The 50980-nt window shown below is 62.6% G+C and carries 53 protein-coding genes, 1 pseudogene and 1 riboswitch (1 of these 55 only partly in view); of the genes and pseudogenes, 20 read left to right on the top strand and 34 right to left on the bottom strand.

Annotation, left to right across the window (positions count from 1 at the left end; genetic code table 11):
* Window positions 1–182 precede the first annotated feature (182 nt).
* Window positions 183–497: a DMT family transporter gene (locus CORTU0001_RS02860; protein ID WP_005327239.1), complete on the bottom strand. Its 315-nt coding sequence runs from the start codon at window positions 495–497 to the stop codon at window positions 183–185.
* Window positions 498–505: 8 nt separating this feature from the next.
* Window positions 506–571: riboswitch (guanidine-III (ykkC-III) riboswitch) on the bottom strand.
* A 31-nt stretch (window positions 572–602) separates the two neighbouring features.
* Here CORTU0001_RS02860 and CORTU0001_RS02855 point away from each other — a divergent pair.
* Window positions 603–1451, top strand: coding sequence for an NAD(P)-dependent oxidoreductase (locus CORTU0001_RS02855; RefSeq protein ID WP_005327238.1), 849 nt, complete (start codon window positions 603–605; stop codon window positions 1449–1451).
* 116 nt (window positions 1452–1567) lie between these two features.
* Entirely contained in the window at window positions 1568–2605 is a 1038-nt protein-coding gene (locus tag CORTU0001_RS02850) for an HNH endonuclease signature motif containing protein (RefSeq protein ID WP_005327235.1), read from the top strand.
* A gap of 70 nt (window positions 2606–2675) precedes the next feature.
* On the opposite strand, the gene CORTU0001_RS02845 is transcribed toward CORTU0001_RS02850, so the two are convergent.
* From CORTU0001_RS02845 to CORTU0001_RS02805, 9 genes are all read right to left on the bottom strand, one after another.
* Window positions 2676–4055 (bottom strand): protoporphyrinogen oxidase, encoded by a 1380-nt coding sequence (locus tag CORTU0001_RS02845; RefSeq protein ID WP_005327233.1) that lies wholly within the window; start codon window positions 4053–4055, stop codon window positions 2676–2678.
* Window positions 4056–5090 carry a uroporphyrinogen decarboxylase gene (hemE, locus tag CORTU0001_RS02840; RefSeq protein WP_005327231.1) on the bottom strand — a complete coding sequence of 345 codons (1035 nt, stop codon included), beginning with the start codon at window positions 5088–5090 and terminating at the stop codon, window positions 4056–4058.
* Window positions 5091–5127: 37 nt separating this feature from the next.
* Complete coding sequence (locus CORTU0001_RS02835) at window positions 5128–5619, bottom strand: hypothetical protein (RefSeq protein ID WP_005327229.1); 492 nt, start codon at window positions 5617–5619, stop codon at window positions 5128–5130.
* A complete protein-coding gene (locus CORTU0001_RS02830; protein ID WP_005327227.1) occupies window positions 5616–6359 on the bottom strand; it encodes a hypothetical protein in 744 nt (247 codons plus the stop codon). Before CORTU0001_RS02830 ends, CORTU0001_RS02835 begins: the two co-directional genes overlap by 4 nt.
* A 9-nt stretch (window positions 6360–6368) precedes the next feature.
* Window positions 6369–7352 carry a porphobilinogen synthase gene (gene hemB, locus CORTU0001_RS02825; RefSeq protein ID WP_005327226.1) on the bottom strand — a complete coding sequence of 328 codons (984 nt, stop codon included), beginning with the start codon at window positions 7350–7352 and terminating at the stop codon, window positions 6369–6371.
* A 28-nt stretch (window positions 7353–7380) separates the two neighbouring features.
* Window positions 7381–9057, bottom strand: a complete 1677-nt coding sequence (locus CORTU0001_RS02820; RefSeq protein ID WP_244262079.1) for a bifunctional uroporphyrinogen-III C-methyltransferase/uroporphyrinogen-III synthase — start codon at window positions 9055–9057, stop codon at window positions 7381–7383.
* A 208-nt stretch (window positions 9058–9265) separates the two neighbouring features.
* Window positions 9266–10153, bottom strand: a complete 888-nt coding sequence (gene hemC, locus CORTU0001_RS02815) for a hydroxymethylbilane synthase (protein WP_005323002.1) — start codon at window positions 10151–10153, stop codon at window positions 9266–9268.
* Window positions 10154–11488, bottom strand: coding sequence for a glutamyl-tRNA reductase (locus tag CORTU0001_RS02810; protein ID WP_005327223.1), 1335 nt, complete (start codon window positions 11486–11488; stop codon window positions 10154–10156).
* 73 nt (window positions 11489–11561) lie between these two features.
* Entirely contained in the window at window positions 11562–11804 is a 243-nt protein-coding gene (locus CORTU0001_RS02805) for a glutaredoxin family protein (RefSeq protein WP_005327222.1), read from the bottom strand.
* An 88-nt stretch (window positions 11805–11892) separates the two neighbouring features.
* Between CORTU0001_RS02805 and CORTU0001_RS02800 the strand changes: the two genes are divergently transcribed.
* On the top strand, window positions 11893–12930 hold the full coding sequence (locus CORTU0001_RS02800) for an HAD family hydrolase (protein WP_005327220.1): 1038 nt from the start codon (window positions 11893–11895) through the stop codon (window positions 12928–12930).
* A 75-nt stretch (window positions 12931–13005) separates the two neighbouring features.
* On the opposite strand, the gene CORTU0001_RS11375 is transcribed toward CORTU0001_RS02800, so the two are convergent.
* The 5 genes from CORTU0001_RS11375 to CORTU0001_RS02780 form a co-directional block, all read right to left on the bottom strand.
* The gene (locus CORTU0001_RS11375) at window positions 13006–13107 is read right to left on the bottom strand and encodes a 30S ribosomal protein bS22 (protein ID WP_003855542.1); all 102 of its coding nucleotides are present in this window, start codon (window positions 13105–13107) and stop codon (window positions 13006–13008) included.
* Window positions 13108–13357: 250 nt separating this feature from the next.
* Entirely contained in the window at window positions 13358–13546 is a 189-nt protein-coding gene (locus CORTU0001_RS02795) for a helix-turn-helix domain-containing protein (RefSeq protein WP_005276651.1), read from the bottom strand.
* A 225-nt stretch (window positions 13547–13771) separates the two neighbouring features.
* Entirely contained in the window at window positions 13772–14563 is a 792-nt protein-coding gene (gene proC, locus CORTU0001_RS02790; protein ID WP_005327218.1) for a pyrroline-5-carboxylate reductase, read from the bottom strand.
* Window positions 14564–14635: 72 nt separating this feature from the next.
* A complete protein-coding gene (locus tag CORTU0001_RS11690) occupies window positions 14636–15658 on the bottom strand; it encodes a tripartite tricarboxylate transporter TctB family protein (protein ID WP_005327217.1) in 1023 nt (340 codons plus the stop codon).
* Window positions 15659–15667: 9 nt separating this feature from the next.
* Window positions 15668–16597: a Ppx/GppA family phosphatase gene (locus CORTU0001_RS02780; protein ID WP_005327216.1), complete on the bottom strand. Its 930-nt coding sequence runs from the start codon at window positions 16595–16597 to the stop codon at window positions 15668–15670.
* Window positions 16598–16630: 33 nt separating this feature from the next.
* Here CORTU0001_RS02780 and CORTU0001_RS02775 point away from each other — a divergent pair, with 33 nt between their 5' ends.
* Window positions 16631–17557 carry a DUF3109 family protein gene (locus CORTU0001_RS02775; protein WP_005327215.1) on the top strand — a complete coding sequence of 309 codons (927 nt, stop codon included), beginning with the start codon at window positions 16631–16633 and terminating at the stop codon, window positions 17555–17557.
* Here the strand turns inward: CORTU0001_RS02775 and CORTU0001_RS02770 are convergent.
* The 4 genes from CORTU0001_RS02770 to mshA all read right to left on the bottom strand — a co-directional run bounded on the left by CORTU0001_RS02770 (window position 17554) and on the right by mshA (window position 21635).
* Window positions 17554–18261: a response regulator transcription factor gene (locus CORTU0001_RS02770; RefSeq protein WP_005327214.1), complete on the bottom strand. Its 708-nt coding sequence runs from the start codon at window positions 18259–18261 to the stop codon at window positions 17554–17556. The two genes, CORTU0001_RS02775 and CORTU0001_RS02770, sit on opposite strands and share 4 nt — an antisense overlap.
* Entirely contained in the window at window positions 18258–19520 is a 1263-nt protein-coding gene (locus CORTU0001_RS02765; protein ID WP_005327213.1) for a sensor histidine kinase, read from the bottom strand. Before CORTU0001_RS02765 ends, CORTU0001_RS02770 begins: the two co-directional genes overlap by 4 nt.
* Before the next feature lie 63 nt (window positions 19521–19583).
* Window positions 19584–20330, bottom strand: a complete 747-nt coding sequence (locus CORTU0001_RS02760) for a phosphoglyceromutase (protein ID WP_005327212.1) — start codon at window positions 20328–20330, stop codon at window positions 19584–19586.
* 39 nt (window positions 20331–20369) lie between these two features.
* On the bottom strand, window positions 20370–21635 hold the full coding sequence (mshA, locus tag CORTU0001_RS02755) for a D-inositol-3-phosphate glycosyltransferase (RefSeq protein ID WP_005327211.1): 1266 nt from the start codon (window positions 21633–21635) through the stop codon (window positions 20370–20372).
* Between the two features lie 66 nt (window positions 21636–21701).
* Here mshA and CORTU0001_RS02750 point away from each other — a divergent pair, with 66 nt between their 5' ends.
* The 4 genes from CORTU0001_RS02750 to CORTU0001_RS02735 all read left to right on the top strand — a co-directional run bounded on the left by CORTU0001_RS02750 (window position 21702) and on the right by CORTU0001_RS02735 (window position 27228).
* Window positions 21702–23417: a long-chain-fatty-acid--CoA ligase gene (locus CORTU0001_RS02750; RefSeq protein WP_005327210.1), complete on the top strand. Its 1716-nt coding sequence runs from the start codon at window positions 21702–21704 to the stop codon at window positions 23415–23417.
* A gap of 1 nt (window position 23418) precedes the next feature.
* Window positions 23419–23904 (top strand): methylated-DNA--[protein]-cysteine S-methyltransferase, encoded by a 486-nt coding sequence (locus tag CORTU0001_RS02745; protein WP_005327209.1) that lies wholly within the window; start codon window positions 23419–23421, stop codon window positions 23902–23904.
* A 73-nt stretch (window positions 23905–23977) separates the two neighbouring features.
* Entirely contained in the window at window positions 23978–25687 is a 1710-nt protein-coding gene (locus CORTU0001_RS02740) for a long-chain-fatty-acid--CoA ligase (protein ID WP_005327207.1), read from the top strand.
* A gap of 11 nt (window positions 25688–25698) precedes the next feature.
* Complete coding sequence (locus CORTU0001_RS02735) at window positions 25699–27228, top strand: AMP-binding protein (protein ID WP_005327206.1); 1530 nt, start codon at window positions 25699–25701, stop codon at window positions 27226–27228.
* Here the strand turns inward: CORTU0001_RS02735 and CORTU0001_RS02730 are convergent.
* On the bottom strand, window positions 27225–28508 hold the full coding sequence (locus CORTU0001_RS02730; protein ID WP_005327205.1) for a YihY/virulence factor BrkB family protein: 1284 nt from the start codon (window positions 28506–28508) through the stop codon (window positions 27225–27227). The two genes, CORTU0001_RS02735 and CORTU0001_RS02730, sit on opposite strands and share 4 nt — an antisense overlap.
* Window positions 28509–28579: 71 nt before the next feature.
* Here CORTU0001_RS02730 and CORTU0001_RS02725 point away from each other — a divergent pair, with 71 nt between their 5' ends.
* Window positions 28580–29056 carry an S-ribosylhomocysteine lyase gene (locus CORTU0001_RS02725; protein WP_005327204.1) on the top strand — a complete coding sequence of 159 codons (477 nt, stop codon included), beginning with the start codon at window positions 28580–28582 and terminating at the stop codon, window positions 29054–29056.
* 135 nt (window positions 29057–29191) lie between these two features.
* Here the strand turns inward: CORTU0001_RS02725 and CORTU0001_RS02720 are convergent, their stop codons facing one another.
* Window positions 29192–30298, bottom strand: a complete 1107-nt coding sequence (locus tag CORTU0001_RS02720; protein WP_005327203.1) for a UDP-N-acetylmuramate dehydrogenase — start codon at window positions 30296–30298, stop codon at window positions 29192–29194.
* Window positions 30299–30322: 24 nt separating this feature from the next.
* Between CORTU0001_RS02720 and CORTU0001_RS02715 the strand changes: the two genes are divergently transcribed.
* The 3 genes from CORTU0001_RS02715 to CORTU0001_RS02705 all read left to right on the top strand — a co-directional run bounded on the left by CORTU0001_RS02715 (window position 30323) and on the right by CORTU0001_RS02705 (window position 32607).
* Entirely contained in the window at window positions 30323–30814 is a 492-nt protein-coding gene (locus CORTU0001_RS02715; protein ID WP_005327201.1) for a DUF2505 domain-containing protein, read from the top strand.
* A gap of 20 nt (window positions 30815–30834) precedes the next feature.
* Window positions 30835–31647, top strand: coding sequence for a hypothetical protein (locus CORTU0001_RS02710; RefSeq protein ID WP_005327200.1), 813 nt, complete (start codon window positions 30835–30837; stop codon window positions 31645–31647).
* A 108-nt stretch (window positions 31648–31755) separates the two neighbouring features.
* Window positions 31756–32607, top strand: a complete 852-nt coding sequence (locus CORTU0001_RS02705; RefSeq protein WP_005327199.1) for an LmeA family phospholipid-binding protein — start codon at window positions 31756–31758, stop codon at window positions 32605–32607.
* On the opposite strand, the gene CORTU0001_RS02700 is transcribed toward CORTU0001_RS02705, so the two are convergent.
* Genes CORTU0001_RS02700 through CORTU0001_RS02685 form a run of 4 tightly spaced genes read right to left on the bottom strand, consistent with a single transcriptional unit; the run spans window position 32604 to window position 35206 of the window.
* The gene (locus tag CORTU0001_RS02700; RefSeq protein WP_005327196.1) at window positions 32604–33107 is read right to left on the bottom strand and encodes a beta/alpha barrel domain-containing protein; all 504 of its coding nucleotides are present in this window, start codon (window positions 33105–33107) and stop codon (window positions 32604–32606) included. The two genes, CORTU0001_RS02705 and CORTU0001_RS02700, sit on opposite strands and share 4 nt — an antisense overlap.
* The gene (locus tag CORTU0001_RS02695; RefSeq protein ID WP_005327194.1) at window positions 33107–33397 is read right to left on the bottom strand and encodes a DUF2516 family protein; all 291 of its coding nucleotides are present in this window, start codon (window positions 33395–33397) and stop codon (window positions 33107–33109) included. Before CORTU0001_RS02695 ends, CORTU0001_RS02700 begins: the two co-directional genes overlap by 1 nt.
* Window positions 33398–33402: 5 nt before the next feature.
* A complete protein-coding gene (locus CORTU0001_RS02690; RefSeq protein WP_005327193.1) occupies window positions 33403–33840 on the bottom strand; it encodes a CGLAU_01105 family protein in 438 nt (145 codons plus the stop codon).
* Window positions 33841–33859: 19 nt separating this feature from the next.
* Complete coding sequence (locus tag CORTU0001_RS02685; RefSeq protein ID WP_005327192.1) at window positions 33860–35206, bottom strand: DUF445 domain-containing protein; 1347 nt, start codon at window positions 35204–35206, stop codon at window positions 33860–33862.
* A gap of 218 nt (window positions 35207–35424) precedes the next feature.
* On the opposite strand from CORTU0001_RS02685, the gene CORTU0001_RS02680 reads away from it, so the two are divergent.
* The gene (locus tag CORTU0001_RS02680; RefSeq protein WP_005327191.1) at window positions 35425–35775 is read left to right on the top strand and encodes an exonuclease domain-containing protein; all 351 of its coding nucleotides are present in this window, start codon (window positions 35425–35427) and stop codon (window positions 35773–35775) included.
* Window positions 35776–35824: 49 nt separating this feature from the next.
* On the opposite strand, the gene CORTU0001_RS11685 is transcribed toward CORTU0001_RS02680, so the two are convergent.
* From CORTU0001_RS11685 to CORTU0001_RS11905, 3 genes and pseudogenes are all read right to left on the bottom strand, one after another.
* Window positions 35825–36124 carry an integrase core domain-containing protein gene (locus tag CORTU0001_RS11685; protein ID WP_157749112.1) on the bottom strand — a complete coding sequence of 100 codons (300 nt, stop codon included), beginning with the start codon at window positions 36122–36124 and terminating at the stop codon, window positions 35825–35827.
* Between the two features lie 52 nt (window positions 36125–36176).
* Window positions 36177–36746: an IS3 family transposase gene (locus CORTU0001_RS11620; protein ID WP_100067793.1), complete on the bottom strand. Its 570-nt coding sequence runs from the start codon at window positions 36744–36746 to the stop codon at window positions 36177–36179.
* A gap of 162 nt (window positions 36747–36908) precedes the next feature.
* Window positions 36909–37107, bottom strand: a pseudogene (locus tag CORTU0001_RS11905) (hypothetical protein).
* 48 nt (window positions 37108–37155) lie between these two features.
* Here CORTU0001_RS11905 and CORTU0001_RS11680 point away from each other — a divergent pair.
* On the top strand, window positions 37156–37335 hold the full coding sequence (locus CORTU0001_RS11680; RefSeq protein ID WP_157749111.1) for a hypothetical protein: 180 nt from the start codon (window positions 37156–37158) through the stop codon (window positions 37333–37335).
* A gap of 711 nt (window positions 37336–38046) precedes the next feature.
* A complete protein-coding gene (locus CORTU0001_RS02670) occupies window positions 38047–38481 on the top strand; it encodes a hypothetical protein (protein ID WP_034668021.1) in 435 nt (144 codons plus the stop codon).
* A gap of 126 nt (window positions 38482–38607) precedes the next feature.
* Here CORTU0001_RS02670 and CORTU0001_RS11900 read toward each other — a convergent pair whose 3' ends face one another.
* The 5 genes from CORTU0001_RS11900 to CORTU0001_RS02645 all read right to left on the bottom strand — a co-directional run bounded on the left by CORTU0001_RS11900 (window position 38608) and on the right by CORTU0001_RS02645 (window position 43506).
* Entirely contained in the window at window positions 38608–39093 is a 486-nt protein-coding gene (locus CORTU0001_RS11900; protein ID WP_234447399.1) for a hypothetical protein, read from the bottom strand.
* A 446-nt stretch (window positions 39094–39539) separates the two neighbouring features.
* On the bottom strand, window positions 39540–39914 hold the full coding sequence (locus CORTU0001_RS02660; RefSeq protein ID WP_005327186.1) for a hypothetical protein: 375 nt from the start codon (window positions 39912–39914) through the stop codon (window positions 39540–39542).
* Window positions 39915–39970: 56 nt separating this feature from the next.
* Complete coding sequence (locus CORTU0001_RS02655) at window positions 39971–40720, bottom strand: succinate dehydrogenase/fumarate reductase iron-sulfur subunit (protein WP_005327185.1); 750 nt, start codon at window positions 40718–40720, stop codon at window positions 39971–39973.
* On the bottom strand, window positions 40720–42735 hold the full coding sequence (locus CORTU0001_RS02650; RefSeq protein ID WP_005327184.1) for a fumarate reductase/succinate dehydrogenase flavoprotein subunit: 2016 nt from the start codon (window positions 42733–42735) through the stop codon (window positions 40720–40722). Before CORTU0001_RS02650 ends, CORTU0001_RS02655 begins: the two co-directional genes overlap by 1 nt.
* A gap of 15 nt (window positions 42736–42750) precedes the next feature.
* Window positions 42751–43506: a succinate dehydrogenase cytochrome b subunit gene (locus CORTU0001_RS02645; protein WP_005327183.1), complete on the bottom strand. Its 756-nt coding sequence runs from the start codon at window positions 43504–43506 to the stop codon at window positions 42751–42753.
* Between the two features lie 369 nt (window positions 43507–43875).
* Here CORTU0001_RS02645 and ramB point away from each other — a divergent pair, with 369 nt between their 5' ends.
* Entirely contained in the window at window positions 43876–45285 is a 1410-nt protein-coding gene (ramB, locus tag CORTU0001_RS02640) for an acetate metabolism transcriptional regulator RamB (protein ID WP_034668019.1), read from the top strand.
* 161 nt (window positions 45286–45446) lie between these two features.
* The gene (locus CORTU0001_RS12005) at window positions 45447–45569 is read left to right on the top strand and encodes a hypothetical protein (protein ID WP_005327178.1); all 123 of its coding nucleotides are present in this window, start codon (window positions 45447–45449) and stop codon (window positions 45567–45569) included.
* A 42-nt stretch (window positions 45570–45611) separates the two neighbouring features.
* Here CORTU0001_RS12005 and lpdA read toward each other — a convergent pair whose 3' ends face one another.
* Window positions 45612–47024, bottom strand: coding sequence for a dihydrolipoyl dehydrogenase (gene lpdA, locus CORTU0001_RS02635; RefSeq protein ID WP_005327177.1), 1413 nt, complete (start codon window positions 47022–47024; stop codon window positions 45612–45614).
* A gap of 527 nt (window positions 47025–47551) precedes the next feature.
* On the opposite strand from lpdA, the gene CORTU0001_RS02630 reads away from it, so the two are divergent.
* The 3 genes in view from CORTU0001_RS02630 to CORTU0001_RS02620 are tightly spaced (at most 50 nt apart) and all read left to right on the top strand, a layout consistent with a single transcriptional unit that may run on beyond the window.
* On the top strand, window positions 47552–48946 hold the full coding sequence (locus CORTU0001_RS02630; protein ID WP_005327175.1) for an alpha/beta hydrolase: 1395 nt from the start codon (window positions 47552–47554) through the stop codon (window positions 48944–48946).
* Between the two features lie 50 nt (window positions 48947–48996).
* Entirely contained in the window at window positions 48997–50076 is a 1080-nt protein-coding gene (locus CORTU0001_RS02625; protein ID WP_005327173.1) for an alpha/beta hydrolase, read from the top strand.
* A 45-nt stretch (window positions 50077–50121) separates the two neighbouring features.
* Window positions 50122–50980 carry the 5' portion of a M1 family metallopeptidase gene (locus CORTU0001_RS02620; protein WP_005323082.1) on the top strand. 467 nt of this gene lie beyond the right edge of the window, so the window shows 859 of its 1326 coding nt (coding positions 1–859); it begins with the start codon at window positions 50122–50124; its stop codon lies off the right edge, out of view.

Here is a 50980-nt window from a genome sequence, read left to right as displayed (position 1 = left end):
GCGCCGGCCCCACGCCCACCTGCGCGGGACAAAAGCGGCCTGCCGAACCTCAATATTCCGCCGCACGAAGTCCGCGGGCGCATCGAGGACGCGGTGCCTGATATGCCGGCAGTGCCCGCTATGCCTGCGCCCGCACCGCCACCTGCGCCGCCGCTGCCACCCGCGCCGCGGATTCCGGGCCTCTAACTCACCGCTTTCAGCCCCACGATGCCGCCGATGATCATGGCGAGGAATAGCACCTTCCACACCGTGGCCGCCTCGTGTCCGGCCGCGAAGGAATAGATGACCGCCACCGACGCACCAACGCCCGCCCACACCGCATAGGCCGTGCCCACCGGGATGCTGCGCATCGCCCACGCCAGCCCGCCCATGGAAATTGCGCAGGCCACGAGGAAAATGAGCGAGGGCCACAGGCGCGTAAAACCTGCGGACTTATCCAGCGCCGCCGCCCACACGGCTTCGAATGCGCCGGAGAAAATCAAGATGAACCACGCCATAACTGCTTCCTGGCCGTCTTGTCGCGTTGCCGGGTACGGCTCCCTCGTCCGGGGCTCGCGCAAGCCGCGGCGAACCTGCACCCAATGATGGCACACTAGGAAACCATGAAGATTGCATTTCTTGGAACTGGCCGCATGGGAACCGAACTAGCCCGCCGCCTGCTCAACGAGCAAGACGGCATCGAGTTGACCGTCTGGAACCGCACCGCCGAGCGCGCCCAGCCGCTGGTGGAGGAAGGCGCCGAGCTTGCCGCCTCGCCCACCGAGGCCGTGGCGAACGCCGAGGTCATTATTACCTCTCTCTTCGGGCCTGACGATGTCCGCGAGGTCGTCGTCGAGCCGCAGCTCATCCCCGCCGGCGTGACCTGGATCGACACCACCACCGTCTCGCCCAACGATGCCCGCGAATTCGCCGCCGCCGTGGAAACCTACGTCCACGCCCCGGTCGTCGGCACGCTCGGCCCGGCCCGCGAGGGCAAGCTCGGCGTCTATGTGGGCACGCCTGACGACGCCCGCCGCGAGCAAGCCATGTCCCTCGCCGAGTCCTGGGCGGGCGAAGACAAGCTCATCGGAGTGGAGGCGGCGGCCACGGCGGCCATCGGAAAGCTGCTGGCGAACCTCGCGCTCGCCGTCACCGCCGAGGGCCTGCTCGAAGCCCTGCAACTCGGCGAGTCCGAGGGCCTGGACTCCGAGGTCGTGCTGCAGATGCTCGATATCACCGGCCTGTCCTTTATCGCCAATATGAAGGCGCCGTTTATCACCGGCGAGCGCAATACCGACCCGGGCGATTTCACCGTCGACGCCCTAGCCAAGGACGCCAAGCTCATGGAGATGACCTCCACCAAGCCGCTGCCCGCCCTGACCGCCGCCATCGGCCGTTTTGAGGAAATGCAGGCCATGGGTCACGGCGATCAGGACTTCTCCTCCATCTTCGTTTTCCGCAATAAGGGCTAGTTATCCACAGGCCCGTCGGGCGTGCGGGCCAAAATTCGCCCTGTGGGCCCTAGTTATCCACAGCTTCGCGCGCTCATCCTCGCACAGGTTGCGCGCCGTGGCTTAGGCTGCGGGGCATGACAGCTCTTCAGACTTATCTTGCGGCCCTGGCGCCCGGCATCGACATCGTTGCCGGGTGCGCCGGCATGTCTGAAGAACAGCTATGCGCCGCAGGGGCGCCCAATAAGACGGCCCGCACTTTGCTCACGCTTGCCGACGCCCTCTTTGCCCCCACCTCCTTCACCCGCCAGCAACGCCAGGCAGTTACCGCCGCCCGCGACCGCGCTCACCCGCTGCCCACGCTGGAGGTTATCGAGCGCTACGCTTCCCGCGCTAAGACCAAGCGCGATGCCTGGCGCCTGCGCGTGGAGCTGTGCCGCACCGCCGCCGATACCGATGAAATGGAAAAGCTAGCGCGCAAGAAGCTGCGCGAGCTCAATCCCCCGGCCCCGCCGCGCCCCGGCGTGCGCATCCGCCGCCGCAAGGACGCGCCGTGGACCCTCGCGATTACCGGGCCTTCCTCACTCATCGCGGACTTGGAATCCAGCCTGGACGAGAACGCGCCGCTCGATTCCGTTGCGGAGCTCTTCTCCCCTTCCGGCGCCGCCCCAGCCACCCGTCCAACCATTACGACCAACGCGATCATCACGCTCGACGAGCTTGACCGCATCATCGATGGCGACGGCGAGGAAATCACCATCCAGCTCACCAACGGCGCCCGCCTCACCGGCGCGGAACTTGTCTCGCGCACGCTGGCAGAGCGCGGGCTTATCACCCTCGTTCACCCCTTCGAGGGCGCGGTCAACCTCTACCGGACGGAGCGCATGGCCAGCGAGAAGCAGCGGCTCATGGCCGCCGCGGAAAATCCGGTATGCCCGTGGGCGGAATGCAACTATCCGGCGGATAAATGCCAGGTGCACCACTTGCAGGCGTGGCGGCACGGCGGCGATACCAATATGGCAAACCTGGCGACCTGTTGTCCGTACCACAACGGCGTCAACGACGATGACCCTAATGCCCCACCGGTGCGCGGGCGCCTCGTTCGGCGCCGAGGCCGCGTGGTGTGGCGGCCGCCCTGGGCTGACACCGCGACATCACCGCCACCGGCCCACTAGCCCCTAAACCGCCAGGCAGCAGGATGCCCTGCTGCCGCATTGGCATGCCCGCAGCTAGCGAGCCCCGCAGCTAGCGAGCGATGCGGGCCGCGGCAGCGCGGGCATCCGCGATGACATTGGGTACGCCAACCCCGCCGGCCCAAGCGCCAGTGGCATCGATGCCCGGCGTCGCCGCGAGGGCGCCGCGCGCGCCGGCCACAGTTTCGAGGTGCCCGGCGTCGTAGCGCGGCAGGCCGCCGAACCAACGCTGGGTGAAGATCTCCGCGACACCCGCGGCGCGGCCGTCGAAGCCGGTGAGTCGCTGGAGGTCATCGAGGGCATAGTCGACGAGGTCGTCTTCTTCGGCGCGGACGATGGCGTCGTCGCCGAAGCGGCCGAAGGAGGCACGTACGAGAGCCCCGCCGCGCTCTGCCAAGTGCGGCCACTTGCGTGAGGACAGCGTGAATGCCTTGGCGTGGACATCGTCTTGGTCGGTGGCGACGAGGATGCCGGAGTTCTGCGGCAACGCGTTGCCGGCCGGGTCCGTGTCAGACTCAAACTTCAGGCCCACGACTGCCGACGCCGCCAATTTCACTCCCTTCAGCCGGTCCGCCGCCTGCGGGGCGACCTTGCTAAGAAGGCGCGCCGCGGTCGGGGCCGGGGTGGCCACGAGCACGCGGTCGAAGGGAGCGGTATCGCCGGGTGCGCCGGACAAGCGGAATTTCTCGCCCTCGCGAGTGATACCGGAGATGAAGGTATCGAGGTAGATCTTGGCGCGGGATTTATCGGCCAGTGCCTCATAGAGTTCTGCGTAGCCGCCGCGGAAGGTCTGAAAGACGGGTCCGCTGCTGCTCGGCTTGGCCGCGCGGGCTTCTTCCAGCGAGCGGACCGCGGCCGAGAGGGTGACTGGGCCGCGCGCGGAGAGTGCGTCGAGCGTCTCGGCCAGCGCCGGGATGGTCGCGCGCACACCCAGATCGTCGGCCGAACAGGAGTACACGCCACCGAGGAGGGCGGAGATAACGTGGTCAACGAGGTCGTCGCCAAACTGCTGGTGCACCAGGCGGCCGACGGAGACGTCGCTGCCGGCCGTCCACTCGAAAGGCTCCTCGTTATCGATGCGGCGGGCGGTCTCAGCCGAGACCAGGTGTGCGACCGGCTCCGAGTGCGAAGGAATGCCCATCATCCCGCCGCGCGGCAGCGGCTTAAGCTCGCCGGAATACACCAGCGAATGCAGGCCGGAGGGCTCGACCAAGCTCCCGCCCAGGCCGAGGGATTCGATGAATTCCACGGCGTCGTGGCGGCGGGCGAGGAAGGCCTCGGCGCCCATGTCGGTGGGGCCGTCATTAAACGGCACGGAGTACAGCTTGCCGCCGATGCGGCCGGCGGCCTCGAAAACCTCAACGTCGTGGTCGCGCAGCTCGTAGGCGGCCGTCAAGCCCGCCAGGCCAGCACCAATAATCGCAATACGCATTTAGCCCTCCTCGTGGATGATGGATACGGCGCGGGTGATGGCCTCCGCGTCGGTAGTTGGCAAGACCCCGTGGCCGAGGTTCCAGATATGGCCGTCGATATCGCCGCGCTCGCGGGCCCGATCGACCTCGCCGCGGATGGTGCGCACGGCCTGGCGCACGGCGTCGTCGCCGGCGAAAAGCATGGCCGGGTCGAGGTTGCCCTGCAACACGCGGGCGCTTACGCGCTCGGCCGCGGCGTCCATAGGCACGCGATAATCGACGCCCATAACTTCCGACCCCGCCTCCGACATGGCCGGCAAGAGCTCGCCGGTGCCGACGCCGAAGTGGATGCGCGGGATTTTCACGCTGGCCAGGATTTCCCGGGAGTACGGCAGCACGAACTCGCGGTAGTCGCGCTCGTTGAGGTAGCCGGCCCAGGAATCGAAAAGCTGCATGGCGTCAATGCCGGCGTCGACCTGCACCTGCAGGAAGCGGGTGATGGTCGGCACCAGGCGGCGCATGAGCATGTGCCAGGTCTCCGGATCTGCGTGCATGAGGGCCTTGGTGCGCTGGTGGTTCTTGGATGGCCCGCCCTCAATGAGGTAGCTGGCCAGCGTGAACGGCGCGCCCACAAAGCCGATGAGCGCTTGGGTTTCGGTGAGCTCGGCCAGGATGCGGGCGATGCCCTCGGTAACCTCGGGGACGTCGGCTTCTAGCAGCGGCAGCTTGCCGACGTCCTCCCTACTCCTCACCGCCTGCTCCATCACCGGCCCGCGACCCGGCACGATATCGACCTTGACGCCCGCGGCTTTAAGCGGGACGACGATATCGGAGAACAAAATGGCGGCGTCGACGTCGTGGCGGCGCACCGGTTGGAGGGTAATTTCTGCCAGCAGCTCCGGCATGAAGCAAGAATCAAGCATGCTAATCCCCTCGCGGGCGGCGCGGTACTCCGGCAGCGAGCGGCCGGCCTGGCGCATGAACCAGACTGGGGGTCGGGAGGGGGTGCGGCCGAGGGCGGCGTCGATAAGCGGGGCACGATTGAGTCGAGACATGCCCCAATTATGAATCAAAAGTTGGAGTGAGGGCTAATTAGCCACGCAGGCTGCGGTCCTTGATGAAGCGGTTGGACTGCGGCTGGAAAAGCAGCGCGAGGGCGACGATCAGGGTGATGGGGATAATCAACAGCCCGAGCCCGCCGATGCCGAGCGCGAGGGCGGCGATATTGGTAAACAGCGCGAACGCGATGACCGCGGTGATGATGCGGCGCGCCCACTTGGACCCGCCGGCCAGCTGCGCTGCGAAGAGCGCAAGCAGGATGGCGCCGACGGCATTGGTCACCGCGACAAACAGGCGATTGGAGTGGAGGTACTCCGCGACCTGCGCATTCTGCGGCTCTGCTTGTGGCCCGCCCGAGCCGAAGATGCCCACCATACCGCTCACCAGCATAATCACGGCGCTGACGACGAGCACCCAATATGCCCAGCGCAGCGGCCGCGGCCACGCGTCGAGGCTCTCCTTGGCGGAGGTGTTTCGGGCCGCGCGGTTATAGTCGCGGGGCCCGGGCCGCTCGGTGTTATTCATCGCTTATCCTCCTGATCAGACCGGCCGACGCGGTCGGTGCGGTTGGTGCGATCGCGCTTGCTGCCGTCGCGGTTGCCGCGCTGGTCGTCCTTGGAGCGCTTGCGCTCTTCCTCGGCGCGCTTCTTCTCGCGCTGCGCTTGCTCGAGTTCCTTTTCCAGCTCGCGCATCTGCTCGAGTTCGCCGGTGTAGTCCAAGGTCTCGGCCCGCACGGAGAAAATCAGGCCGAGGACCGCCGCGACGCCGACAAGGATCTGCACCATGCCATCGGCGGCAAAGAGCCAATCGGGCACGTCCGCGCCGGCCGGGGTGACCATGAAGGTCAGCAGGATGCGGAAGCCGAAGTAGAGCGAGAAGGCGAACCACACGCGGCGCGAGGTGCCGGCCCGCTTGCTGCGGTTAGCAAGGGACCGCAACAGGAAGGCCAGCAGCACGATAATCGCCAGCGAAATGGCAGCCGAAAGAGCGACGGAGCCGTAGGCGGCGGTGCGGAGGAAGGCGTCGGAAAGCTGGGCTTCATCCACGCCGGCCGGTGCGGATTTGGCCATCTCCTTGGCCTGCGACATGAGTACGTCGTGGTTGAGCAGCGTGAGCACCACGTTGAGCACCTGGTGCACGGCCTCGCCGCATAGCGCGCCCAGCCACAGCCACAGCATGTACGTCACGGACTCCGGCCGCTGCTGCTTCCGCGGCGGGCGTTGCGCGCGAGGGGCAGGGGCGGGCGACGGGGGCGTAGCAGTCACAGGGGTCCTTTACTTGAGAAGGCGGGCGGCTTCGGTAGCGAAGTAGGTCAGAATCTGGCCGGCGCCGGCGCGCTTGAATGCGGTCAGCGACTCGAGCATGATGGACTCGCCATCGATCCACCCGTTGGCGGCCGCGGCCTTGACCATCGCGTACTCACCGGAGACCTGGTAGACCGCGACCGGCACGGGGGAAGTCTCCGCCACGGCCGAGAGCACGTCCAAGTAGGGCAGACCGGGCTTGACCATGACGAAGTCCGCACCCTCTTCGATGTCGAGCTCGGCTTCAAGCAGGGATTCGCGGAAGTTGCGCGGGTCCTGCTGGTAGGTGCGGCGGTCGCCCTCGAGGGAGGAGCCGACGGCATCGCGGAACGGGCCGAAGAAGGCGGAGGCGTACTTGGCGGAATAAGCCATGATGGCCACGTCCTCGTGGCCAGCCTCGTCGAGGTCGGCGCGGATGGCGGCAACCTGGCCGTCCATCATGCCGGACGGGGAGACGATCTGGGCGCCGGCGCGGGCTTGGGAGCGGGCCATGTCTTGGTAAAGCTTGACGGATTCGTCGTTAAGCACGCGGCCCTTGTCATCCAGCACGCCGCAGTGGCCGTGGGAGGTGAACTCGTCGAGGCAGGTATCCGCCATAACGATGAGGTCGTCGCCGAATTCCTCGTGCAGGCAGGAAATACCGCGGTTCAAAATGCCCTGCGGGTCCCAGGCGACGGAACCGGTGTCGTCCTTGTCTTCATCGAGCGGCACGCCGAAAAGGTCGATGCACGGCACGCCGGCCTCCAACGCCTCCTCGGCCGCGCGGCGCAGCGAGTCGAAGGTGTGCTGGTAGACGCCCGGCATGGAGGGAATCTCGCGCGGGGCGTCGAGGCCGTCCACGATGAACATGGGCAGAATCAGGTCCGAGGGGCGGACCTCGGTTTCGGCCACGAGGTTGCGCATCTGCGCGGTGGTGCGCAGGCGGCGTGGGCGGCGGGCTGGGAAGGTGCTCATTGGGTACTCCTTAGAGCGAGACTAAAACTTATGCCTTGTCGACCTTAGTAGCCTTCTTGCGCGAGCGGCGTTTCTTGCGCGGCGCGGGCAGGTTTCCGGCGGCGCGGAGGGCGGCGACGTGGTCTGCGAGGGCGTCGACAAGCGCGGGCACGTCGGCGACTTCGGGCACGACATCGACGCGCAGGCCCATCTCTTCCGCGGCCGCTCTTGCCGACGGCCCGATACACGCAATGATCGTCCGCTGGTGCGGTTTGCCCGCAATGCCCACCAGATTGCGCACGGTGGACCCGGAGGTGAAGGCGACGGCGTCGAAGCCGCCGGTCTTGATCATGGCGCGGATTTCGGCCGAAGGCGGGGCGGCGCGGACGGTGCGGTAGGCCACGACGTCGTCGACCTCCCAGTCCAGGGCCTTGAGCCCGTCAACCAGGGTGTCGGCCGCGATATCGGCGCACGGGAGCAGGACGCGGCCGACAGCGTCGATGTCTTCTACGAAGTTGGGGAAGACATCGAGCAGGCCCTCGGCGTTCTGCTTCTTCTTGTGTGGCAGGAGCTCGGGCACCATGCCCTTGGCGCGGATGGCGGCGGCGGTTTTGGTGCCCACGGCCGCGAGGTGGACGCCGGCGAAATCGCGGGCGTCGAGGCCGAGCTGAGCAATCTTGTCCCACACCGCGGTCACGGCGTTGACGGAGGTAAAGACGATCCACTTGTAGCGGCCCTCGACGATGCCCTTGATGGCGCGGTCCATCTGCGCCGGGTTGCGCGGCGGCTCGATGGAGATGGTGGGCACGTTTTGCGGGATGGCGCCGTAGCCGGCCAGGCGCGCGGACATCGGGCCGGCCTGCTCCTTAGTGCGCGGGACGAGCACGCGCCAGCCGTAGAGTGGACGGTTTTCCCACCAGGAGTACTTGGTGCGGTCGTCGATGCTGCGGCCGAGGGTGACCACGAGCGGGCCGGTGAGGTCCGCGTCGAGCTTGCCCATGGTGCCCAGCGTGGTCTCATAGGTGCGCTGCAGGCGGGTGGTGCCGTGGACGGTGACAAATGCCTCGGTCTCGGCCGGCATGCCGCGCTGCTGCAGCTCGTTGGAGATGACCGGCAGGTCTTCCTTGGTGGCTTGCAGGACGATGGGCTGGGTGGCGTTGGCGAGCGCGTCCCAATCGGCGCCGTCGGTAACGTCGGCTTCGGTATAGGTCGAGCCGAGCGCAATGCCGGCAAAGGACGGCACGGTAGATGGCAGGGACATGCCCGGCACTACCTGGAATTCCAGGCCGGCAGATGCCACGGCGTTGATCTCAGCCTTGATGGACTCGCGGTGCAGCGGGTTGCCGGTGACGAGGCGGATGACATCCTCGCCATCGGCCTCGACCAAGCACTCGCGCAGCTGGCCGACGATATCTTCGGCCGGCTCGTACAGCACCGCGGCCGTCGGCGGTGCGGGGCGCGGCGGTTTGCGGCGTGCGCCCTTGGCTTTGGCATCGGCGCACATTTGAGCGTATTCGGCCTCGGCGGCGTCGAGAAGCTCTTGTGGAACGGGCAGCGCGGCGGCGACGGCATCGCGCACGCCCTGCATGACCTGCGGATCGGTCACGGCGATGGCACTATTTGCCAGAACCTCGCGGGCGCGGACGGTCAGCAGGTCGGGATTACCTGGACCAGCGCCCACAAAGACGATCTTGCCCAATTGGGTGTCTGGCGCGGCATTGCTCATAAAGTTCTTTTCTAAAATCGGGCGCGCGGCACCGCGCACGGACATGATCGCATGCGGTGTGGTTCCCCGCGCCGGCGGTGGGTGACACGGTCTTAACGGCCAAAATCCCAGGCCTTGCGTCCTGGGATGCCCTTAAAGGGGGCCGGATCATTGCGGGACAATGATCTGTGGTATCTACACCTTAAATTATTAGCGCCTAAAGGCGAAATTACTTGCCCAGCAGCTCGGCCGCGCCACCGGCGAAAAGCTCGTCCGAGATGCGCGCGCCAAGATCGGCGGCTTCGGCCGCGGAGCCGGAGGCGGTGGCGGTGAGCTGGCGGGATCCGTCGAGTGCGAAGACGCCGCCGCGCACGGTGAGCTGGTCGCCGTCCCAGCGCGAGGTGGCGGCCACCGGCGCGGTACAGCCGGCCTCGAGGCGGGCCAGCACGGCGCGCTCACCAGCAGCGGCGGCCGAGGCGCGGTCGTCGACAATGGCGTCTAGGGCCGCGGCGGCCTCGGTGCCGGCCACGGCCTCGATGGCGAGTGCGCCTTGGGCCGGCGCCGGCATGAAGACGGAGGGTTCGAAGATTTCGGTGGCGCGGTCCGCGTAGCCGCCGCGCAGCAGGCCGGCGTAGGCCAGCAGGACGGCGTCGAGCTCGCCGTCGGTGACCTTGGACATGCGGGTATCGATATTGCCGCGCAGCGGGCGAATCTCCAGGTCCGGGCGGAGGGCGGCCAGCTGGGAGATGCGGCGCGGGGCGGAGGTGCCCACGCGCGCGCCCTGCGGCAGCTGCGCCAGGCTCAGGCCATCGCGGGCGACGAGCGCTTCGCGGGAATCCTGGCGCTGCGGCACGACGAGGCGGAAGCGTTCATCGGGCGCGGTGGGCAGGTCCTTAAAGGAGTGCACGGCAATATCGCACTCGCCGGCATAGAGAGCCTCGCGCAGCGCCTGGGTAAATACGCCGACGCCGATGCGCTCGACGGGCGCCATGTTGACGTCGCCGGCGGTGGTGACGATGTGGAGTTGGGAGTCAAAGCCGGCGTCGATAAGCCAATCGCGCACATGGCCGGCCTGGGTGGTGGCGAGCTTGGAGCCGCGGGTACCAATCTGAAACATTTAGGCCTCCTTAGTCATGGTGGGCAGTTCATTGACGGCCACGGACACACCGGAGCCTTCCAGCTGCAGGCCAAAGAGTTCCTGCAGGGCGCTTTCGCTGCTGACACTGCTTTCCGACGCCGCCAGCTTCTTCGCCCGCACCGTCGGTTCATGGAGCAGCTTATCGGCCACGCGCTTGAGCGCGCGCTGCACGTCCTCGAGCTGCTTGCCCGCGAGCTCGGGGTGCTTGTGTTGCAGGCGCGCGGTCTCGCACTCGACGAGATCGGCCGCGCGGCGGTGCAGGGCGCTTACGGCCGGGGCGACGTCGCGCACGCGCTGGGCCGAGGTATAGGCCGCAAGTTCCTCGTCGACGATGTGGCGGGCCTGTGCGTGCGGGCTGGTGCCGGCCGCGAGATCGGTGGAGGCGGCCGAGAGTGATTTGCTCAGGCGCTCGATATTGACCAAGTCCACGCCCTCGGCCGCGGCGGCGGCATCGTCGATATCGCGCGGCAGGGAGAGATCGATGAGCATGAGATCGCGGCCGGCGGGGAGGTCGGCGGCCTCGATGGTGAAGTTATCGGCGCCGGTGGCGGAGATGGCAAGGTCGACGTCGGAAAGCGCGGCGGCGCGCTCAGCAAAGTCCACGACGCGGGTGGCAACGCCCGCCTCCTCGGCGTGGCTGGCTAGGCGCTCGGCGCGCTCGCGGGTGCGGTTGGCCAGCACCAGCTCCTTAACCCCCAGCCGGCCGGCGTGGGTGGCGGCGAGGGATGCCATGGCGCCCGCACCAAGGATCAGCGCGGTCTTGCCGGTCAGGTCCCCGGCGTCGAGGCGCTGCAGGGCCTGGTCGAAGGCGAAGGACACCATGGAGGCGCCGGCTTCGTCGATATCGGTCTCGGAGTGGACGCGCTTGCCGGCCCGTAGCGCGGCCTGCGCCAGTGCGTGGATGCGCGGGCCGACCGTGCCCTGCTCGGAGGCGGACTGGTAGGCGCTGCGCACCTGGCCGATGATCTGCTGCTCGCCCACCACCATGGAATCCAGGCCGGAGGTCACGGACATCAGGTGCTCGGCCGCGGCGTCGGCATAGCGCACGTAGAGGTAGTTGCGCAGCTCCTGCTCGCCCACGCCCGACACCTGGGTGAGCACGCGCACGACTTCCTGCACGCCGGCGTGGAAGGAGTTGGTGACGGTGTAGACCTCCATGCGGTTGCAGGTGGAGATAATCATGGCCTCTGAAAGTGGCTCGGCCGCCACGAGTTGCCCGCAGGCGGAATCCTGGACCGCACTATCCATGCTCAGCTTTTCCAGCAGCGCCACCGGCGCCGACTGGTGGGACATGCCCACGACGAGCACGCTCATGCACAACACTCCTCAACCCTTTGATTGATTTTAATCCTCCAAAAGACTACCCGTCGGTGTCGCGGATCCCGAATCAACCAGCCAGCTCGGCCGCTAACTCCTCGTTGTCTACTTCCCAGCAAGCAAACTCTTCGCCGTCGATGACCACAACGGGCACGCGGTCACCGAACTCCATGGCCAGCTCCGCGTGCTCATCCACGTTACGCACGGCAAGCTCCGCGCCTGCCTGCTTGACGACGGGGGTGATCTGCTCCCTCACGCGCGCGCAAGAACCGCAGGTGGTGCGCACCATGAGCTCGACGAGATGCTGGGACATTTTCTCCTCACAAGGACGGCGGCGGTCGAAACCATTACTATGGACACGTTAGTCCACCCCGCATTTGCGAAAGCTGTTTGTCCCACTCGTGTCCGCTACCACTCCCCCAGGGTTCCCCGAATCCCCCCGCGACTTCTTGGCCAATTGGACCGCCTCGCGCGGTAACCTGCGCAATTTCTTGGAGACCCAGGCGCTCGCCCCGTTGGACGAGGAATCGCAGCGCACCGCCGGTGAAGCCGCGGCCGCCGCGGCGCTGGAGGAATTCGGGCTGGAGTTGGAGGATTTTGCCTCCGGCGTGGACTCGGTGACCGGCTCCTATGACGCGGCTGGCGCGCAGCGCATCACCGCCCAGGACCCGGACGTGCCGGTGGATGTGGGCGCGGCAGCGTTTTTCGACGTCGACAACACCCTCATCCAAGGCTCTTCCCTCGTGGAATTCGCCTTTGGCTTGGCGCGCAAGCGCTACTTCCGTCTTTCTGAAATCCTGCCGATTGCGTGGAAGCAGCTCAAGTTCCGCGTCTCCGGCAGCGAAAATGCCAAGGACGTGGCCGCCGGCCGCGCGCAGGCACTGGAGTTTGTCAAAGGCCGCAGCGTCGACGAGCTGGTGGATTTGTGCGAGGAGATCGTGGATGCCTCGCTAGCCCGCCGCGCCTACCCCGGCACCACGCAGCTCGCGGAGATGCACCTAGCCGCCGGCCAGCAGGTATGGCTGGTCACCGCCACGCCGGTCCAGCTGGCACAGGTGCTCGCCCGGCGCTTCGGGTTTACGGGCGCGCTCGGCACCGTCGCGGAGGTCAAGGACGGCAAATTCACCGGCCGGCTGGTCGGCGATATCCTCCACGGGCCCGGCAAAAAGCACGCCGTGGCCGCGCTCGCTACCATCGAAGGCCTCGACCTCTCGCGCTGCACCGCGTATTCGGATTCGGCCAACGATGTGCCGATGCTGTCCATGGTCGGCACCGCCGTGGCCATTAACCCAGACCGCAAGCTGCGCGATATTGCTGGCGACCGCGGCTGGCTGGTGCGCGACTATCGCTCCGTGCGCCGCGCCATCCGCACCTATGGCCTCCCTGCGCTGGCCACCGCCGCCTTTTCCTATGGCGGCTGGCGCTACTACCGGCGGTAGCGGGCGCTGAGGAAACGTCGGCAAGCATGCAAAAACCCTCCGCACAATGGCGGAGGGCAAGAAGCGGGCTGGGGTTTACTTGCCCAGCTTACGGCGCTGCACGCGGGTGCGGCGCAGCATCTTGCGGTGCTTCTTCTTGGACATGCGCTTGCGGCGCTTCTTAATGACGGAACCCATGGAGTCCTCACTTTCGTGTAGTACGTACTGTCAAACTTGTCAGCGCTAAAACGGCGAAGGTGCACTCTTGCCGCCGTGGCCACACAGACCGCGGGCCACATCAGCGAGCCGACACGAATGCACACCATCTTACCCAGCACCCAGCCCGTGACCAAAAAGGGCCCGCGACAACAACAGTGAGAAACAACAGCGCCCACCACCGCTGACCTCGAGGGCCAACAGAGGTGGGCGCTGTCTGTGCGGCGCGAGCCTAGGCTCCGTAAACGGAAGCCTCCAAGTACTCGTTGACGGCAGACTCGTGAACGCGGAAGGAGCGTCCGACGCGAACAGCCGGCATTTCGCCTGCGTGAACCAAACGGTAGACGGTCATTTTGGAGACGCGCATAATCTCGGCGACCTCCGCGATCGTCAGAAAGGTTCCCTTTTCTTCATTTGCCATATATATCTAACCCTTCAGCTCGTTACGCGCTGTAGGCTTCCCCTCCCACAGGACTTCACGCACGTGCTTGCCCTAGCCTATCGTGAAACATGTGACTAATGCGACCCAAGTGCCAAATTTTTTCACAGCATTCATTAGGGTTTCCCCCAAAAGCGCTGCTTAACACCCGCCCCAACACTCTCGGGTGGGTACACCCCCACCACGGGGAGGTCGCACACGGCGGCGCTAGCCGAGCTCCTTGGCCTTATCGGAGCAGGCCTCTGCCGCGCGGTAGAACGCGCCGCGCAGGCCGGACTCCTCCAGCTCGCGGACAGCGGCCGCGGTAGTACCGCCCGGCGAAGTTACGCCAGCGCGCAGCTGGGTGGCCGAGCGGCCGGAGCTAGCCAGCATTTCACCGGAGCCGGCTGCGGCCTGGGCGGCAAGCTTCTCAGCGACGTCGCGGGGAAGGCCGAGCTGCACGCCGGCATCGACAAGCGCTTCTGCCACGAGGAAGAAATAGGCCGGCGAGGAGCCTGCCAGCGCGGTGGCGGCGTCGATATTCTTCTCCGGGATGACCGCCACCTCGCCTACGGCCTCCAACAGCTCGCGCACGCCGTCCATCTGGGCGTCGCTCACGTGCTCACCGGCCGCGCAGGTGCACATGCCGCGGCGCACCAACATGGGGGTATTGGGCATAACGCGCACCACCGGCACGCCTTCGCCCGCCGCTCCCTGCAGCTGCTCGAGCGTCAGGCCCGCGGCCATGGACACCACCACGGCATCCTTGGCTGGTTCAAGGCCTTCGAGCAGATCCAGGATGGCGTAGGGCTTCACACACGCGAAGATATAATCCGCGCCGTCTACCGCCGCCGCATTATCGCTGGTGGTGGCGACGCCATAAGCGTCCTGAAGTTCCTTGCTGCGGGATTCGGTGCGGTTGGTGACCGTGATATCCGAGCCCGCAAAGCCCGATGCTACGAGTCCCGAGGTCAAAGCCTCACCGATTTGTCCGCCGCCTAAAATTGCAATCTTTGTCATAGCCTCCACCATGCCAAAAATGCGGAACCCCGGCTACCACGTGGGGTAACCGGGGCGTCGACAAGCGGGGGCTTAGAGCATAACCAACAGCAGCGGGCCGAAGGTAAGGACGAGGCCGGTAAAGCCGGCCAGGAACATAGAGAACCCGTCGCGCGCGGTGCGCAGGGCGTGCGTCACGCCCACCATAATTGCGGTGACGCACAGCGCCAGGATGGCGACGACCAGGCGTGGGAAGCTATCCCACAGAATCTCAAAGCCCTTGAAGATGACAATCGCCAGCAGGATACCCGCGACAATCATCAGCAGGATGGAAACTGGGTTGAGCTTCTCGTGCTCTTCCTCGATCCACTCTTCGTCGTCCTCGACCTTGGGCAGGTTGCCGGTTTCCTCGGCATTCTTAGCGACGCCCGCCTTCTTAGACGCCGGCACCGCCGCTGCAGCGGCCGCTCCAGCACCAGCTGTCGCAGCTCCCGCTCCGGCCACCTTCGCGCCCTTGTCGGCCTTCGGCTTTTCGGCAACGGGCTTCGCGGCAGCTGCCTCAGCCCCGGCAGGCTTGGCGGCAGCAGTCTTGGCATCCTCCTCCTTCGCCTTACCCACGCGCTGGATTACCGCGGTGTCATCCGCAGAAGGCTGATTCTTCTTCGGCGCCTCCTGTGCCGCAGCGGCAGCAGACTTGGCTGCGGGCTTGTCCGCGGATTTAGGAGCAGCCTTTGGTGCTGCCTCTGCGGCGGTCTTTGGTGCAGCCTTGGGTGCAGCCTTCGGCGCGGCAGGCTGAGCGGCGGTCGTGGCTGCGGACTGAGAATTTGGCTTGTCGGTGGACTTCTTTGCGGCGTCGGCATCGGTCGCGTCGGCAGCCTTGGGGGCGCGGATGACGGGAGCGTCCTCGTCGATGGAGACGGAGGTGTGCTTGGCCTCTGCAGGCGAAGCCTTGACCTTCTTGAGGTTGCCGGTTAGCTCGGCAACGGAGATGCCGCCTTCATCCAAGCTGCGGCGGTGGCGGCGCGAACGCTTGTCATCCTTGCCGCCCTTCTCGCCGCGGGCCTTTTTATCGCGAGCCAGCAGCTCTGCCACGGTCAACTTGTTCTTGTCAGCCATGATCTCTTCCTATTCCAATCCCTTGTCGGTCCGGCGCAAAATGACGCCCTCACGCAGCGCCCACGGGCAGATTTCCAGCTTCTCGATGTCCAAGGCTCGCATGGATGCCTCGGCCACCAGAGCGCCGGCAACGATTTGGTGCGATCGGTTAGAACTTACACCTTCTAGGTCCGCTCTGTCTGCCGCAGTCATGCGAGAGATGAAGGAAATCAACTGGCGCAGACCCGGTGCAGTCAACGTGCGCTTGACGTATGGGCCGGCAGACGAGGGTGCGGCACCGGTCAGGCGGGCCAGCGTACGGAAGGTTTTGGAGGTACCCACGGCAAGGCCAGCGGGGCCCATGGCCTTCATCTGCTGGGCGGCGTCTTCAAGCTCCGCATCAATGAAATCGCGCAGCGCGCTTACCTTTTTCTTCTCTGGCGGGTCGGTGTCGAACCAATTATGGGTCAACCGGCCAGCGCCCAGGTCGAGGGAGAAGGCAAGGTCGGGGTGCTCGTCAGTACCGGTGGACAGCTCTAGCGAGCCGCCGCCGATGTCCAGGTTGGTAATACGGCCGGCGGACCAGCCATACCAGCGACGGGCAGCGAGGAAGGTCAGCTGGGCTTCTTCCACGCCAGAGAGAATCTGCAGGCGTACGCCGGTCTGCTTTTCCACCTCATCGAGCACGGCCTCGGAATTGGGTGCGGAGCGCACCGCCGAGGTAGCAAAGGCGATAAATTCCGCGCAGCCCAGCTTATCGCCCAGCTCGCTCGCCTCCGCTACGGCGCTGACCAGCTTCTTTACACCCTTTTCATGGATGTTGCCCTTCTTGTCCAGCTGTTCTACCAGCCGGAGCGGGGTCTTCCAATCGCTCATCGGAGTGGGCCGTCCGCCCGTCGCGGCATCGACCGCAACGAGGTGGACGGTATTGCTTCCGACGTCTAATACACCTAATCGCACACTAATAGCGTAGTAGGTCTACCGTGGTTAGGTGTGAATCGCCCAAAATCTGACACGGTATACCTAGGTTTTCCCGCGAGCTCGCCCGCGGCGGCGTCGATAAGAGCGGGCCGCGAAGAGGCCCCCGATTTCCCGCGGGAGTGGTTCGAATTTACCAACCCGAACGACCCACACCACGTCTTTTCCATCGACCTGACATGGGTGGAATCGCACTACAGCTGCCAATTTGGGACGTCGGCATGCCGGGGCATCGATAAGAGCCAGCCCGAGGTGGGCTGCTGCGTGCATGGCGCCTATATGGCCGATGAGGAAGACCGCGACCAGCTTTACGACGCCGTCTCGCGCATGCCCGCCAAGTATTGGCAGCTGCGCCCAGCGGGGGTAGATGAGTTCCTCGCGCAAGACGCTACGGACGAGTTGGAGCCATGGCTGGAGTGGGACGAGCTCGACGGCGAGGACGGCGAACCGGAACCGGCGCTGAAGACACCCATCGTGGATGGCGCGTGCATTTTTGCCAACCGCGCCGGCTGGGCAACGGGTACGGGCTGCGCGCTGCACCAGTGGGCTGTTGATACCGGCGAGGAGCTCACGGTGGTCAAACCCGAGGTGTGCTGGCAGCTGCCGCTGCGCCGCTACGAGGATTATGAAGAGCGCCCGGATGGCCAGGAGATTTTGCGCACGCAGATTGGCGAGTATGACCGCCGCGGTTGGGGCAATGGCGGCGAAGACTTTGATTGGTATTGCTCGGCGGATGCCGCCTGCCACGCCAACCCGCTGCCGATGTGGCAATCGCACGAGGACGAGCTGGTAGCGCTCATGGGCCGGGAGTCCTATGAGATTCTGGCCGCGCACTGCAAGGCCCGCGCCGCGGCGGCCGAGCACGGCGTACAGCTCACGCAGCACCCGGCCAGCGTGAAGGCCGGGAGCCTGCAGGCTGAAAGCCAGCGGGCGGGGAGCTAGAGCTCGAATTTATAGCCCAGGCCGCGCACCGTAACCAGGTGCTTCGGGCGGGAGGGCTGCTCCTCGATCTTGGAGCGCAGACGCTTGACGTGAACGTCGAGCGTCTTGGTGTCGCCAACATAATCGGCGCCCCAGATGCGGTCAATGAGCTGGCCACGGGTGAGTACGCGGCCGGCGTTGCGCAGCAGGTACTCCAAGAGGTCGAATTCCTTAAGAGGCATGGATACCGGCTCGTCCGCGACGGTAACGGTGTGGCGTTCCACGTCCATCTTGACGCGGCCGCCCTCGAGGATCTGCTCGGCTACTTCTTCCTCCGCCTCGGTATCGGCACCGGCGCCGGAATCGTGGCCGCGGCGCAGGACCGCGCGGATGCGGGCGATGAGCTCGCGGGAGGAATAGGGCTTGGTCACGTAGTCATCGGCGCCCAGCTCGAGGCCGACGACCTTGTCGATCTCGGAATCGCGCGCGGTCACCATGATGACCGGCACGGACGAGGTGGTGCGCAGCTGCTTGCATACCTCGGTGCCGGACATGCCGGGCAGCATGAGGTCTAGAAGGACGATATCGATGTCGTTAGCGGCAAACTTTTCCAGCGCGGTGGGGCCATCGTGCGCGATGATCGGCTCGAAGCCCTCCTTGCGGAGGAGAAATGCCAGCGGATCTGCCAGCGACTCTTCATCTTCAACGATGAGGATGGTGGTCATTGTGCTTTATCCTTTCGACGTGCTGCGACGCGTGCTACTGCACGCGGGAGCCCAGGCGCCGCCGCAGTGACGGCATCCTTCTTCTCATTATCCTTCATGCCAGCTTCCTGCGCTGGCTTTTCTTCTCTGTAGATAGGCAACTCAATAGTGAATGTAGAACCCGTACCGGGCCGGGACCACAGTTTGATGTTGCCGCCGTGGTTGGCCACCACGTGTTTAACAATTGCTAATCCTAGGCCAGTGCCTCCGGTCTGCCGCGACCGGGCTTGGTCTACGCGGAAGAAGCGCTCAAAAACACGTTTTTGATCATCCGGTGCGATACCGATGCCGCGGTCGGTGACGCGGATGAGCACGACCCCACCGTCCACGACTTTCTGGGAGACCGATACCGGCATCTTCTCCGGCGAATAGTTAATCGCGTTGGAGATGAGGTTAGATAGTGCGGTAACCAGCAGGGACCTATCTCCTTTGACCTGCACGCCGACGGAGGCGCCCCGGTTGAGCTCGATGGAGCGGGCCTCCGCAGCCAGTTGGTTGCGCGAGAGCGCTTCCTCGATGAGGTCATCGACGGCCAACGGTTCCATCTCCGGCAGCGCCTCGGCGCCTTGCAGCTTGGACAAGGAAATAAGCTCGCTGACCATATCGGCCATGCGGTTGGCTTCCTTGTAAACCTTGTTGCCAAAGTACTCCACGGTTTCCTGGTCACCGGGGTCTTGGAGCAGGGCCTCGGCCAACAGGGCAATGCCGCCGACGGGGGTCTTGAGCTCGTGGGAGACGTTCGCCACAAAGTCGCGGCGGGCGGATTCCATGCGGACGTTTTCGCTCTCATCGGTGCCGTAGATGATGACAAAGCGGCCGTCGTTAAGCGTCAGCGGCTTAATGACCGCCTTGAACTGGGTGACGCGGTGGCCCGTGCGGCGCTTGGGAATGGCCAGGTCGACGGTGCGGGTCTCCTTGTCCTCGAAGACCTCCTGCGCGGTCTGCCACACGTCCGGGTTCACGGCGCGATCATGCACCAGGGACATCTCGTGGGCTGCCGGATTGGACATGACGATTTCTTGGCTGCGGTCCAGCACCGCCAGGGCCGTCGGCGAGCCCTGCACGGCCAAGTGCAGCACCTGGCTGACCGTCGTCACCTGGTTGGCCTCGGCATCGGTGGCTTGGCGGTAGCGCGCAATGCGCCCGCGCAGCCAAGAAATCACCGGCAGCGCCAACCCGCAGGCCACCACGCCAGCGGCAAAGGAAAGAATCAATTCCACGTGTCTACCCTATCCACCACAAAGTCCCCAGGGAATGCTCCCCGGGGACTGTGGCGCAGTTTCTTACTTACCGCCCTGCGCAGCAACGGCGGCGGCACCGGCAGCGGCGGCTTCCGGATCCAGGTAGGTGCCGCCTGGGTTTACTACGGAGCCGTCCTCGGTGATCTCATATACCAGCGGGATGCCGGTCGGAATATTCAGGCCGGCAATATCATCATCGGAGATATTGTCCAGGTGCTTGACCAGTGCGCGCAGGGAGTTGCCGTGCGCGGCGATGAGCACGGTTTCACCCTTCTTGGCACGTGGGAGGATTTCCTCCTCGAAGTACGGCACGAAGCGGGCGACGACGTCCTTCAGGCACTCGGTCTGCGGGACCTTATCCAGGTCCGCGTAGCGCGGGTCATTGACCTGGGAGTACTCGGAGTCATCGGCCAGCTCCGGCGGGCGCGTGTCATAGGAGCGGCGCCATGCCATGAACTTTTCCTCGCCGTATTCTTCCTTGGTCTCGGCCTTGTTCAGGCCCTGCAGGGCGCCGTAGTGGCGCTCGTTGAGGCGCCAGTCGCGCACCACTGGAATCCAGTGGCGGTCGGCGGCGTTGAGAGCGATGTTCGCGGTGCGGATAGCACGGCGAAGAAGAGAGGTATAGAGGACATCGGGCAGAACGCCTTCCTGCGCGAGCAGCTCACCGCCGCGCTTGGCTTCCGCCTCGCCCTTTTCGGTCAGATCTACATCGACCCAGCCAGTGAACTGGTTGGACTCGTTCCACTTGGATTGGCCATGGCGAAGAAGAATCAGCTTTCCGTTAGTCATGCCTCCAGCATGCCACGAAATTATTACCGGCGTCGGGGTTTAATCCCCAATCGCCCGCCGTTGATGGCAATCCGGGACCTTGATGCGGCTGGCCTCGTCATAGATTTCTGCGAGCGCGGCGGCGGAGCTGGCCCAGCTAAAGCGCGCGGCGTGGGCGACGGCGGCTTCGCCCATGGCGATGCGCATGGGGTCGTCGTCAAGCAGGCGGGCCAAGGCATCGGCCCAGTCGGATGGGTCATGCGAGTGCACCAGCAGGCCGGTCTCCCCTTCGGCCACGGCGATGGGCAGCCCGCCAACGGCCGCGGCTACCACCGGCGTGCCAGAGGCCTGGGCCTCCAGCGACACTAGGCCGAAGGACTCGTTATAGCTAGGCACCGCAACGATATCGGCCGCGCGGTAGACCCCCACCAGCTCCTCGGGCGGGCGGGCGCCCAAAAAGCGCACGCGCTTATCGACGCCCAACTCACGCGCCAACTCCCTATAGGCCTCCGGCGCCGTATTAGCCCCCGATGGTCCGCCACAAATGACCACGCGCAGGTTGCGGGTCGGTTCGCGGCGGAAGAGCTCGGCCGTGGCGCGAATGAGGACCTCTGGGCCCTTGAATTTTTGCAGACGCCCGACAAAAGCCACCACCTTGGTGTGCAGCGGAATACCCAACTCGCGGCGGGAGCGCTCGGTATTGCGGTCCGTGCCAGGGGTGAAAAGCTCGACGTCGGCGCCGGGCGAGACCACGCGAATAATGTCGCACTCGGCGTCGTAGTGCTCGGCCAAGTCGCGGGCCTCTTGCTCGGTATTGACCACGAGCAGGTCCGCGTTATCCACCAATTGCTGCTCACAGATGCGCCGGGCCTCGGACTCCAAGGTGTCATCCGCGGTCCGGGAGGCGTTTTTCACCGCGGCCAAGGTATGCGCCGTATGAATGAGCGGAATTCCCCAGAGATCCCGCAGCAGCCAGCCCACCTGACCAGAAAGCCAGTAGTGGGAATGAATAAGGTCATATTTTTTGCCCTGCCACTTGGCAAATTGCACCATGCCGCCGGCGAAGGCGGCCAGCTGGGTGGGCAAATCTTCTTTATCCAGGCCCTCGTATGGCCCGGCGACAATATTAATGACGCGCAGATGCGGCTCGACGTCAATGATTTCGCCCTGGCTAGGCCGGGTGGCGCGGGTGTAGACGTCTACCTCGATTCCCCGGCGGGCCAATTGGCGGGCACTGTTGAGGACGTAGACGTTCATGCCGCCGGCGTCCCCGGAGCCGGGCTGTTCAATCGGCGAGGTATGCATAGAGATCATGGCGATGCGCATGGCGCTCCATTCTAGCGGCGCTATACTGGCCCCTGCCAGAAACCTACGCTACCGAAAGGTCACGTTTTGTCCGCATACGAATCACAGGCTTGGCTCCAGTATTACCCGGAATGGACACCACATACGCTGGACTACGGCGACACCACGTTGCTGGATATCTACGACAACAATCTTGAGGTCAACGCCGATAAACCGGCCACCTACTTCTTCGGACGTACCCAAACGTATGCGGAGCTAGACCGCCAGGTTCGCGCAGCGGCCGCGGGCTTGAAGGCTTTCGGCGTGCGGCCAGGTGACCGCGTAGCCATCGTCGCGCCCAACTCGCCGCAGTACATCGCGGCGTTTTATGCCATCTTGAAGCTCGGTGCGCAGGTGGTACTACATAACCCGCTCTACACCGCCCATGAGCTGGAAGGACTCTTCCAAGATCACGGCGCACGCATCGCCATCGCCTGGGATAAGGCCGCGCCGACCTTGGAGAAGCTGCGCGCGACCACCAACCTGGAAACGGTCGTGTCCATCAACATGATCAACGCCATGCCCACCCTGCAGCGCGCCGCGTTGCGCTTGCCCATCCCGCCGCTCAAATCCAAGCGCGAACAGCTTTCTTCCCCGGCGCCCAATACCGTGCCGTGGGAAGCCTTGGTGGGCAACGCCATCGGTGGCGACGGTAGAGATATCACCACGCCGGAAGACGTGGACAAGGACACCATCGCGCTGATTATGTACACCTCTGGCACCACCGGCACCCCGAAGGGTGCCATGCTTTCTCACGGAAACCTGTTTTCCAACCTGATGCAGGGCAAGGCGTGGGTACCGGGCCTGGGCGATAAGCCCGAGCGCATGCTCGCCGCCCTCCCCTTCTTCCATGCTTATGGCCTGACCATGAACGTGACCCTGGCGCAGTTTATCGGCGGCGAACTAGTCATCCTGCCTAAGCCGGATATGTCGCTCATCATGCAGCTGATGAAAAAGCACACCCCGACCTGGGTACCGGGTGTACCGACGCTCTACGAGCGAATCGTCAAAGCCGCCGACGAGCAGCAGATCCCTATCAAGGGCGTGCGCGCAGCCTTCTCCGGCGCTTCTACCTTGCCTTCGGACACGGTCAAGAAGTGGGAGAACTATACCGGTGGCCTCTTGGTGGAAGGCTACGGCCTCACCGAGTGCTCGCCGATTATCGTGGGCAACCCCATGAGCACCGACCGCCGCCCCGGCTACGTGGGTATTCCGTTCCCGGATACCCAGGTGCGCATTGCCAACCCAGATAATCTGGACGAGACCCAGCCGGACGGCGTCGAAGGCGAGGTGCTGGCCCGCGGCCCGCAGATCTTCAAGGGCTACCTCAACAATGAAGAGGCCACCGAGGCCGCCTTCCACGGCGAATGGTTCCGCACCGGCGATATGGGCGTCATGGAAGAAGATGGCTTCATCCGCTTGGTCAGCCGCATCAAGGAAATCATCATCACCGGCGGCTTCAACGTGTATCCGGGCGAGGTGGAAGAAATCCTGCGCGAGCACCCAAGCATTGATGACGTCGCCGTGGTCGGCCGCCCGCGCGAGGACGGCTCCGAGGACGTCGTAGCCTGCCTCGACTTGGCCGATGGTGCCGCTCTCGACCCAGAGGGCCTCAAGGAATACTGCCGCGAACGCCTTACCCGCTACAAGGTCCCGCGCACCTTCTACCACTTTGAGGAGCTGGCCAAGGATCAGATGGGTAAGATCCGCCGCCGCGAGGTCCAGGCAGACCTTATCCGCCGCCTCGAGGCCGAAAAGGACTAGCATGTTCCGCCTCATCGATAGCCCCCTCGGACCCCTGCGCCTGCAGGCGAGCCCGCGGGGGCTTTCCCGTGTGGAATTCACCGCAACCGGCGCCCTGCAGGAAGCGGCGGACAGCGCGGTTAAAGGGGACTCCGAAAAGCACAGCGCAGCTGTGCTCGATGCGGCACAGACACAACTGGCGGAGTATTTCGCTGGCCGGCACCGCGCCTTCGAGTTGCCCCTAGACCCGCCCAGAACGACGGACTTTCGCGCCGCAGTCCACGCGCAGTTGATGAAGATTGCTTATGGGGAGACGGTCACTTATCGCGACGTCGCCAAGAAGCTCGGCCGGCCCGGCGCGACGCGGGCCGTGGGCAGTGCGTGCGGCGCCAATCCCCTACTCATCGTGCGGCCGTGCCACCGTGTACTGCGCAGCGATGGCGGGCTTGGCGGATACGCGGGTGGTCTGGAAGCCAAACGTTTTTTGCTGGCGCTGGAAGAAATCTAGAAGGATTCTTTCCGTTTGGGATAAACTATCCCCTCAGAAATAGTTTTTGTAGCCAAACGAAAGGTTTTGACGCGTGTCCGCTTCCACCTCCCAAGCCTGGCTCCAGCACTACAGCGACTGGACCCCACACACGTTGGACTACGGCGATAAAACCATCGTCGACTACTATCGCGATAACCTGCGGGTCAAGGCCAATAAATCCGCCACCTACTTCTTCGGCCGCACGCACACCTACGCGGAGCTCGATAGCCAGGTGCGCGCCGCCGCGGCCGGACTCAAGGCCTTTGGCATTCGCCCGGGCGATAAGGTAGCCATCGTCCTGCCCAACTGCCCCCAGCACGTCGTCGCCTTTTATGCGGTCCAGCTACTTGGCGCCACCGTGGTCGAGCACAACCCGCTTTATACTGCCCCGGAATTTGAGGGGCTACTCAAAGACCATGGCGCGCGCGTGGCTATCGCCTGGGATAAAACCGCCTCCACGCTAGAAAAGCTGCGCTCCACCACCCCACTGGAGACCATCGTCTCCGTCAACATGGTTGATGCCATGCCACCGCTGAAGCGCCTTGCACTGCGCCTGCCCATCCCGCCGCTGGCCGCCAAGCGCGAGCAGCTCACCAGCCCCGCGCCCAATACCGTCGAATGGTCCACACTCATCGGCGCGGCCATTGGCGGCGATGGCTCAGACCTCGATGTCCCTGAAATCTCCCAGGACGATATTGCGCTCATCCTCTATACTTCCGGCACCACCGGAAAGCCCAAGGGCGCGCTACTTTCGCATGGCAACCTCATTGCCAACGCCATCCAGGGCAAGGCCTGGGTGCCGCAGATGGGCAAACAACAAGAGCGCTTCCTCGCAGCGCTGCCCATCTTCCACGCCTATGGCATGACCACGCTGTGCATTTTCAGCATCTACCTGGGCGCCGAGCTCATCCTGCTTCCCTCCCCGCAGATGCCGCTCATCCTGGACGTCATAAAGAAGCGCACGCCTACCTGGCTGCCGGGCGTGCCCACGCTGTATCAAAAGATCATGGACGCGGCGGAAGAAAAGGACGTCGACTTAAGCGGCATCCGCAATGCCTTCTCCGGCGCCGCCACGCTGCCCGTAGAGATTGTGGAGCGCTGGGAGACCCTGACCGGCGGCCGGCTCGTGGAAGGCTTCGGCATGACGGAGACCTCCCCGGTACTTACGGCCAATCCCATGAATGGCAAGCACCGCCCCGGCTATGTGGGCGTGCCCTTCCCGGATACGGAAGTGCGCATTGCCAACCCCGATAACCTGGATAAAACCCAACCCGATGGCCAGCCAGGCGAGATGCTCGCGCGCGGCCCGCAGATTTTCCAGGGGTATTTTGGCAATGCCGCCGCTACCGAAAAGACCTTCCACAATGGTTGGTTCCGCACCGGCGATATGGCGCTCATGGAACCGGATGGCTATATCAAGCTGGTCAGCCGCATCAAAGAAATCATCATCACCGGCGGCTTCAACGTCTACCCCGCCGAGGTGGAAGAGGCGATTGCCCAGCATCCCGACGTCGTGGATGTCGCCGCCGTGGGCCGCCCGCGCCAGGATGGCTCTGAGGATGTCGTCGGCTGCGTCACCCTGCGCGATGGCGCCGTGCTTGATCCAGAAGGCCTGAAGGAATTCTGCCGCGAGCGCCTGACCCGCTATAAGGTGCCGCGCACCTTCTACCACTTCGAAGATCTGGCGCGCGACCACCTGGGCAAAATCCGCCGCCACCAGGTGCGCAAGGACCTACTCGAGCTGCTGGAGGCAAAGGCCTAAACTTAGCGGCTATGGCAGATATTCATTACGGCGCTACTTTGACGGATTTCCTCGCGGCCGCCGTCGCGAGGTTTCCCCAGCGTCCCGCCACCTATTTCGCTGGCCACACGCTCACCTATAGCGAGCTCGACGCCCAGGTGGCGGCCGCGGCCGGTGCCCTGCGCGAGATGGGCGTGCGCCCCGGCGACCGCGTGGCGCTCCTGCTGCCCAATTGCCCGCAGCACGTGGTGGCATTCTTTGCCATTCTGCGCTTGGGCGCGGTGGTGGTGGAGCACAATCCGCGCTATACCGCGCACGAGCTTACCCCGCTGCTCGCCCACCATGGCGCCCGCGTGGCGATTGCCTGGGAGGACATTGCCCCCACCGTCTCCGCGCAGGTAGAGACCACCATTTCCGTTTCCCTGAGCGCACCGCTTCCGCTAAACGGCACCCCGGTGGAGCCGTACCCGGCCACGCTTGCCGACGCCGCCCTTATCCTCTACACCTCCGGCACCACCGCCCGCCCCAAGGGCGTGGTCTTAACCCACGGCAACCTCGCGGCCAACTGCCTGCAGCTGGAAACCCAAGCCCCGCTGCGCCCCGGCCATGAGCGCTTCTTGGCCGCGCTGCCCATGTTCCATTCCTATGGCCTGACGATGAGCGTGCTGCTCGCGGTGCGCTGTGCGGCCGAGATCATCCTGCTGCCTGCCCCACACACCGACGCGGTGACCAAGGTGCTAGCCACGCGCCGCCCCACCTGGATGCCGGGCGTGCCCACCATCTACGAACGCGCCATGAACTACGCGGCCACGGCCGCAAACTCCGAGCCTCCCTCGGATCTTGGCGGGGTGCGCTACTCCATCTCGGGCGCGGCCTCGCTCCCCTCGCGCATCATCGAGCCATGGGAGGCATGCACCGGCGGCATGCTGGTGGAAGGCTATGGGCTTACGGAGACCTCTCCCGTGCTGACTATCAACCCCCTCGATGACACCCGGCGCGCCGGCACCATCGGCCTGCCGCTGCCGGATACGCAGCTGCGCATCGGCGATCCTCACGACCTCAGCCGCACCCAGCCGGATGGCGAGGCCGGCGAGATCCTCGCCCGCGGCCCGCAAGTCTTTAGCGGCTACCTTGCCGACGCCCCCGCCACCGCCGCCGCCTTCCATGACGGCTGGTTCCGCACCGGGGATATGGGCGTGCGCCAGCCCGACGGCCATATCCGCTTGGTGGGCCGCATCAAGGAAATCATCATCACCGGTGGTTTCAATGTCTATCCCGGCGAGGTCGAGGAGGCTTTAACCTCCCATCCTGATATTGCCCAGGCCGCGGTCGTGGGCATTCCTCGCTCCGATGGTTCAGAGGACGTCGCCGCCTGCGTGGTGCTTGCCCCCGGCGCGCAGCTCGACGAATCCGCCTTGCGCGACCATTGCCGCGGGTTGGTGGCGCGCTATAAGGTACCGCAGCGCTTCTTTGCCATGGAGGCGCTCGCCAGCGATCAGCTGGGCAAGCTGCGCCGCCGCGATGTCCAGCGCGATCTCCTCGCCCTGCTCAGCCAGGGCTAGCCTTTTTCCTGCTCTCCCCGGCGCACCGCCTGCTCGTAGATACGCTCAGAACGCTCCTCTAGTTCGCGCTGGGCGCGGGCTTGGGACTTAGCGGCGGCGTCGGAACGCGGCGGGGCCTGGATATGCCGCGCGGCGTGCAGGCCCAATTGCAGCTCTTTGGCGCGCAGGATTTCCGCATCGAGCTTGATGCCCAGAATGAGCATCGTATTAGATAGCCACACGGCCATGAATACGGCCATGATGAGGCTGAAGGCGCCGTAGACGCTGGCTCCGGCAAAGCGCTGGGTATACAGCGCAAATGCTCCCCACACCACAACATTGGTGCTCAGTGCTACGACGGAGCCTAGGGTTATCCACCGAAAGCGCGCCGGCCGCACGTTCGGGGAAAAGTGATACAAGATGGCGATCAAGCTCAGCACAATCACCACGGTGAGCGGGAAGCGCAGCCAATTCCACACTGGCATGAAGATCCCACCCAAAAAGTCCGCGGTGCCTTGCATATCCAGCTTGCCCGCGAGGGGATCGATAACGCCGCTCACGATGGTATCGCGCAGCAGGTTAGCAAAGAGCACGATGACCGCACCGATGACGAGAACAATGGTAAGCCCCCACATCAGCGCCCAGGTGCGGATGATTCCGCGGCCTTCCACTCGCCCATAGACGGTATTGGCCGTGCGCGAGAAGGCGCGCACATAGGCCGAGGCCGCAAAGAGCGAAATCAGCACGGATACCACCAGCGCGAAGGTGCCTTGCGCCGTGGAACCAATGATGGAGCCAACCAGTTTTTCGGCCTGCTCCGTCATGGAACTGGGCACGTAGTCCGCAATGAATTGCGAGGTTAATTCGTGCACCTCGGCACGCCGCGAGGAGAAAATGAGCGTGGCGATGGAATAGGCGGCCAGCACCGTGGGGGCAAAGGCCATGAGCGTGAAGTACGTCATCGTGGCCGCACGGTCCATCAAGGCATCATGGAAGAAATCGACCCACACGCGGCGCACCACCAGCCCCCAGCTTTCCTTACGCAAGCGGTTGCCTCGGGCCAGGGGATCTACTTCCTCGGTATGACCCTCAATCTTGACCACGGTGGGCGCGGTGCTGGGCACGATCTTATCCGCCCCCTCGTACCCGGATTCGCTTACCGGAGTAGCCGCGGCGCTCGACGGAGTGCCGGCAGGCTGGCGGCCAGCAGGCTGCTTGCTTTCAGGCTGTACGGCAGAAGGCAAGTCCCCAGGGGTGCGTGCGGCGCCGGGGGCCTCGGCGGCGTCGTCGAGAGTGCTCATATTATCCCAGCGTATGCGGTAAAGAATCTATTTCAGGAAGTGACACTCAGCCGTGATTACACTGGAGAAGCATGAATGACCAGAATGAAAAGAAGCTCAACGTTAAGTCCTTCGAACTCGACCACCGCCTAGTCAGCGCGCCATATATCCGCGTGGCCGACCGCACGGATTTGGGCGGCGGCGTCGAAATCGTCAAGTATGACCTGCGTTTCTGCCAGCCTAACCAGGACCACCTGGATACCAAGGCGCTGCACTCGGTGGAGCACATGATGGCAAACTTCATGCGCAACTACACCGATAAGCTCATCGGTTTCGCCCCGATGGGCTGCCGCACCGGCTTCTACGCCATCACCAACGGCATGGAACAGGACGAGCTGCTGCGCGCGGTGGAAGGCGCGCTCAACGATATTCTTAACGCTACCGAGGTACCGGCCGCCAACGAAGAGCAGTGCGGCTGGGGTGCGCACCACAGCTTGGAGGGCGCGCAGGAGGCAGCCCGCGCATTCTTGGGCGCTAAGGATGAGTGGCTCCAGGTCATGGCCGCCTAAGCCAGTCGCCGGCGCGAGAGGCGCCGAACTGAAAAGCAGCCACGATAGACCCGAAAACCGCGTGGTTAAGGGCGCTATCGTGGCTGCTTTGTAGGTTTTATGCCCCAGAGACCGAAGCGACAGCGCGGTCGCGCGCTACTCGTCGAGGGAAAGGCCGATCCACACGGGCTCGGGCACGAGCTCCACGCCGAAGGTTTCCTGGACGCCGTCGCGGATGGTGCGGGCGAGATCCACGATATCGGCGGCCTTAGCCTCGCCGCGGTTGGTCAGCGCCAGCGTGTGCTTCGTCGAGAGCGTGGCCCGGCCGGAGCCCGGGTAGCCCTTGGCAAACCCAGCGCGGTCAATAAGCCAGGCGGCGGAGAGCTTTTCCCAGCCGGTCTCTGTAGAGGGGTGGCGGGGCATGGAGTCTGCGGTGGCGTCGCCAAGCGAGGCACGGACCTTGGCCTGGACGGCGTCGGCAAGAGCGGAGTCCACCACCGGGTTGGTAAAGAAAGAGCCAGCGGACCAGGTGTCATGGTCGGTGGGGTCGAGCACCATACCCTTGCCGCGGCGGAGCTTGAGGACCTCCTCGCGGACCTCGGCCACGGGGCGGCGCTCGCCCGGGTTCTGGGTGAGCTGGCCAAAGCGCAGCGGGCGGGAAAGGCCCTCGGTATCGAGCTGCAGCTCCACCTCAAGGACCACGGCGCGGCCGGTGAATTTCAGGTTGGAATAGCGGTACGCTAGCTCCAGATCGGAGGCGGGGACCCACTCATCGGCATCGGTACGGCGGTTATAGAGGCGCACGCGGGTCAGGACCTCAGAGATCTCCGCGCCATAGGCACCCACATTCTGCACGGGTACCGCACCCACGGTGCCGGGAATGCCGGAGAGGCACTCGATGCCGCCCATGCCGAGCTGCACGGAGCGAGCCACCACGTCATCCCAGACGGCGCCCGCCTGTGCGCGCACCATGCCGGTCTCGGTGTCCATAGAGACCTCGTCGAAGTCGAGGATGACCGCGACGAGATCCACTGCGCCATCGGCCACCAAGAGGTTGGAGCCGCCGCCAACGACTATGAACTTCACTTCGGCGTGATCAAGGGCACGCACCACGGCGACGGCGGCCTCCGGCTGCGAGCAGCGCAGTGCGGCCTGCGGTTTTCCGCCCACACGCAGTGTAGTCAGGTCCGCGAAGGTGGCGGTGGGGTCCAGTTCTACCCCGTCGATCGCTGTGAGCTGTTGCGTCAAAGATTTATCAAGCACGCCTACCAAGGTAGTCTGTTAGGCATGTCAACCCGTAGTGAAAACACCGTAACCATCAATCAGCCCATCGAAAAGGTCCACAAGGCGCTGCTCACCAAGGAATACTGGGAGTACATCGTGGCCAACCTCTCCCCCGAGGCGGGCCAGGTGCACGACTTCAGCGATAACGTTGCCACCCTTTTCGAAGTTCTGCCGACCACCCTGCTGCCAGAGGCAGTGCGCGCCATGGTCTCCCAGGACCTCAAGGTCAAGCGCGTGGTTACCGTCGGCGAGCTCAACGGTGAGGCTGCTGACGTTAACTACACCGCGGATGTCAAGGGCACCCCGGTTGATTTCAAGGGCGATATCTCCCTGGCTGGCGAGGGCGAGATGACCAAGCTGTCCTACGTCAACGAGATTTCCGTCAATATTCCGATGATGGGCGCCGCCATCGAGCCGAAGGTGGGCGAGTCCCTGGCTGAGCTTTTCGATAACGAAGGCAAGCTCACCGAGCAGTGGATCTCTGAGAACGCCTAAGTTCTTAAGACCCAATATCTATGGCCGACCACGCACATAATCTGCGCGCCAGCGCAGCTGCGGGTCGGCCTTTTGGCGTTATTACCCGCGGCACCACCAATCACAATCGCCTGCGCCGCTGCGATAGATGGATGCTCGCGCACCCAGAGATTTCCACGCTGCTGCGGCACGTGGAAAAGCCGCTCGCGCTCGACGTAGGCTACGGGGCTTCGCACGCGACCACCGTGGAGTGGGCAGGGTGGCTGCGCCGGGCGAATCCGCAGGTAGACGTCCGCGGGCTCGAAATCCATCCGGACCGGGTCCTGCCGCCGCGCGACGGCGTGCGCTTCGAGCTGGGCGGTTTTGAGCTGGCCGGCTACCGGCCGCAGCTGGTGCGCGCATTTAATGTGCTGCGCCAGTATGACGTGGACCAGGTCGAAGAGGCCTGGCAGACGGTGTGTTCTCGGCTGGCACCCGGCGGCTTCTTTGTGGAGGGCACCTGCGATGAGCTGGGCCGGCGCGCGGCCTGGTTGCTGCTCGATGCCCATGGTCCGCGGACGCTCACCCTGGCGTGGGACCCGTTCGACGTGGCGCGCCCCTCCGATATTGCCGAGCGCCTGCCCAAAATCCTCATCCACCGCAACGTGCCCGGCGAGCCCATCCACGAGCTGCTTCAGGCCGCCGACGAGGCCTGGGACCACGCGGCGGGGTGGGCGCCTTACGGTCCACGCGTGCGCTGGCGCATGGCACGAGCCGCGCTTGCCGACGCCCCCTTTAACATCCACCCCGTCCGCCGGCGCCTGCGCGATAATGTGCTCACCGTGGACTGGGAATCGGTGGCGCCGCGGGACTAAACGCGCCGCGCGAGGATAGCAGCTGGGGAGCTGTGAAGTGCCTAGCAATGTGCCCGAAGGCTCCCACAAACTTTGCCCCGCGCCGTCTCATGCGCCACACTGGTACGCATGGCTTCGAAGAAATCGGCGGGTTCACTCGCCTGGAAAATCATCATTGGCATCCTCGTAGCACTGCTCGTGCTCATCCTCTTGGCCGAGTTCGGCCTGCGATGGTTCATCGGCCACCAGATGACCTCGCAATTCAACGAGGCCGCGGAGCAAGAGGGAATCCAGGTCAAAGAAGACCCCTCCGTCAGCTTTGGCGGCAGCCCGCTGCTATTGGGCCTGTTGAAGGGATCTATTTCCCAAATGGATATGACCACACCGTCCACCCTGCAAATCGATGGCACTGATATCAAGGGCCAGCCTGCCTCCGAGATCCACGTGGAAGATATGAGCACCGACCAAGAGAATCCGGTGGCCGGCAAGCTGCGCGCGTCTACCACCGTGCCGGATGATTACCTGCTGGCGTCCTTCCAAAAGGGCATTTCCGAGCAGGCCGGCAGCGAGAAGGTGGGCAATATGGTGGTCACGGAGATTAACGCCAATGAACAGGACCATGTGCTGGACGTGAAGTTCGCAGGCGGCCTAGCCAACCTCTCACTAGAGCCCACCGCCCACGATGGAAAGCTCGATATCCGCGCCACCGAGGCCTCCATCTTTGGCCTCGAGCTGCCGGACCAGGCCACCGAAGCCATCTCCTCCGCGCTGCAAAACGGCATGTCGGATCAGTTCGTGGGCTCGGACATGAACGTCGATTCCGTGGAGGTGCTCGATGGCGAGCTCAAGCTCACCATCACCGGCACTGATGTTCCGATGAACGACATGGATAAGTTCGCCGGCGGCGGTAACTCCGCGGGCCAGGGCGGCGCCACGGGCAATGGCGCGCCGCAGCAGGACGCGCAAAAGGAAGCCGCCTAAACCAAAGCAGCGGGAAATTCGAGGACCGGAAGCGTGGCAGCGGCCAACGCCGGTCCTTTTTTCATGCCTTCTTCACCGGCACCGGATTCCGCGCGGTCCGCAGCCTCGCAGCTGCGCACAATGAGGCGCTGGTAGCCGGCTTGGTGGGCGGCGTTGAGGGTGGCGTCGGCAAGCGGGGCGTCTGGGACGATGAGGCCCAAGCGGGCCGGATCCGGGCAGGCCTCGCGGATGGCGATGAGCTCGGAGAGCACGGCATTGGCATCCGTCACGGTCTCATCGAGGCTGACCCACACCTCGCTGGCGCCGGATTGGATGGCCAAGCGCGCCTCAGAGGCCTTGATGAGCGTGTGGTGGCGGCCGGTGGGATAACCGGCAACGGAGATGATATCGGCCGCGCCGGCCCCCGCGGCAATGGAAACATGGTGCGGGGAGACCACGACGGTGTTATCGGCGGCATGGTCCTTGACCGTCGCGGCCGAGGCGTTAAGCAGGTTAAGCATTAGTAGCTGTAATCGCCGTTGATGATGGCCTTGAGCTGCGGGCGCACATCAAACCAGTACACGCCGGTAATAACCGCGCCGATCCAAGACAGGAATGGCATGCCGGTGGCCATCGCTACCGCCGAGCCCGCCAGCAGGCCTACCCATACCCACTTACCTTGTCGGTCACCGGCTCGGAAGGCATCCTCGCGCGTGGCAGCAGCGAGGACCGCGCCGACGATGGCGGTCAGGGCGAGGATGCGCAGAATATAGGCATCCAAGTGGTACGCAATTTCCAAAAGTGAATACATGTAGTTTAATTCTGTGGATCGTCAGTCTCGATTACTTCGCCATCGATAATATTATCGCCCTGCGAAGGAGCCGAATTCTGGCCGGGGCGCGACGCATTCTTCTTTTCCGCGCGGCGGGCCTGGGCGGAATTATAAGCGTCCATGACACCCTCGCGGGTCTCGTTATAGGCGGTAGTGAACTTGCCCTTGGCGTCAGCGAAAGACGCGGACTCGCGGGTGCCGTCCGCGGCCTTCTTCAAGGAAGCACCAAACTCCTTCGCGGTGGTGGTGGCTTTATCTACTAGGCCGTCCTTGCCAGTGTTGCCATAGGGGCTCTCAGCCTCCGCGCCATGAGCGTGCTGGGTGCGTTCTTCTTGCAGGCGGCCACCGAAGTCCTTGGCTACCTCAAAAGCAGCGCTGCCGGCATCTTTCAGGGAATCGAAAATCTTCTTATTATCACTCATTGCTCATTACTCCTTATGTCTAAGCACCAAAGATAAGGTGGTTGATCGCGAATATCACCAATCCTGCCAGGGAACCGACGATAGTGCCGTTCAAACGAATAAATTGCAGGTCCTTACCCACCATGAGCTCGATATTTTGGGAGGCTTCCTCCGCATCCCAGCGCTTGATGGTCTCTGGAATAATCGCGATGATTTCCGGGGCGAATTTCTCCACGGCATAGCGCGCGGCCTTATCCACCAGTGCATTGGCCTGGGCCAAGAATTCGGAGTCTTCGAGCAGGCGGTGCGCCAGCTCCTTGACCTTGGCCGTTATCTTTTGGCGCAAGAAAGACTCCGAGTCATTGAGCTGGTCAATGAGAGTGGTGGAGACCGTGCGCCACATGGCAGCCGGTGCCTGCTGGGCTTGGTCGGAGGCGAGCATTTCTTGCTTGATTCCCTCGATGCGCCCGCGCATGTCCTCATCCCACTGCAGATCAGAGGCGAGCTTGGACAGGTTGCGGCGAATGGCTAGGCGGGCCTCGTGATTGCCATTGCGGCGGACCTCATCGGCGAATTCCACGAGCTCGGTATAGACCTTCTCCCCCACCATCTCGCGGGCAAAGCGCGGTGCCCAGCCAGGCATGCGCTCATCAATGGCGGTGACCACCGTGGATTCCATGCTGAGAATCTTGCCGTGTGCCCAGTCGATCAGGTCGTCTTCCAGGGGGCGTGCCTTGCCGTCTGCAATATAGCCCTCCAGCAGCCTACCCAGCGGCGGGCCCCACTCGGGCTCGGCTAGACGGTCCATGACTTGGGTGCGGATGAAATGCTCCGCCTCCGCAGGATCCAAATCCGACACCACGCTGGCCGCACGCTCACCAATCCACGCGGAGACCTCCTCCGCCTTGCCCGGCTCTACGCCCTGGCGCGCCAGCCATAGCGGCAGCTCCGCCTCGCGAACCTTGGCGCTAAGCGCATCTGCGGTGAGGAAGTTTTCTTCCACAAAGTCACTCAGGGCATCGCCCACGCGGTCCTTATTATTCGGAATCAGCGCCGTATGCGGGATGGGCAGTCCCATGGGCCGGCGGAAAAGCGCGGTCACCGCAAACCAGTCCGCCAGGCCACCTACCATGCCGGCCTCTGCCGCTGCACGCACGTAGCCCACCCACACAGGTGCCCCGCTTTCCGACGCCTGCCACCACGAACACCCCAAAAAGATCACCGCCGCACCAATCAGAAACGACAGCGCAATCGCCTTCCACCGCCGCAGGTCCGCCCGCCGGGCCTCCTGGTTACCAGCCTGCGGCACGGGAGCAGCACCCGACGATGCCGGCTCCGGTGCCGATGCGGCTGCGGATTCGAGGCCTTCGTCCGCGCGGTGCGTCATGAGTTCTCCTTGGGTTGGGAAGGTGCATTCGGATTTCGGCTATTAAGCCTAGTGCGTATTTAAAAGCACTCGACCTCTGCCTTCAGTAGTTAAGTTTATGAACGAAGAATGTGAGCATCATCCTGAAGTCAGGTTCCTTGGAAGGCGTCTTAGAGTACCTAGGGGTTCAAAACCACATTTTCGCTAGAACTCGGTTCCTTAATTATGGACGCCCTCCAATGCCCTCTTCGGGTTCAAAATTGATCCTCACGGAATCAGCCCGCACGGCCGGTGTCGACGATGACAAGGACGAGTTCTTCCCCGTTATTGACACCATTGACCTTGCCAAGCAATTACTGGACCGTGGCCCCTACAGCCTACCGACACTCCTCGACCGCCTAGGACTAGATAATCCGGACGCACACGCGGCAGTAGCCGATGCGACCGCCACGGTGAAAATGCTCCACGCCCTTTTCGGGTTCAAACGCGGCGAAATTGGCTGCAAGATTTTGCGCCAAGGCCAAGCATTCCGAACCACCAACAACTGGCGTAAAAGCCACGCAGCCCCACTACTCCCCCGCAACATATAGGCCTACCACCAGCACAACCACTGACATTGAAGTGCCCCGAGTTTTGTTCCTAGGCATTTGCCTTGATTTCTATTATTTCTTGCGACGGGTTCTGCTTCCAAAAATCGGTTTCCACTTCGACTGGGGTTCGGTATCCCAAACTTTGGTGAAGTCTCGTCTCGTTCCACCATGACACCCACTCGAACGTAGCGATTTCTGCTTGGACAACGTCATTCCACCTGCGAGTATGGATCAGCTCGTTCTTGTAGGAGCCGTTAACGTTTTCAGCAAGAGCATTGTCATAGGAGTCACCAACAGTCCCAGTAGAAGCGGCAATCCCGTGCTGGGCAAGTCGCTCGTTGTAGACCACGCTGACATACTGCGAGCCGTGATCCGAATGGTGAATGAGACCTGTTGTTTCCTCAGCACACTTGGGTCGCCTGGTTGAGAGCTTGCAGCGGCAGTGCTTCGGTACGCATGGAGTCTGATAACGCCCACCCAACGATCCGTCGGGAGTAACCGTCGGTGACAAACGCGGCATACACAAAGCCTTTTTCGTGCGCACATACGCAAATGTCAGCAACCCACAGCTTATTCGGTCCTTGAGCTTTGAATTCACGCTCGACCAAGTCTGGGCGCAGATCAGGCATGTTAGCTTTTCGGGTTGTAATTGGTGATCCACCTTTGCCTTTGCCAGAAACACCGGCCAGGTGCATCAACCGAGCGGTTTGTTCACGACCGATATCTATTCCGGCACGGCGGAGAGCATGCCACATTATCCGCACGCCGTAGACGCCGTAATTGTCTCGATGAACAGCACTAATGCGTTCAACCAGAACAGCATCGCGAAGGCGACGAGCGCTTAATCCACGGGTCTTGGACTGGCGATACCCACGCGAGGTGATAAACCCACCAGCCCGGTTACTTTTCAACGTCTTACAAATGAACTCAACAGAGAAACAATTCCGGTATTCATCGATGAACCGGATCATTTCCGACGTTTTGGGTCGAGTCCTGACGCGAAAAAAGCCGAGGCACCCTTCAGTAGCTCATTAGTATCGCGTAGCTCTTGATTTTCACGACGCAACCTCGCGTTTTCGGCGGCCAAATCTTCAGGCACAGACTCTGGGACGTTTCCCGAACGGCGGGCAAGCTTAAGTCCATTGACGAGCTGTGTGCCATGAAACCCCCAACTTTGGAGCTACTGCCTGGCACGCCGCCTGCATCGACATATTTTCCGCCAAGATGCGATCTTCCACAAGACGAACCACACGGTTCTTGGCATCCTGGTCAAATTTCCTTGGCATGTTCCAGATTTTCCCATCTACTCAAACGGAACAAAACCTGGGACACTTCAATAAAAATCAGCAACCTAGCTATCCGTCGTGTACACATGAAATCATGTCTACACGTAAACGTCCGCCCTCACCCGCTGCCCAAGCTGCCCGCGCCCGCCTGGAGTCTTTCGCCCCAGAGGCTGCTCACCGCCTAGGCGAGCACTACACCGTCGAGGACGTCCAAGTCGCTACCCTCCACGCCCTGGAGCTGCCGCTGCCACGCCCCCCGCGCTTGTATCGATGAACGTACGCGTGCCTGCTGACCTCAAGGCTCGAGCGACTGATGCGGCCCGCTCGCGCGGCGTCACCCTGCAGGCCCTTGTGGCTGAAGCACTAGGAGCTTTTATCGAACAAGGGCGCTAATCGCCGCTTGAATTTTCGACGCTGCTCAAGCCCTGCAACCCCAGCCTTCCTGAGGGAGGGAGGGGGGAGAGAGCGCCGTGCCTCCAGTGTGAAAAAAGGGGCACTAGCGGGGGTTCTTCCGTCGGTCGGTCGGTCGCTTAGGTGGCTCCGGACATTACTCCGGGGCAGTGACGGCATGTGTACGCATTCTGGCGGCTGCTGGAGCTATCAGCAGGACTCGCGGCTTCTCTCCCCAGATTCAGCACTCCTTTTCGCCCCAAGCTCACGCGCTGGGGAAGCATCTGGCTGATGCGCACTCGCGAAAAACTCTGGCTCTGACCCAGGGCTGCCCGGTGTAAGCGGGGGGATTTCTTTATTTTTCCGGCCCTCGATGTCCGGGCTTGCGGTGGTTCCAATTGAAGTGCCCCGAGTTTTGTTCCTAGGCATTTGCCTTGATTTCTATTATTGCTTGGGGCGAGTTCTGCCTCCAAAACTCGGGGCACTTCAGAGCACGATTCTAGAAATAAACCCTTGAGGATATTTTTCGGCTGTAAAATACAGTGAATTGGTGCAGGACAAAAATTTTGGCGCATTGAAGTGTGGAGTGTGGAATATGAAGACTGAGTGGAGCTCATCAGCTTTCGGGGGCTATATGAATTCTCTTTTGAAGAGATATTTCGCTGAAGAAAACCTGATTTCCCCAGGGGCTGTCGAGCTTAGAGCGGCCTGGAGAACGCCTCGATTCGCCTACTGCGTATTTTCAGTAATGAGAGTTACGCGAGGACTTGCGTATGTTGGTATGGAAATGTTCCCAATACCGAGTACTGGGGGCGTCTCTTCGGAGGAAGATACTGCTGTAAAAGGTTGGGCGGATCAACTTGCTGGAGACCCACTTGTCGGGGACTTGGACTATGGATCAGGAGATAAAATCGAGTGGCTTGGGGAAGTCAGCGACAACGTTCCTCAGCATTTTATGGAATTGAGAAGGATGAAAGCAGACAGAAGGATAGACGCAGAGCTTTACATTCCGCTAACGGGCCACGGCTAACCTTTTCCTTATGTCTTATCGGATTTATTTTTGATGAAAATCATTAGCACAAACAAAAGTGACCTTAACTAACTGCTCTAGTTAAGGTCACTTTTCTCGCATCACCATTTTACGATTTAATTACGCTCAAACCGTAAACGGACGTCCGTAGTCAATGTACTCATTACTCTTTTCCTGGAACGGAGCTAAAAGGTAGCGGCTTTTCCATGGGCAAGGAACTCTCCACAGATAGTAATCATTACCTACATATCCGTCTTCCCGTAGCACTCCTTCTGCCTCAGGTTGGGGGCGTACAACTCCATTAAACTTGTCGGGTATAAGGGCTCTACGACCTACTGGATCTGTCCACTGGAAATCATGTTCCCATCCTTCGTTAAAAGAACACCCATCGAAATAAACTAATACCTCACTCGGCGAACTGAGAGAATGGGGAGGGTTCGCTATCGGAATTTCCTCGTACCAAATGTCATGGTCTACTTTTTTGCCTTCCTCAATCCACTCGAGAATCTCTTGCTCATCAAAACTGGCACCTGCCAAGACCTGGATTGCTGCATCAGGATCGGATAGAAAGAAGCGTTTGACGTAGGCGAGATAAATATTAGATATATGCATTAACCGAGTCCTATCTTTTAAAGGTTGCCAAGAATTTTACATTCAACGCGAGCCGGAAAAGGGTAGAAAGGTGAAGTAATGGCAGACATTGTTCATGAAGCCTAGGACACGCAACTGTGCGCGTTGTTTATTGGGGCGCACGGGGACACTGGAGACTACGAGTACGCACTAGACGCCGCCAACAGTGCCGCCAAGCACCTACAGGTAATACAGGCGGAGTTGCCTGCCACTTCCCCACTGGCCCGCGACGCCGGCACACTCGCCAAGTTTGTACGCGCAGCACAACGGAATCTGTCTCAACAACGGCTCGCAAATAATCCCGACGAACTTCTAGACTTAGCCACCAGACTGAAAGAGTCGCTGGAAGGGGCGGATATGCAACACCCCCGCCTCCCTGCATGTCATGCATGCTGGTGGAAGCGGGGGTTGCGTGCTAAAGAAACGATTTAGTTGGCTCGGCCGGTTTCCTTGCGGTACTTGCGGTAGTAGCGGCGGCCGTAGTGGACGGTGCCTACTGCGGCGATGGCCACAGCCACCAGAGCGATAATGCCGATGATGGTGGTCAGGGTGTAGTCACCCTCGCCGGCGGTGCCCAGCGGGGTATCCCACACGCCCAGGCCCCAGATGAGGATGCCGGCGGCTGGGAGGCAAGACAGGATCAGACCCATGCCCACCCAAGTGGAGGTGCGCAGGAGGGAAGAGTGAGGAGCACCGAAGGATACTGGATCGTAGCCCTCAATGTAGGTGTCCTGAATCTTGCCGGAGAACTCCGGGTAGGTCTCGCTGGCGTAGTCAGCGACTGCGTGGGTGTTATCGCTCATGGCGGAGTCTTTCTGTCTTTCTCTCGTTCCTTGTATTCCTACGGAATAACCTTAGCTTAGTCGTCCTTGCCACGGAAAGCAGCACGTGCACGTTCGCGGGTAACCGCAGAAACTGCGGTCAGCGGAACGCCGGCCGGGCACACATCGGCGCACTCACCGTAGAGGGAGCAGTGGCCGAAGTTGGCTTCCAGGTCATCGACCATGTTGCGGGCGCGGCGGCCACGCTCTTCCTTGCCCAGCGGCATGAGGGAGAGGTGCACCAGCTTCGCACCGGTAAATAGGTGGGCCGCACCGTTCGGGCAGGCAGCGACGCAGGCACCGCAGCCAATGCAGGCGGCGTGGTCCAGCGAGTACTCGGAGGTCTCATGGTTGATGTGCATGGTATCCGCATCCGGGGCGGTACCAGCGTCCATGGAGACGTAGCCGCCCTGCTCCATCACGTGATCCAGTGCCGCACGGTCGACGATCATGTCCTTGATGACCGGGTAAGCAGCGGAACGGAACGGCTCCAGCTTGATGGTCTGGCCATCGGTGAAGTTGAACAGGCGCTGCTGGCAGGCCGGGGTGTTCTGCCCAGGGCCGTGTGGACGGCCGTTGACGGTCAGACCACAGGTACCACAGATGCCCTCACGGCAGTCGGAAGCGAAGGCGAAAGGCTCTTCGCCGCGCTCAATGTAGCCCTCGTTGACGTGATCCAGCAGCTCCAGGATGGACATCTGCTCAGAGGCGTCATCCACCTGGACGGTCTCGAAGTGGCCTTCTTGGGTCGGTCCGGCTTGACGCCAGATCTCAAGTGTCAGTTTCATTACTTGTAGTTCCTTGTCATCAGCGGGATCGAATCAAAGTACAGCGGCTCGGCGTGGCGGATGAACTCGTTCTTATTAGCGCCGGGCTCCCAAGCGGAAACGAAGCACCAGTTCTCATCGTCGCGTTCTGCCTCGCCGTCCTCGGTGAGGTGGTCCTCGCGGAAGTGAGCGCCACAGGACTCATCGCGGTCCAGAGCGTCAACACACATGAGCTCGCCCAAGTCCAGGTAGTCGGCAACGCGCAGGCCGTACTCCAGCACCTGGTTCATGTCGTTGGCCTCACCCGGAATGCGGACGTTAGCCCAGAAGTCCTCGCGCAGCTCGCGGATCTTGGTGATCGCGGTCTTGAGGTCCTCGACGTTACGGGAGACGCCGCAGCCGTGGTAGAGGATATCGCCCAGCTGGCGGTGGTAGTAGGACGGACCGTGCGGGTTCTCACCGCGCACGCCCATGAGGCGGTCGATGCGCTCCTGGGACTGCGCCAGGGTTGCCTGTGCCTCTGGGGAATCCTCGGCCAGCTTCTCCTCGTTGAGGTGGTCAGCCAAGTAGTTCGGGATGGTAAACGGCAGGGTGAACCAGCCGTCGACGGAAGCCGAAAGCAGGGAGTTAGCACCCAGGCGGTTAGCACCGTGGTAGGTCCAGGAGCACTCACCGGCGGCAAAGAGGCCGTCGATGGAGGTCATCTCATTGAAGTCGGTCCACAGGCCACCCATGGTGAAGTGGCAGGTCGGGGCGATGCGCATCGGGGTCTCATAAGCAGACTCGCCGATAGCCTCTTCGTACATCTCGATGAGGTTGGAGTAGCGCTCGCGGATCTTGTCCTTGCCCAGGCGCTCGATGGCGTCGCGGAAGTCCAGGTACACCGAGTTGTGCAGCGGGCCAACGCCTAGGCCGGCGTTGATCTGCTGGGAGATGGCACGGGAAGCAACGTCGCGCGGAACCAGGTTGCCGAATGCCGGGTAGCGGCGCTCCAAGAAGTAGTCGCGCTCTTCTTCCGGAATGGTATTCGGGTCGCGGTCGTCGCCCTCCTTCTTCGGGGACCAAATGCGGCCGTCGTTACGCAGGGACTCCGACATCAAGATGGTCTTGGACTGCCAATCGGAGTTGACCGGCAGGCCCGTCGGGTGGAACTGCACGAAGGCCGGGGAGGCCAGGTAGGCACCGCTGTCATACGCACGCATCATGGCGCTGGCATTGGAGTTCTTAGCCAGGGTGGACATGTGGTAGACGTTGCCGTAGCCGCCGGTACCCAGCACGACTGCATGGCCGGTGAAGGCCTTGAGCTCACCGGTGATCAGGTTGCGGGTAACGATGCCGCCAGCGCGCTTCTTGCCATTGTCGTTGTAGACGATGATGTCCTGCAGGTCATTGTGGGCAAAGAGCTCCACATTGCCCAAACCAATCTGGCGGTAGAGCGCAGAGGTGGTGGACAGCTGCAGCTGCTGACCTGTTTGGCCACGGGTGTAGTAGGTACGGGAGACCTGCACACCACCGAAGGAACGGGTAGCCAGGGTGCCGCCGTACTCGCGAGCGAACGGGGCGCCGATGGCGTTCATGTGGTCAATAACGCGAACGGACTCGTTTGCCAGGCGCCAGCAGTCGGACTCACGGCAGCGGTAGTCGCCGCCCTTAACGGTGTCCTTGGTGTGGCGGTAGGCGGAGTCATTGTCCACCTTCTTGGCACGGGAGGCGTTGACGCCACCCTGCGCGGCAATGGAGTGCGCGCGGCGCGGGGAGTCGTGGTAGGTGAATACCTTTACCTTGTAGCCCAGCTCGCCCAGTGCGGCCGCAGCGGCGCCGGCGGATAGGCCGGTACCGACAACGAGGACCTCAAACTTGCGGCGGTTCAGTGGGGAAACCAGCTGCATGTGGTCCTTTTGGTGGGACCACATGTCCTTCATTGGCACGCCGTGCGGCTCGTGGGATTCCAGAATGTTGCCGGCGGATACGCCCGGAACGATGGACTGTGGGTGCGAGAACTTGGGGTGCTCGCGCTTGAGTTCAGTATTAGTCATGGGTTTCTAACTCCTTTAGCTGACCAAGCCCAGGGCAACGGACAAAGGCATAACGATGTTGCCGATGCAAACAACGGCCGGGATGACGTACGCCAAGATCAGGAAGGTCTGACGCCACTTCGCACCGGTGATACCCAGGTCAGAGGCGGCAAGGCGAATGCCGTGGGTGAGGTGCAGGAACAGGAAGCACATGGCGATCACGTACACGATGGTGACCGGCCAGCGACTGAAGGTAGCAATCATGTTGGCCTTCACCGCACCCTCTGCGAAGTCACCTGGGGCGATGGGCTGTACACCCATAGTCAGGTCCAGCAGGTGGAAGATGATGAACAGCAGCAAAACCAGGCCGGAGACCAGCATGGTCTTGGTGGCGAAGGAATCTAGGCCACCCATAAGGTTGCTGCGGCTGAACTTGCCGCGGGATGCCTTGGAGCGGGCAGTCAAAGCGATCGCACCGTAGATGTGGGCAAGGATGGCAACCAGCAGGACGGCGCGGATGATCCACAATGCGCCCTCATGCGGGAACAACGGCTCGCCCATGGAGCGCAGGAATGCACCGTATTCATCTAGTGCTTCTTCGCCGCCGTTCGCCGGCAAGTACAACTTCAGGTTGCCGGCCATGTGGCCAACAACGAAGAGGGCGAAGAGCAGGCCAGTGACGGCCATGATGAGCTTCAGAACCCAGGAGGGCACTCCCGGCTTCTGGCGGATTGGTTCGTTAGTAATGTGGCCGTGAGTTACTGCCTCACGGTCCGGATTTCTTAAAGTCATGACACCTCCATTGTCGCCCTCACTTTAACTGGGCTTAACCGCTGGTTACTAGTCAATTCCTGCGGCGTTTCACCTAACGGTACGGCGGTACGGTTAAAGTCATAATTCTTTTAGGTAAGGGTTGCCTTAGAAGCCTTGGGGCAAAACGTCACTACCTTGGCTGCTCGGAATTCCGCAATATTGACGTTGCGTAAATTGTTTCCCACATGTGAACTTGGTCACCCAGTGTTACAGGAGTGATCCTCTCACCCCTTTATGTGTCAAACTTTCGCATGAAACCCACATGTAGCCCACAGGCGGGTGAACATTCTTCACAAGATCTTTGCGATTAAGGTGCACACCCGCAGGCCAGCCAGTAACCTTGCCGGCATGAGTAAGACGTATGTGGGATCTCGCCTTCGCCAGCTTCGCCGTGAGCGCGATCTCAGTCAGGCTTCCCTTGCTGCGACGCTGGGGCTCTCCGCCAGCTACGTCAATCAGATCGAGCACGACGTCCGGCCGCTCACCGTCCCGGTGCTCCTGCGCATCACGGAGGTCTTCGGCGTCGATGCCACCTTCTTCTCCCGTGATGACGACTCCCGCCTTCTTGCCGAGATCCAGGACGTCATCCAGGACAAGGAGCTCTGCCCCTCCCCTGTCGAGCTGCAGGAGCTCTCCGAGCTGGTCTATAACCACCCCACCGTGGCTCGCACGCTGGTAGACGTCCACCGTCGCTACCGAAATGTGCGCGATAAGCTCTCACTGGCCACCGATGCCCGCCGCACCACCGAGGCCACCCAGGCCCTATCCATGCCGCACGACGAGGTGCGCGACTTCTTCTACGCGCGCCAAAACTACTTGGACAACCTGGACCACCATGCAGAGCAGCTTGCCGACGCCCTCTCGGTCACCCACTTCGGCATCCGCGACACCGAACACGCCCTGGCCCAACGCCTGCGCGATCGGCACAACGTAGATATCCACATCACTTCCCAGATGGATGGCACGCTGCACAGCTTCGACCGCGAGACCGGCGAGTTCCGGCTCGCTTCGCGCCTGAGCGAAGGCCAGCGCGCCTTCCGCATGGCTGCGGAGCTGAGCTTCCTCGAAGCCGGGGAGGACATCGCTTCCCTAGTGGAGGAGGAGCCGTTCACCTCGGATGCTTCGCGCAACCTCGCGCAACGCGGCTTGGCCAGCTACTTCGCCGCCGCCACCGTGATGCCCTATGCACTGATGCATTCCGAAGCCGAGCGCTCCGGCTACGACGTGGAATACCTCTGCCAGGTCTTCGGCGTGGGCTATGAATCCGTGGCCTCTCGCCTGTCCACCCTGCAGCGCGATAACCTCCGCGGCATTCCTTTCACTTTTGTCCGCGTCGACCGCGCCGGAAACATGTCCAAGCGCCAATCCGCCACCGGCGTGCACTTTTCCAATAATGGCGGCACCTGCCCGCTGTGGAATGTCTACGAGACCTTCACCCAGCCCGGCATTATCTCCCGCCAGCTGGCCCAAATGCCCGATGGCCGCAACTACCTGTGGATTTCGCGCGCCGTCCAGCACCACCAGGGGCGCTTTGGCGATACCGATAAGCTCTTCGCCATCGGCCTAGGCTGCGAAGCCCGCCACGCCGACCGCACCGTCTACGCCGAAGGCCTTGATCTCACCGATCTCTCCACCGCCACCCCCATCGGCTCCGGCTGCCGCACGTGCCCGCGCGAGAACTGCGCGCAGCGCGCCTTCCCGCCCATTAATGAGGTCATCAACGTCGACGCCCACCGCTCCGCCGTGGCACCCTACTAGCGTCTTCGGCGCCAATCGACCTACTCGAAAACTACTCGAAAGCTACTCGAAAGAGTTCGTTACGAGTAAATAACGTTATGACCTGCCGGTTTGGCAGTACTCGAAAACTACTCGAAAGCTACTCGAAAAATTTTCGAGTAGCGGTGAGGGTTGCGCGCGTTATGCACACAAAGAGCATCGGCACCGCTGCTTCCCTCCTGCCCCGTGTGGGCGGAGGAGGATCAGCGGTGCCGATGCTGTTGCCGTTGTGGTGTGCCGAGGTCCTAGCCTCCCGCCGCCGCTAGGGCGGTGGTGGGAGAAAGGCCGACGTCGGCAAGCAGCCCTGCTTAGAGGTTAATCATGTGGCCGCCAATACCCTCGGCAGCTTCTTTCATGGCCTCAGAGAGGGTCGGGTGGGTGTGAACGTTGCGGCCGATTTCCTCAGCGGTGAGGTCGAAGCGCTGCGCCAGGGTCAGCTCTGGCAGCAGCTCGGAAACGTTGGAGCCCACCATGTGCCCGCCGATGAGCTCGCCGTACTCGCCGTCCGCGATGAGCTTGACAAAGCCCGCGGTCTCATTGAGGCCAGCAGCCTTGCCGTTAGCGGAGAACGGGAAGGTAGCGACCTTAATGTCGCGGTCCGCGAACTTCTCCTTTGCGGCCTCTTCGGTGTAGCCGAAGGAAGCGACCTGCGGGTTGCAGAAGGTAGCGCGCGGCATGTTCATGTAGTCGCCCAAAAGCTGGGTCTCCACGCCGGCGATGGTCTCTGCGGCGACAACGCCCTGGGCCTCAGCAACGTGGGCGAGCTGCAGCTTCGCGGTAACGTCACCGATGGCATAGATGTGGTCCACGTTGGTGCGCATAGTGTCATCGATGGCGATGGCGCCGCGCTCGGTGAGCTCAACGCCGGTGTTCTCCAGGCCGAAGCCCTCGGTGCGTGGGGCGAAGCCGATGGAGATCATGGCACGGTCCACGGTGAGGGTGTCCTGCTTGGAGCCGTCCTTAGACTCGACCTCAACGGTGACATTGTCGCCGTTGTCCTTGACGGAGGTGGTCTTGTAGCCGGTCAGCAGCTTAACGCCAAGCTTCTTGTACTCCTTGGCAATGGCCTTGGAGACGTCCTTGTCCTCGTTCGGCAGGACGCGGTCCATGAACTCCACGATGGTGACGTCCACGCCGTAGTTGGACAGAACATAAGCAAATTCCATGCCGATGGCGCCGGCGCCGACGATGACCATGGACTTCGGGGCCTCATCGTTGAGGATCTGCTCCTCGTAGGAGACGATGTTGCCGCCGAGCTCTACGCCCGGCAGGGACTTGACCACGGAGCCGGTAGCGATGATGCAGTCATCGAAGGTGACGGTCTTACCCTTGTCATCACCATCGGTGATTTCGATGGTCTTATCGTCCTTGAAGGAGCCAAGGCCGTTGATCTCGGTGATCTTGTTCTTCTTCATCAGGTAATGGACACCCTTGACGATGCCCGCGGAAACCTTGCGGGAACGCTTGTGGGCAACACCGAAGTCGAAGGAGACATCGCCGGAAATACCGAAGTCCTTGGCCTCATGGTTGAAGGTGTGGGCAACCTCAGCGTTCTTCAGCAGCGCCTTGGAAGGGATGCAGCCTACGTTGAGGCAGACACCGCCCCAGTACTGCTTCTCGATTACGGCAACTTTCTTACCAAGCTGAGCTGCACGGATGGCGGCCACGTAGCCGCCAGGGCCCGCGCCGAGTACTACTACGTCATAATGTTCATTAGTCACGCCCTTTAGGATACGTAACTTTCCCCTCCATGTCGCGCATTGGGTCACACTCTTGTGCCCGAGTACCCCACGCTTCGGGGGTAAAACGCACAAAGGCCCTGCACGGTGGCGTCGGCAAGCGCGCGACGCCCCCACGCAGGGCTATGGGCTCGGTGTTTTAGAACAGGCCGAGAGCCAGGGCAGCGTTGGAGGACATGGAGGAGCCCATGTGCAGGAACTGGCCCAGAACTTCATTGATGGACACGAGGATGGAATCGAAAACGTTCATTTTTCTTCTTTCTGTCTTTTGCCTAGAGCGAGGGATGGGCCCGCGGATGGGACCGCACTATTCACACGTTTAGAACTAACGGGAATTGTAGCGCCGCCGTTACATGAGCGCTGCGTTCAGAATTATGACACACAGACCACATGCATCACAGGCTTTGCTAAATTTAAGGAGTTATTTGAACACTGAGTCTTGCTAACACTCACGCTTTACGGAACGATACCTACTGAGAAGACTCTCTTAACTCGAGGAAGTTAAAAATATGCATACTTTGCGCTCTATCGGCTCCAGCGTCGCAGGCATCGCCATTGCGGCCGGAGTCCTCTCCGCCCCTATTGCCTCCGCCGTCGAGCCGGCCGAGATTCAGGGTGACGCCACCCTGTCCACCATCCGCGAGGTAAACCTCACTGACCCGGCAGATCCGGAAAATATCAACTACGCCATCACCACCGAAGGTAATAACCGCGTGGTGGATATTGCCGGGCTGAAGGACAAGGACAAGTGGAAGGGTTATGCCTTCGGCCACAAGAGCGGACAGGGCAAGCACTACGGCAACCACGTCAAGGTCATGACCGCAACGTCTGCCGCCATGGACGGCCGCGAGGTTCCGCTAGCGGTCATCACCCCGGACGGCGACTTTGATAAGCAGCGCCCCACCTTGTACCTGCTCAACGGCGCCGGCGGCGCCGAGCAGGGCATGGACTGGCTGACCGCCACTGCTAACCACGATATTGACCCTGAGGCCGAGGGCGTACAGGACATGGTGGATTTCTACACGTCCAAGGACGTCAACGTGGTCATCCCGCAGGCCGGCGCCTTCTCCTACTACACCGACTGGGTATCTTCCCCGAATAGCGGCTACCTCAAGGGCCCGCAGAAGTGGGAAACCTTCCTCACCAAGGAGCTACCGGGCGCACTGGAAGACCACATCGGCGGCAATGGCAAGCGCGCTATTGCCGGCATGTCCATGTCCGCGACCTCCTCCCTGCTGCTGGCGGAGCACAACCCGGGCTTCTACAACGCCGTGGGCTCCTTCTCTGGCTGCGCTGCCACCTCTCGCCCGCTGCCACGCCTGTACACCCAGCTGACCGTCAACCGCGGCGGTGGCTCGGCCGATCAGATGTGGGGCGCTATGGGCAGCGAGTACAACGTGTACAACGATGCCTTGGTGAACGCTAACCCGAATAACCTGGGCAAGTCCGAGACCTATGTTTCGGTCAACTCCGGCCTAGGCGGCGCCAATGACTGGGGTGTTCCGGGCTCTTCCACCCTCATCGTTGAGGGCGGCGTCATCGAGGCCGCGATGAACTCCTGCACCCATGACCTCAAGGCCAAGATGGACTCCCAGGGTATGAAGGCGGACTGGAATTTCCGCAATACCGGCACCCACTCCTGGCCGGGCTGGCGCAATGACCTCTTCACCTCCTGGGCAACCTTCGAGCGCGGCTTTGCTAAGGACGCCGCAGAAGCACCGGCCGAGCCGGAGGTAAAGCCCAACGAGCTTTCCATCGATGCGCCGCAGGCCGAGGAAGATGCGCAGGTGAAGGACGCCCCGAGCGCCGCTGACCAGTCCCCGGACAAGGACTTTGTCGAGGGCAAGGACGCAGAGGGTGCAGAGGCCGCTGGAGCCGCAGAGGCTGCCGGCGTCGCGGAATAAGTAGCGCAGAAGTATAATCAGCGAGTTCATAACTACAGGAAAGAAGCACTATGAAGCGTCTTAGCTCCATCCTGGCCGCCACCGCCGTGTGTGCAGGCTTGGCTTGCGCCCCGCTAGCGGGCGCCGCACAGCTCACCCCGCAGCAGGTAGCGGGCAACGCCGCCCAGTCCACCCTGGCCCCACTGGAGGTCACCCCGGAGTTGGAGCAGCTGACCTGGTACCAGAAGTACAAGGACGATCCCCGCGTCGAAAAGCTGCAGGCCACCTCCCCGGCCATGAACGGCCGCAAGATTCCGCTGGCTGTCATTCGCGCGAAGGATGAGAACCGCCCGACCATCTACCTGCTCAACGGTGCAGGCGGCGCGGAGCAGGACATGGACTGGCTGAAGCTTTCTGACGCCGTCGATTTCTACCACTCAAAGAACGTCAACGTGGTCATCCCACAAGCCGGTGCTTTCTCCTACTACACCGACTGGGTCTCCGAGCCGAACTCCAAGTACCTCAAGGGCCCGCAGAAGTGGGAAACCTTCCTTACCAAGGAACTGCCGGGCGCCATCGAGGGCCACATCAAGGCCGATAACCACCGCGCTATTGCGGGCATGTCCATGTCCGCAACCTCCTCCCTGCTGCTGGCGGAGCACAACCAGGGCTTCTACGACGCCGTCGGTTCCTACGCCGGCTGCGCAGCCACCGCTTACCCGGTAGAGCACAAGGCCGTTGAGCTTACCGTCAACCGCGGTGGCGCTACCGCGGAGCAGATGTGGGGCCCGTTCGGCTCCCCCACCAACCGCTATAACGATGCAATGATGAACCACGAGAAGCTGCGCGGCACGGAGCTGTACATCTCTTCCGGTTCTGGTTTGGCTGGCAAGGAGGATACCTTCTCCTATAACGTGGCTAAGGGCTACAACCCTGCCACCGCTGCTTTGGGCTCCGCTCAGCTGCAGGTGGAAGGCGGTGCCATCGAAGCTGGCGTAAACTACTGCACCCACAACTTCAAGGCCAAGCTGGACCAGGCTGGCATCCCGGCGACCTACAACTTCCGCAATACCGGCACCCACTCCTGGCCGCACTGGATTGCGGACCTCAAGGATTCTTGGCCGGTCTTCGAGCGCGCTTTCAATAAATAAGCTCGTTTCTTTCCACGGCTAAAAGGGCGGTAGGCTTGCAGCATTATGAAGTTGCTTCCTACCGCCCTTTCGCGTGCCCACACTGATCCTTATACCGGCGTGGATTTTAACCTCGGTTTCGAGGTTTCCCACTACACGCTGGATTTGACCTACCGCGTGGAGCCCAACCTGCTCCACGGCGAGGCTACTTTGGCCATCCGGGCCGATGAAGATTTGGCGTCCCTGACCCTGGATCTGGGCGGGGCGATGGTGGCCCGGCGCGTGACCGCAAAGGGTGCGCCGCGGGTGGCTAAATTCCGCCAGTCCTCCGGCAAGCTGCGCCTGCGTTTCGCAGAAGAGATTGCGGCCGGCACGGAGTTTGAGCTGGTGATTCGCTATGGCGGCAGCCCGCGGCCGATCCGCACCACCTGGGGCGAGATTGGCTGGGAAGAAACCGAGTCCGGTTCGCTGGTGGCCAGCCAACCCAATGGCGCGCCGAGCTGGTTCCCCTGCGACGATACGCCTTCTGCCAAGGCACTCTATGACATCATCGTTACGGCCGATGACCCCTTCATCGTGGTATCTAATGGTGACCTTGTCTCCCGCCGAGCGGGCGGTTCCACCACGCGCTGGCACTACCGCACCCGCGAGCCCATGGCCACCTATCTGGCGACGGTGCAGGTAGGAGAGTTCTCTACTTTTGATTTGGGCCCTTCCACGCGCGCTTGGGCGCCGGCCGCGCTGCGCGAGCGCGTGCTGAATGAGTTTGCCCAGCAGCAGGAAATGGTGGACTTCTTCTCCTCCCTCTATGGCCCGTATCCATTTGCGGATTACCAGGTGGTCATCACGGAAGATGAGCTGGAGATTCCCCTAGAGGCGCAAGGCCTGTCCATCTTTGGCTCCAACCACATCAAGGGCGACCACG

Source organism: Corynebacterium tuberculostearicum SK141, assembly GCF_000175635.1.
Classification (GTDB): Bacteria; Actinomycetota; Actinomycetes; order Mycobacteriales; family Mycobacteriaceae; genus Corynebacterium; species Corynebacterium tuberculostearicum_C.
This window is presented reverse-complemented; position numbering and strand designations above follow the sequence as displayed.

What these genes read in the sequence shown, in the direction of transcription:
- CORTU0001_RS02795 (WP_005276651.1), bottom strand. Translation starts at nt 13,546, where the DNA reads ATGGCAAATGAAGAAAAGGGAACCTTTCTGACGATCGCGGAGGTCGCC.
- CORTU0001_RS02710 (WP_005327200.1), top strand. Translation starts at nt 30,835, where the DNA reads ATGGCCGACCACGCACATAATCTGCGCGCCAGCGCAGCTGCGGGTCGG.
- CORTU0001_RS02625 (WP_005327173.1), top strand. Translation starts at nt 48,997, where the DNA reads ATGAAGCGTCTTAGCTCCATCCTGGCCGCCACCGCCGTGTGTGCAGGC.
- CORTU0001_RS02690 (WP_005327193.1), bottom strand. Translation starts at nt 33,840, where the DNA reads ATGAGTGATAATAAGAAGATTTTCGATTCCCTGAAAGATGCCGGCAGC.
- CORTU0001_RS11690 (WP_005327217.1), bottom strand. Translation starts at nt 15,658, where the DNA reads ATGGCTGACAAGAACAAGTTGACCGTGGCAGAGCTGCTGGCTCGCGAT.
- CORTU0001_RS02630 (WP_005327175.1), top strand. Translation starts at nt 47,552, where the DNA reads ATGCATACTTTGCGCTCTATCGGCTCCAGCGTCGCAGGCATCGCCATT.
- CORTU0001_RS02680 (WP_005327191.1), top strand. Translation starts at nt 35,425, where the DNA reads ATGCCCTCTTCGGGTTCAAAATTGATCCTCACGGAATCAGCCCGCACG.
- CORTU0001_RS02820 (WP_244262079.1), bottom strand. Translation starts at nt 9,057, where the DNA reads ATGAGCAATGCCGCGCCAGACACCCAATTGGGCAAGATCGTCTTTGTG.
- CORTU0001_RS02650 (WP_005327184.1), bottom strand. Translation starts at nt 42,735, where the DNA reads ATGACTAATACTGAACTCAAGCGCGAGCACCCCAAGTTCTCGCACCCA.
- mshA (WP_005327211.1), bottom strand. Translation starts at nt 21,635, where the DNA reads ATGCGCATCGCCATGATCTCTATGCATACCTCGCCGATTGAACAGCCC.
- CORTU0001_RS11900 (WP_234447399.1), bottom strand. Translation starts at nt 39,093, where the DNA reads ATGCATATATCTAATATTTATCTCGCCTACGTCAAACGCTTCTTTCTA.
- CORTU0001_RS02730 (WP_005327205.1), bottom strand. Translation starts at nt 28,508, where the DNA reads ATGAGCACTCTCGACGACGCCGCCGAGGCCCCCGGCGCCGCACGCACC.
- CORTU0001_RS02685 (WP_005327192.1), bottom strand. Translation starts at nt 35,206, where the DNA reads ATGACGCACCGCGCGGACGAAGGCCTCGAATCCGCAGCCGCATCGGCA.
- CORTU0001_RS11375 (WP_003855542.1), bottom strand. Translation starts at nt 13,107, where the DNA reads ATGGGTTCCGTCATTAAGAAGCGCCGCAAGCGCATGTCCAAGAAGAAG.
- CORTU0001_RS02810 (WP_005327223.1), bottom strand. Translation starts at nt 11,488, where the DNA reads ATGAGCGTGCTCGTCGTGGGCATGTCCCACCAGTCGGCGCCGGTGGCG.
- CORTU0001_RS11620 (WP_100067793.1), bottom strand. Translation starts at nt 36,746, where the DNA reads ATGATCCGGTTCATCGATGAATACCGGAATTGTTTCTCTGTTGAGTTC.
- CORTU0001_RS02855 (WP_005327238.1), top strand. Translation starts at nt 603, where the DNA reads ATGAAGATTGCATTTCTTGGAACTGGCCGCATGGGAACCGAACTAGCC.
- CORTU0001_RS02735 (WP_005327206.1), top strand. Translation starts at nt 25,699, where the DNA reads ATGGCAGATATTCATTACGGCGCTACTTTGACGGATTTCCTCGCGGCC.
- ramB (WP_034668019.1), top strand. Translation starts at nt 43,876, where the DNA reads ATGAGTAAGACGTATGTGGGATCTCGCCTTCGCCAGCTTCGCCGTGAG.
- CORTU0001_RS02860 (WP_005327239.1), bottom strand. Translation starts at nt 497, where the DNA reads ATGGCGTGGTTCATCTTGATTTTCTCCGGCGCATTCGAAGCCGTGTGG.
- CORTU0001_RS02660 (WP_005327186.1), bottom strand. Translation starts at nt 39,914, where the DNA reads ATGAGCGATAACACCCACGCAGTCGCTGACTACGCCAGCGAGACCTAC.
- CORTU0001_RS02645 (WP_005327183.1), bottom strand. Translation starts at nt 43,506, where the DNA reads ATGACTTTAAGAAATCCGGACCGTGAGGCAGTAACTCACGGCCACATT.
- CORTU0001_RS02670 (WP_034668021.1), top strand. Translation starts at nt 38,047, where the DNA reads ATGAAGACTGAGTGGAGCTCATCAGCTTTCGGGGGCTATATGAATTCT.
- CORTU0001_RS02835 (WP_005327229.1), bottom strand. Translation starts at nt 5,619, where the DNA reads ATGAATAACACCGAGCGGCCCGGGCCCCGCGACTATAACCGCGCGGCC.
- CORTU0001_RS02695 (WP_005327194.1), bottom strand. Translation starts at nt 33,397, where the DNA reads ATGTATTCACTTTTGGAAATTGCGTACCACTTGGATGCCTATATTCTG.
- CORTU0001_RS11680 (WP_157749111.1), top strand. Translation starts at nt 37,156, where the DNA reads ATGTCTACACGTAAACGTCCGCCCTCACCCGCTGCCCAAGCTGCCCGC.
- hemE (WP_005327231.1), bottom strand. Translation starts at nt 5,090, where the DNA reads ATGTCTCGACTCAATCGTGCCCCGCTTATCGACGCCGCCCTCGGCCGC.
- CORTU0001_RS02705 (WP_005327199.1), top strand. Translation starts at nt 31,756, where the DNA reads ATGGCTTCGAAGAAATCGGCGGGTTCACTCGCCTGGAAAATCATCATT.
- CORTU0001_RS02770 (WP_005327214.1), bottom strand. Translation starts at nt 18,261, where the DNA reads ATGACCACCATCCTCATCGTTGAAGATGAAGAGTCGCTGGCAGATCCG.
- proC (WP_005327218.1), bottom strand. Translation starts at nt 14,563, where the DNA reads ATGACAAAGATTGCAATTTTAGGCGGCGGACAAATCGGTGAGGCTTTG.
- CORTU0001_RS12005 (WP_005327178.1), top strand. Translation starts at nt 45,447, where the DNA reads ATGCACACAAAGAGCATCGGCACCGCTGCTTCCCTCCTGCCCCGTGTG.
- CORTU0001_RS02725 (WP_005327204.1), top strand. Translation starts at nt 28,580, where the DNA reads ATGAATGACCAGAATGAAAAGAAGCTCAACGTTAAGTCCTTCGAACTC.
- CORTU0001_RS02845 (WP_005327233.1), bottom strand. Translation starts at nt 4,055, where the DNA reads ATGCGTATTGCGATTATTGGTGCTGGCCTGGCGGGCTTGACGGCCGCC.
- CORTU0001_RS02700 (WP_005327196.1), bottom strand. Translation starts at nt 33,107, where the DNA reads ATGCTTAACCTGCTTAACGCCTCGGCCGCGACGGTCAAGGACCATGCC.
- hemC (WP_005323002.1), bottom strand. Translation starts at nt 10,153, where the DNA reads ATGTTTCAGATTGGTACCCGCGGCTCCAAGCTCGCCACCACCCAGGCC.
- CORTU0001_RS02805 (WP_005327222.1), bottom strand. Translation starts at nt 11,804, where the DNA reads ATGTCCCAGCATCTCGTCGAGCTCATGGTGCGCACCACCTGCGGTTCT.
- hemB (WP_005327226.1), bottom strand. Translation starts at nt 7,352, where the DNA reads ATGAGCACCTTCCCAGCCCGCCGCCCACGCCGCCTGCGCACCACCGCG.
- CORTU0001_RS02715 (WP_005327201.1), top strand. Translation starts at nt 30,323, where the DNA reads ATGTCAACCCGTAGTGAAAACACCGTAACCATCAATCAGCCCATCGAA.
- CORTU0001_RS02850 (WP_005327235.1), top strand. Translation starts at nt 1,568, where the DNA reads ATGACAGCTCTTCAGACTTATCTTGCGGCCCTGGCGCCCGGCATCGAC.
- CORTU0001_RS02745 (WP_005327209.1), top strand. Translation starts at nt 23,419, where the DNA reads ATGTTCCGCCTCATCGATAGCCCCCTCGGACCCCTGCGCCTGCAGGCG.
- CORTU0001_RS02655 (WP_005327185.1), bottom strand. Translation starts at nt 40,720, where the DNA reads ATGAAACTGACACTTGAGATCTGGCGTCAAGCCGGACCGACCCAAGAA.
- CORTU0001_RS02760 (WP_005327212.1), bottom strand. Translation starts at nt 20,330, where the DNA reads ATGACTAACGGAAAGCTGATTCTTCTTCGCCATGGCCAATCCAAGTGG.